Annotated in this window: 55 protein-coding genes (2 of these 55 only partly in view); 19 read left to right on the top strand and 36 right to left on the bottom strand. The window is 62.7% G+C overall.

From position 1 onward, the window contains the following. Positions 1-443, bottom strand: partial view of an amidohydrolase family protein gene (locus BLS75_RS20240; RefSeq protein WP_041116746.1) — the start only. Its footprint begins 592 nt before the window's first position; the window shows 443 of its 1,035 coding nt (coding positions 1-443); its start codon is at positions 441-443; its stop codon lies beyond the left edge, outside the window. A 131-nt stretch (positions 444-574) separates the two neighbouring features. On the opposite strand from BLS75_RS20240, the gene BLS75_RS20245 reads away from it, so the two are divergent. Beyond that, positions 575-991: an OsmC family protein gene (locus BLS75_RS20245; RefSeq protein ID WP_072451656.1), complete on the top strand. Its 417-nt coding sequence runs from the start codon at positions 575-577 to the stop codon at positions 989-991. A 62-nt stretch (positions 992-1,053) separates the two neighbouring features. Further along, positions 1,054-1,926, top strand: a complete 873-nt coding sequence (locus BLS75_RS20250; RefSeq protein WP_072451657.1) for a pirin family protein — start codon at positions 1,054-1,056, stop codon at positions 1,924-1,926. A gap of 103 nt (positions 1,927-2,029) precedes the next feature. Here BLS75_RS20250 and BLS75_RS20255 read toward each other — a convergent pair whose 3' ends face one another. From BLS75_RS20255 to BLS75_RS20270, 4 genes are all read right to left on the bottom strand, one after another. After that, positions 2,030-2,758 (bottom strand): dienelactone hydrolase family protein, encoded by a 729-nt coding sequence (locus BLS75_RS20255; RefSeq protein ID WP_072451658.1) that lies wholly within the window; start codon positions 2,756-2,758, stop codon positions 2,030-2,032. Positions 2,759-2,829: 71 nt separating this feature from the next. Further along, positions 2,830-4,734, bottom strand: coding sequence for a molecular chaperone HtpG (htpG, locus tag BLS75_RS20260; RefSeq protein WP_072451731.1), 1,905 nt, complete (start codon positions 4,732-4,734; stop codon positions 2,830-2,832). 90 nt (positions 4,735-4,824) lie between these two features. After that, positions 4,825-5,277 carry a PaaI family thioesterase gene (locus BLS75_RS20265; RefSeq protein WP_015634670.1) on the bottom strand — a complete coding sequence of 151 codons (453 nt, stop codon included), beginning with the start codon at positions 5,275-5,277 and terminating at the stop codon, positions 4,825-4,827. Continuing rightward, positions 5,274-5,750, bottom strand: a complete 477-nt coding sequence (locus BLS75_RS20270) for a PaaI family thioesterase (RefSeq protein ID WP_015634669.1) — start codon at positions 5,748-5,750, stop codon at positions 5,274-5,276. The genes BLS75_RS20265 and BLS75_RS20270 overlap by 4 nt, the downstream gene beginning before the upstream one ends. A 158-nt stretch (positions 5,751-5,908) precedes the next feature. Here BLS75_RS20270 and BLS75_RS20275 point away from each other — a divergent pair, with 158 nt between their 5' ends. Next, positions 5,909-6,160 (top strand): hypothetical protein, encoded by a 252-nt coding sequence (locus tag BLS75_RS20275; RefSeq protein ID WP_011060058.1) that lies wholly within the window; start codon positions 5,909-5,911, stop codon positions 6,158-6,160. 117 nt (positions 6,161-6,277) lie between these two features. Here the strand turns inward: BLS75_RS20275 and BLS75_RS20280 are convergent, their stop codons facing one another. From BLS75_RS20280 to sdhC, 12 genes are all read right to left on the bottom strand, one after another. Next, positions 6,278-6,751: a hypothetical protein gene (locus tag BLS75_RS20280; protein WP_072451659.1), complete on the bottom strand. Its 474-nt coding sequence runs from the start codon at positions 6,749-6,751 to the stop codon at positions 6,278-6,280. A gap of 43 nt (positions 6,752-6,794) precedes the next feature. Further along, on the bottom strand, positions 6,795-7,532 hold the full coding sequence (locus tag BLS75_RS20285; RefSeq protein ID WP_011060056.1) for a DUF599 domain-containing protein: 738 nt from the start codon (positions 7,530-7,532) through the stop codon (positions 6,795-6,797). Positions 7,533-7,708: 176 nt separating this feature from the next. Then, entirely contained in the window at positions 7,709-9,022 is a 1,314-nt protein-coding gene (gene brnQ / locus BLS75_RS20290; protein WP_072451660.1) for a branched-chain amino acid transport system II carrier protein, read from the bottom strand. Between the two features lie 328 nt (positions 9,023-9,350). Then, entirely contained in the window at positions 9,351-10,232 is an 882-nt protein-coding gene (gene sucD / locus BLS75_RS20295) for a succinate--CoA ligase subunit alpha (RefSeq protein WP_003223019.1), read from the bottom strand. Further along, complete coding sequence (sucC, locus tag BLS75_RS20300; RefSeq protein ID WP_009047768.1) at positions 10,232-11,398, bottom strand: ADP-forming succinate--CoA ligase subunit beta; 1,167 nt, start codon at positions 11,396-11,398, stop codon at positions 10,232-10,234. Before sucC ends, sucD begins: the two co-directional genes overlap by 1 nt. A 230-nt stretch (positions 11,399-11,628) precedes the next feature. After that, positions 11,629-13,065, bottom strand: coding sequence for a dihydrolipoyl dehydrogenase (lpdA, locus tag BLS75_RS20305; RefSeq protein WP_011060054.1), 1,437 nt, complete (start codon positions 13,063-13,065; stop codon positions 11,629-11,631). Positions 13,066-13,165: 100 nt separating this feature from the next. Then, positions 13,166-14,395 (bottom strand): 2-oxoglutarate dehydrogenase complex dihydrolipoyllysine-residue succinyltransferase, encoded by a 1,230-nt coding sequence (gene odhB, locus BLS75_RS20310; RefSeq protein ID WP_041116735.1) that lies wholly within the window; start codon positions 14,393-14,395, stop codon positions 13,166-13,168. Between the two features lie 42 nt (positions 14,396-14,437). Further along, positions 14,438-17,269, bottom strand: a complete 2,832-nt coding sequence (locus BLS75_RS20315; protein ID WP_011060052.1) for a 2-oxoglutarate dehydrogenase E1 component — start codon at positions 17,267-17,269, stop codon at positions 14,438-14,440. Positions 17,270-17,532: 263 nt separating this feature from the next. Continuing rightward, on the bottom strand, positions 17,533-18,237 hold the full coding sequence (locus tag BLS75_RS20320; RefSeq protein ID WP_011060051.1) for a succinate dehydrogenase iron-sulfur subunit: 705 nt from the start codon (positions 18,235-18,237) through the stop codon (positions 17,533-17,535). Positions 18,238-18,249: 12 nt separating this feature from the next. Then, complete coding sequence (gene sdhA, locus BLS75_RS20325; protein ID WP_011060050.1) at positions 18,250-20,022, bottom strand: succinate dehydrogenase flavoprotein subunit; 1,773 nt, start codon at positions 20,020-20,022, stop codon at positions 18,250-18,252. 3 nt (positions 20,023-20,025) lie between these two features. Further along, positions 20,026-20,394, bottom strand: a complete 369-nt coding sequence (gene sdhD, locus BLS75_RS20330; RefSeq protein ID WP_011060049.1) for a succinate dehydrogenase, hydrophobic membrane anchor protein — start codon at positions 20,392-20,394, stop codon at positions 20,026-20,028. After that, complete coding sequence (sdhC, locus tag BLS75_RS20335) at positions 20,388-20,774, bottom strand: succinate dehydrogenase, cytochrome b556 subunit (RefSeq protein ID WP_015634665.1); 387 nt, start codon at positions 20,772-20,774, stop codon at positions 20,388-20,390. Before sdhC ends, sdhD begins: the two co-directional genes overlap by 7 nt. A gap of 350 nt (positions 20,775-21,124) precedes the next feature. Between sdhC and gltA the strand changes: the two genes are divergently transcribed. Then, positions 21,125-22,414, top strand: coding sequence for a citrate synthase (gene gltA / locus BLS75_RS20340; protein ID WP_011060047.1), 1,290 nt, complete (start codon positions 21,125-21,127; stop codon positions 22,412-22,414). A 287-nt stretch (positions 22,415-22,701) separates the two neighbouring features. Here the strand turns inward: gltA and BLS75_RS20345 are convergent, their stop codons facing one another. The 3 genes from BLS75_RS20345 to BLS75_RS20355 form a co-directional block, all read right to left on the bottom strand. Beyond that, complete coding sequence (locus BLS75_RS20345) at positions 22,702-24,360, bottom strand: cation acetate symporter (RefSeq protein ID WP_011060046.1); 1,659 nt, start codon at positions 24,358-24,360, stop codon at positions 22,702-22,704. Further along, complete coding sequence (locus BLS75_RS20350; protein WP_011060045.1) at positions 24,357-24,668, bottom strand: DUF485 domain-containing protein; 312 nt, start codon at positions 24,666-24,668, stop codon at positions 24,357-24,359. Before BLS75_RS20350 ends, BLS75_RS20345 begins: the two co-directional genes overlap by 4 nt. A 190-nt stretch (positions 24,669-24,858) precedes the next feature. Then, positions 24,859-25,710: a glycine betaine ABC transporter substrate-binding protein gene (locus BLS75_RS20355; RefSeq protein WP_011060044.1), complete on the bottom strand. Its 852-nt coding sequence runs from the start codon at positions 25,708-25,710 to the stop codon at positions 24,859-24,861. A 330-nt stretch (positions 25,711-26,040) separates the two neighbouring features. Here BLS75_RS20355 and BLS75_RS20360 point away from each other — a divergent pair, with 330 nt between their 5' ends. Continuing rightward, positions 26,041-27,594 (top strand): glycoside hydrolase family 17 protein, encoded by a 1,554-nt coding sequence (locus BLS75_RS20360; protein ID WP_072451732.1) that lies wholly within the window; start codon positions 26,041-26,043, stop codon positions 27,592-27,594. A gap of 27 nt (positions 27,595-27,621) precedes the next feature. Here BLS75_RS20360 and BLS75_RS20365 read toward each other — a convergent pair whose 3' ends face one another. Further along, positions 27,622-27,987: a hypothetical protein gene (locus BLS75_RS20365; RefSeq protein ID WP_011060042.1), complete on the bottom strand. Its 366-nt coding sequence runs from the start codon at positions 27,985-27,987 to the stop codon at positions 27,622-27,624. A gap of 233 nt (positions 27,988-28,220) precedes the next feature. Here BLS75_RS20365 and BLS75_RS20370 point away from each other — a divergent pair, with 233 nt between their 5' ends. The 3 genes from BLS75_RS20370 (at position 28,221) to BLS75_RS20380 (ending at position 32,475) form a co-directional block, all read left to right on the top strand. Next, complete coding sequence (locus BLS75_RS20370) at positions 28,221-29,519, top strand: serine/threonine protein kinase (protein ID WP_026020029.1); 1,299 nt, start codon at positions 28,221-28,223, stop codon at positions 29,517-29,519. After that, on the top strand, positions 29,512-30,300 hold the full coding sequence (locus BLS75_RS20375; protein ID WP_011060040.1) for an MlaA family lipoprotein: 789 nt from the start codon (positions 29,512-29,514) through the stop codon (positions 30,298-30,300). The genes BLS75_RS20370 and BLS75_RS20375 overlap by 8 nt, the downstream gene beginning before the upstream one ends. A gap of 141 nt (positions 30,301-30,441) precedes the next feature. Beyond that, positions 30,442-32,475, top strand: coding sequence for an FUSC family protein (locus BLS75_RS20380; RefSeq protein ID WP_072451661.1), 2,034 nt, complete (start codon positions 30,442-30,444; stop codon positions 32,473-32,475). Between the two features lie 7 nt (positions 32,476-32,482). On the opposite strand, the gene BLS75_RS20385 is transcribed toward BLS75_RS20380, so the two are convergent. Further along, positions 32,483-33,406, bottom strand: coding sequence for a DUF808 domain-containing protein (locus BLS75_RS20385; protein ID WP_072451662.1), 924 nt, complete (start codon positions 33,404-33,406; stop codon positions 32,483-32,485). A gap of 169 nt (positions 33,407-33,575) precedes the next feature. Between BLS75_RS20385 and BLS75_RS20390 the strand changes: the two genes are divergently transcribed. Continuing rightward, the gene (locus BLS75_RS20390; RefSeq protein ID WP_011060037.1) at positions 33,576-34,184 is read left to right on the top strand and encodes a TetR/AcrR family transcriptional regulator; all 609 of its coding nucleotides are present in this window, start codon (positions 33,576-33,578) and stop codon (positions 34,182-34,184) included. Between the two features lie 131 nt (positions 34,185-34,315). Here BLS75_RS20390 and BLS75_RS20395 read toward each other — a convergent pair whose 3' ends face one another. After that, positions 34,316-34,756, bottom strand: a complete 441-nt coding sequence (locus BLS75_RS20395) for a GlcG/HbpS family heme-binding protein (protein ID WP_011060036.1) — start codon at positions 34,754-34,756, stop codon at positions 34,316-34,318. Positions 34,757-35,024: 268 nt separating this feature from the next. Between BLS75_RS20395 and gcl the strand changes: the two genes are divergently transcribed. The 8 genes from gcl (at position 35,025) to BLS75_RS20435 (ending at position 44,498) form a co-directional block, all read left to right on the top strand. Next, entirely contained in the window at positions 35,025-36,800 is a 1,776-nt protein-coding gene (gene gcl / locus BLS75_RS20400) for a glyoxylate carboligase (RefSeq protein ID WP_015634658.1), read from the top strand. 117 nt (positions 36,801-36,917) lie between these two features. Next, positions 36,918-37,700 carry a hydroxypyruvate isomerase gene (gene hyi, locus BLS75_RS20405; RefSeq protein WP_011060034.1) on the top strand — a complete coding sequence of 261 codons (783 nt, stop codon included), beginning with the start codon at positions 36,918-36,920 and terminating at the stop codon, positions 37,698-37,700. 105 nt (positions 37,701-37,805) lie between these two features. Beyond that, a complete protein-coding gene (locus BLS75_RS20410; protein ID WP_011060033.1) occupies positions 37,806-38,699 on the top strand; it encodes a 2-hydroxy-3-oxopropionate reductase in 894 nt (297 codons plus the stop codon). A gap of 152 nt (positions 38,700-38,851) precedes the next feature. After that, positions 38,852-40,132 carry a glycerate kinase type-2 family protein gene (locus BLS75_RS20415; protein ID WP_011060032.1) on the top strand — a complete coding sequence of 427 codons (1,281 nt, stop codon included), beginning with the start codon at positions 38,852-38,854 and terminating at the stop codon, positions 40,130-40,132. Further along, positions 40,122-41,537: a pyruvate kinase gene (gene pyk / locus BLS75_RS20420; protein ID WP_015634657.1), complete on the top strand. Its 1,416-nt coding sequence runs from the start codon at positions 40,122-40,124 to the stop codon at positions 41,535-41,537. The genes BLS75_RS20415 and pyk overlap by 11 nt, the downstream gene beginning before the upstream one ends. Before the next feature lie 102 nt (positions 41,538-41,639). Next, entirely contained in the window at positions 41,640-42,560 is a 921-nt protein-coding gene (locus BLS75_RS20425; protein WP_015634656.1) for an urea transporter, read from the top strand. A 21-nt stretch (positions 42,561-42,581) separates the two neighbouring features. Beyond that, positions 42,582-43,406, top strand: coding sequence for an ion transporter (locus tag BLS75_RS20430; RefSeq protein ID WP_011060029.1), 825 nt, complete (start codon positions 42,582-42,584; stop codon positions 43,404-43,406). A gap of 90 nt (positions 43,407-43,496) precedes the next feature. Further along, positions 43,497-44,498, top strand: a complete 1,002-nt coding sequence (locus BLS75_RS20435) for a sulfate ABC transporter substrate-binding protein (RefSeq protein WP_011060028.1) — start codon at positions 43,497-43,499, stop codon at positions 44,496-44,498. Between the two features lie 65 nt (positions 44,499-44,563). Here BLS75_RS20435 and BLS75_RS20440 read toward each other — a convergent pair whose 3' ends face one another. Continuing rightward, on the bottom strand, positions 44,564-45,013 hold the full coding sequence (locus BLS75_RS20440; protein WP_072451663.1) for a RidA family protein: 450 nt from the start codon (positions 45,011-45,013) through the stop codon (positions 44,564-44,566). 134 nt (positions 45,014-45,147) lie between these two features. Continuing rightward, positions 45,148-45,777 carry a hypothetical protein gene (locus BLS75_RS20445; RefSeq protein WP_072451664.1) on the bottom strand — a complete coding sequence of 210 codons (630 nt, stop codon included), beginning with the start codon at positions 45,775-45,777 and terminating at the stop codon, positions 45,148-45,150. A 245-nt stretch (positions 45,778-46,022) separates the two neighbouring features. Here BLS75_RS20445 and BLS75_RS20450 point away from each other — a divergent pair, with 245 nt between their 5' ends. After that, on the top strand, positions 46,023-47,231 hold the full coding sequence (locus BLS75_RS20450; protein ID WP_041116710.1) for an MFS transporter: 1,209 nt from the start codon (positions 46,023-46,025) through the stop codon (positions 47,229-47,231). 70 nt (positions 47,232-47,301) lie between these two features. Here the strand turns inward: BLS75_RS20450 and BLS75_RS20455 are convergent, their stop codons facing one another. From BLS75_RS20455 to ccmA, 11 genes are all read right to left on the bottom strand, one after another. After that, positions 47,302-48,444, bottom strand: coding sequence for an alpha/beta hydrolase family protein (locus BLS75_RS20455; protein ID WP_072451665.1), 1,143 nt, complete (start codon positions 48,442-48,444; stop codon positions 47,302-47,304). A 119-nt stretch (positions 48,445-48,563) separates the two neighbouring features. After that, on the bottom strand, positions 48,564-48,965 hold the full coding sequence (locus BLS75_RS20460) for a hypothetical protein (protein WP_011060023.1): 402 nt from the start codon (positions 48,963-48,965) through the stop codon (positions 48,564-48,566). A gap of 14 nt (positions 48,966-48,979) precedes the next feature. Next, positions 48,980-50,191: a c-type cytochrome biogenesis protein CcmI gene (ccmI, locus tag BLS75_RS20465; protein ID WP_015634649.1), complete on the bottom strand. Its 1,212-nt coding sequence runs from the start codon at positions 50,189-50,191 to the stop codon at positions 48,980-48,982. Beyond that, positions 50,188-50,658 (bottom strand): cytochrome c-type biogenesis protein, encoded by a 471-nt coding sequence (locus BLS75_RS20470; RefSeq protein WP_011060022.1) that lies wholly within the window; start codon positions 50,656-50,658, stop codon positions 50,188-50,190. Before BLS75_RS20470 ends, ccmI begins: the two co-directional genes overlap by 4 nt. Further along, positions 50,655-51,191, bottom strand: coding sequence for a DsbE family thiol:disulfide interchange protein (locus BLS75_RS20475; RefSeq protein WP_011060021.1), 537 nt, complete (start codon positions 51,189-51,191; stop codon positions 50,655-50,657). The genes BLS75_RS20470 and BLS75_RS20475 overlap by 4 nt, the downstream gene beginning before the upstream one ends. After that, entirely contained in the window at positions 51,188-53,176 is a 1,989-nt protein-coding gene (locus BLS75_RS20480; RefSeq protein ID WP_072451666.1) for a heme lyase CcmF/NrfE family subunit, read from the bottom strand. The genes BLS75_RS20475 and BLS75_RS20480 overlap by 4 nt, the downstream gene beginning before the upstream one ends. A 3-nt stretch (positions 53,177-53,179) precedes the next feature. Next, on the bottom strand, positions 53,180-53,635 hold the full coding sequence (gene ccmE / locus BLS75_RS20485; protein ID WP_011060019.1) for a cytochrome c maturation protein CcmE: 456 nt from the start codon (positions 53,633-53,635) through the stop codon (positions 53,180-53,182). Further along, positions 53,632-53,808, bottom strand: coding sequence for a heme exporter protein CcmD (gene ccmD, locus BLS75_RS20490; RefSeq protein WP_011060018.1), 177 nt, complete (start codon positions 53,806-53,808; stop codon positions 53,632-53,634). Before ccmD ends, ccmE begins: the two co-directional genes overlap by 4 nt. Further along, a complete protein-coding gene (locus BLS75_RS20495) occupies positions 53,805-54,560 on the bottom strand; it encodes a heme ABC transporter permease (protein WP_072451667.1) in 756 nt (251 codons plus the stop codon). Before BLS75_RS20495 ends, ccmD begins: the two co-directional genes overlap by 4 nt. A gap of 90 nt (positions 54,561-54,650) precedes the next feature. Further along, a complete protein-coding gene (gene ccmB / locus BLS75_RS20500) occupies positions 54,651-55,319 on the bottom strand; it encodes a heme exporter protein CcmB (RefSeq protein WP_011060016.1) in 669 nt (222 codons plus the stop codon). Then, complete coding sequence (gene ccmA, locus BLS75_RS20505; protein WP_011060015.1) at positions 55,316-55,951, bottom strand: cytochrome c biogenesis heme-transporting ATPase CcmA; 636 nt, start codon at positions 55,949-55,951, stop codon at positions 55,316-55,318. The genes ccmB and ccmA overlap by 4 nt, the downstream gene beginning before the upstream one ends. Positions 55,952-56,147: 196 nt before the next feature. On the opposite strand from ccmA, the gene BLS75_RS20510 reads away from it, so the two are divergent. Next, positions 56,148-56,378, top strand: partial view of a flagellar hook-length control protein FliK gene (locus BLS75_RS20510; RefSeq protein WP_072451668.1) — the start only. It continues 1,353 nt past the right edge of the window; only the first 231 of its 1,584 coding nucleotides appear in the window; the start codon lies at positions 56,148-56,150; its stop codon lies beyond the right edge, outside the window.

Genomic DNA, 56,378 nt, shown 5'->3' on the forward strand with positions numbered 1-56,378 from the left:
AGCCCCGGGTCGAGATCGAGCATGCGCTGGATATGCGCCGCGGAGTTCTTGTCGTTGGGGTTGAACCCCGAAAGGAACGGATGAAAGCGCCGGCGCTGCTCGGCCGGCAGCTTTTTCACCGCGGCGGCCACCAGCACGTCGGTGGCGCTGTACCAGTAGGCCGCGGCATCGTCCCCGGCGTAGTAGCGCGGGCGCTTGGGCTCATCCTCGTGCCATTTCTTGGCCACCGGAATCCCGGCAATCATCACCTGCTCGATGCGGTTGTCATCCATGGCCTTGAGCAAGGCTTCCATGCCCGCGGTTTCCTGGAAGAAGTCCACGTAATGCAGGTGCGCGTCGCTGTACACATAGTCACGCGCCTGGGCCACCGCCAGCGGCAGCATCAGCAGCGCCCACAAACAGCTTGCTTGAACAGGGTTCCAGTGCACCGGGCCGCCTCCCATGGATCGAAGCAGGATAGACCGCGACGCCGAGCCGCAGGTTCAGAAAAAGGGGAACGCCCGCGCTTCGATATGCTCTATAACTTCAGCACCCTTACAGCCTGATCCTTATTCATCACTGCCTGAGGTTTGCCATGACCATCACCGTCAATACCGAGTCCAGCGAAGGTTTCCGCCACAGCATCCAGGTCGACGACCACCAGTTGTTCACCGACTTGCCCAAGTCCGCCGGTGGCGAAGGCACCGCACCCGAGCCCCATGACTACTTCGATGCCGCCCTGGGCGCCTGCAAGGCCCTGACCCTCAAGCTCTACGCGCAGAAGAAGAACATCCCGCTGACCGGGGTCACCGTGGAGATCAAGCACGACAACAGCGAAGAGCAGAAAGGCAAGTACGCCCTGCATGTGAAGCTGACCCTCAAGGGCGTGCTCACCGACGCCCATCGTGATGAGCTGCACCGGGTGGCCGATCGCTGCCCGATCCACAAGCTGATGACCACCAGCGAAGTCAGCATCGAGACCCACCTCTCCGAAGGCGCCTTCAGCCAGTAGCGGCAAGGCTGGCACAAGCGGGTTATGCTCCCGGGCATAACCCGATCAGCCTGGAATCCGCCATGAACTCCCCCCTCGTGATCCGTCCCCGTGCCGAGGACGTTGAAGGCCAGCCCATCCTGCGCCCCCTGCCTTCGGCCCAGTGCCGCAGTGTCGGGCCTTTCGTGTTCTTCGACCACATGCTGGAAACCCGCTACCCGCCGGGCAAGGGCATGAATATCCGCCAGCATCCGCATATCGGCCTCTCCACCCTGACCTACCTGTTCGCCGGGCAGATCCAGCACAAGGACAGCCTGGGCTCCGACCAGATCGTGGGCGCCGGGGACGTCAGCTGGATGACCGCCGGCAGCGCCATCGCCCATGTCGAGCGCACGCCAGCGCCCTTGCAGGCCCAGGGGTTTGCCATGCACGGCCTGCAGGTCTGGCTGGCCTCGCCCAAAGAACAGGAGCAGGGCCCGGGGCACTACAGCCATCACCCGGCCAGCAGCCTGCCGGTGAGCGACAACCTGGGGGTGAGCATTCGGATGATTGCCGGCAGCGGTTTCTGCCTGGAGTCGCCGGTGCCGGTGCTCTCCCCCACCCTGTATGCCGAGCTGCGGCTGCAGACCGCCACCAGCCTGCTGATTCCCACCGAGCATCAACAGCGTGCGCTGTATGTACTGGAGGGCGAGGCACAACTGGACGGCGAGCCATTACCCGTGCACTCGCTGGTGGTATTGCCAGAGGGGGAGAACGCCACGCTGTTCGCCGAGAGCGATTGCCACGCGGTGCTGATCGGCGGCGCCGCCCTGGACGGCCCGCGGCGGATCAACTGGAACTTCGTCGCCAGCGATCCACTGTTGATCGATGAAGCTCGCAGACGCTGGGCCGCCGGGGACTGGCCGCAGGTGCCGGGAGAAAGCGAGCGCATCCAATTGCCACCCGCCCGCCACTGATCGGTAGGGGCCGATTTGCCGGCGAACAGGCCCGTGAGTCTGGCGTTGCTCTCACTGACGCCTTCGCTGGCAAGCCAGCTCCTACGGGATCAGGGTCGGTGGGTCAGCCGCTAAAGACTTCGTCCAGCAGGTAATGCATGGTGGAGAAGGCCCGGGCCGAGGTCTTGGCGTCGTACATCATCTTGCCCGGCAGGTTGGCGTGGGTGTCGGTGAAGGAATGCACCGCGCCACCGTAGCTGACCAGTTGCCAGTCCACTCCCGCGGCGTCCATTTCCGCTTCGAAGGCCGGCAGTTGCTCCTTGGCCACGAACGGGTCCGCCGCGCCGTGCAGTACCAGTACCGAGCCCTTGATGTTGTTGGCATCGGCAGGGTTGGGGGTGTCCAGGGTGCCGTGGAACGACACCGCCGCCTTCACCGGCGCGCCACTGCGGGCCAGTTCCAGGGCGCAGCAGCCGCCAAAGCAGAAGCCGAAGGTGGCCAGCCTGGAGGTGTCCACCGCGGCTTCGCCCTGGCTCTGCAAGGCCGCAAAGGCCGCCTGCATGCGCTTGCGCAACAACGCCCGATCATCCTTGAGCGGCATCATCGCGGCACCGGCCTGGCTCGCATCGCCGGGGCGCAGCGACTGGCCATACAGATCGGCGATCAGCACCACATAACCCTTGGCCGCCACCGCCTCGGCGATCTTCTCCGCGCCGGCGCTGACACCCATCCAGTTCGGCGCCATCAGCAACCCCGGACGCGCAGCTTTATGGGCGGCATCGAAGGCCAGGCGGCCTTCATAGGGCTGGCCATCGATCTGATAGACCACGGAACGCACTGTGATTTGACTCATGACTCATCTTCTCCAGTAGGGGGACACCAGAATGAAAAAACCCGCCGAAGCGGGTTTTTCTTGCAACGTGGTTAAACCGACAGCTCCACCAGCAGCTTGTTCAGCCGGCGCACATAGGCCGCCGGATCCTTCAAGCTGTCACCGGCCGCCAGGGCCGCCTGATCGAAGAGAATGTGCGACAGGTCGCCAAAGCGCTCTTCGCTCTGCTCGCCGTCGAGTTTCTCGATCAGCGGGTGAGTCGGGTTGAACTCGAAGATCGGCTTGGAATCCGGAACCTTCTGCCCGCTGGCTTCAAGGATCTGACGCATTTGCAGCCCCAGGTCCTGCTCGCCAATGGCCAGGATCGCCGGCGAGTCGGTCAGGCGGTGGGAAACCCGCACTTCGCTGACGCTCTCGCCCAGGGCGGTCTTGATCCGCTCAACCAGGCCTTCCTTGGTCTTGGCGACTTCCTCGGCAGCCTTCTTGTCCTCTTCGGAGTCGAGGTTGCCCAGGTCCAGGTCGCCGCGCGCCACGTCGACAAAACTCTTGCCGTCGAACTCGTTGAGGTAGCTCATCAGCCACTCGTCGATACGGTCGGTGAGCAGCAGCACTTCGATGCCTTTCTTGCGGAAGACTTCCAGGTGCGGGCTGTTCTTCACCTGGGCGTAGGATTCGCCGGTGAGGAAGTAGATCTTGTCCTGGCCTTCCTTGGCGCGTGCCAGGTAGTCGGCCAAGGAGACATTCTGCTCGCCGTCGTCGCCCTGGGTGGAGGCGAAGCGCAGCAGGCCGGCGATCTTCTCCTTGTTGGCGAAGTCCTCGGCCGGGCCTTCCTTCATCACCTGGCCGAAGTTCTTCCAGAAGCCCTTGTATTGCTCGGGTTCGTTCTTCGCCAGTTTCCCCAGCATGTCGAGGACACGCTTGGTCAGCGCCGACTTCATCGAGTCGATGATCGGGTCTTTCTGCAGGATTTCCCGCGAGACGTTCAGCGACAGGTCGTTGGAGTCCACCACGCCCTTGATGAAGCGCAGGTACAGCGGCAGGAACGACTCGGCCTGATCCATGACGAACACGCGCTGCACGTAGAGCTTGAGGCCCTTGGGCGCTTCACGCTGGTACAGGTCGAACGGCGCGCGAGCCGGTACGTAGAGCAGCGAGCTGTACTCCAGCTTGCCTTCGACCTTGTTGTGGCTCCAGCTCAGCGGGTTTTCGAAGTCATGGGCGATGTGCTTGTAGAACTCCTGGTATTCCTCGTCCTTGATCTCGGTACGCGGACGGGTCCACAGGGCACTGGCGCGGTTGACGGTTTCCCACTCCAGCGCAGGTTTCTCTTCGCCTTCAGCGGCAGCGGCTTCTTTGGGCAGCTCGATCGGCAGCGCGATGTGGTCGGAATACTTCTTGATGATGTTGCGCAGGCGCCAGCCATCGGCGAACTCGTCTTCACCGGATTTCAGGTGCAGGACGATGCGGGTGCCGCGCTCGGCCTTGTCGATGGTCGCAACTTCGAACTCGCCCTCACCCTTGGAAGACCAGTGCACGCCTTCGCTGGCAGGCAGGCCGGCACGGCGGCTGAACACTTCAACCTGGTCGGCCACGATAAAGGCGGAGTAGAAGCCGACACCGAACTGACCGATCAGGTGCGAGTCCTTCTTCTGGTCGCCGGTGAGGTTCTTCATGAAATCGGCAGTGCCGGATTTGGCGATAGTCCCCAGGTGGGTGATCACATCTTCTCGGCTCATGCCGATACCGTTGTCTTCGAGGGTGACGGTTTTCGCGTCCTTGTCGAAGCTCACACGGATTTTCAGTTCGGCGCCACCTTCCAGCAACTCGGGCTTGGACAGGGCTTCGAAGCGCAATTTGTCGACGGCGTCAGAGGCGTTCGAGATCAATTCGCGAAGGAAGATTTCCTTGTTGGAATACAGCGAATGGATCATGAGGTGCAGCAGTTGCTTCACCTCGGTCTGGAAGCCCAGGGTTTCCTTTTGAGTTTCCACACTCATGGTCATCAAACTCCAATCAGATGGCATTGGCCGCGTTCCGGGAGCGGAGGGCGGCGGGATGACATGAAAGTGGGGGTCGCTCGCTGGATTTCAAGGGCCGGTGCTCTCTTCGATCTTGAAATGTGCGCGAGCGGTGGCAATCGACTCCTCGGCAGTGCTCTGCCAGGCGGTGATGGCGACATTGGCCACCCTCCTGCCCTGCCGGCACACCTGGCAGCGGGCAAAGGTGTCGCGAAACTGCCCGGCGCGCAGGTAGTCGAGGGAAAAGTCGATGATTTTCGGCACCCCGGGCGAGCCGGTGAGAATCAGCAAATGCAAGGCGGCCGCCAGTTCCATGAAACCGGCGATCACTCCACCGTGCAGGGCTGGAAGCAGAGGGTTGCCGATATTGTCCTTGTTGGCCGGCAGGCGAAACAGCAGTTCATCTCCCAGTTGCGTGCACTCGATGCCAATCAGCTTCGCGTAGGGGATCTGCTCCAGCAACGCGGTGTAATCGCCCTGCTGGCGAGCCTGCTCCAGGAGTGCTCGAAGGTCCGTGCTCATGCCCGCTCCCCCTTGATCGAGCTGGCCAGCCCGCGGCTGCCCTTGAGCCCCCGGCCCATGCGCATGAAAGTGCCGACTACATGAGCCACGGGACGCTCGGGATCATCCTGATAGGCAAAGCCGCGGGTAAAGATCACATCGGTGGTGACCCGGTAACACTGGGCAAAGCCGTGCACGTCATGATGAGGGACCGCCGGATGCATATAGTCTATGCGCAGGTCCAGGGTCGGACACACCTCGAACTCCGGCAGCACGCAAAGCGTGGCCATGCCACAGGCGCTGTCCATCAGCGTGGTCAGGGCACCGCCGTGAATGATCCCGGTTTGCGGGTCGCCGACAATCTGCGGACTGTAGGGCAAGGTCAGGGTCAGGCCCTCTTCAGAGGCGCTATGTACCCGGATGCCCAGCACCTGGCAGTGGCGCAAGGCGGAAAGAAAGCGCGCCGCACGCTCAGAAATAGGGTTTTGCGCCATGAGATTTATCTCTTTTTATTGTCGGGAATGTGCGTTGAATGAAGCAGGCAAAAGTTCCATGAAATGAGGACTTAATATATCTGTGAGTCTCAAGGAACTTAAATCACAAGGCCATGATCGAAAGGCCAGTAGATATCTTCACTAAGGAGAAACACCCCATGCGTAAGACTTTAGCTATTGCCCTGATGCTGACCGCTTCCCTCGGTCTGGCTGCCTGCGACAAAAAATCCGAGGACAAAGCTCAAGATGCCAATCAACATGCTGAGCAAGCCCAACAGAAAATGAACGAAGCTCAGGATAAAGTGAACGACGCGGCAAAAGAAAACGCCGAAGCAGCCAAAGATCAGGCTGAATCCAACAAGGCTGCTGCTGAAGAAAGCGCCAAGGAAGCAGCTCCTAAAACCAACTAAGTCGGTTTTAGCGCAACAAAGAACAAAGCCCGCCAAGTGCGGGCTTTTTCTTGCTCGTAAAACAGTCGCTCAATACAACAGTGCTTAGTTGCCGGGCAAGCAACTAAGCGTTGAAGATCAGCCGCCTGCCCCCAGGAACAATTCGTCCTGGTGGGGCTCTGCCTGCAACGGCTGCATTGGCACCGACTCATTGCCCGGGGACTCCAGTGCATAGTGCAAGGGGCTGGAAATGGGCAGCAACCTGATGGGAAAGTCGTAGTGGGCGGTAACAGGCGCCAGCCATTGGCGGGTCTGGTAATCCGCTGCCGCGATACTCATGAAGCAAGGGTGCGGGATGTCCTGCGGCGAACGCCCGGCCAGCAACATGACCCATTCCCAGTCCGTTGCCGCCTCGACCTTGAAGCTCCCGTCATCGGCCGTCAGGAACTGTGCGCCACACAAGGCGCCCTTGGCCCCGGCGATCGGCACGCCGCTCAATGCATCTACCACCCTGCCCCGGGCTTCGCCATTCAGATACAGGGTTTGCGCCCTGCAGCCCGACAACAGGAAAAACCCCAGGCACAGGTACTTCAGGGCACGCGAACTGCTCATTGGCCAACTCCTTTTAACCGTTCAATCGATCAGCCATCAACGCTCAGGCTGCATCTTTGGGGCTATCGACCACAGGTTGTTCTGTCGGTGTATAGACCATGACCTCAAGTACATCGGAGTGGAACTCCCGCCGATACAGGACAAACACCACACCCGCGCTCATCAGCATGAATAACCAGGGGCTGACGAACCAGGCCAGCATGGTCATGCCGAAGTAATAGGAACGCAATCCGAAGTTGAACTGGTTGGCCGCCATGGAAATTACCCGAGCCGCTCGCGATGCAAAAGCCTTGCGCTCCTGCTCGGAAACATGACGCTCGCCGATCATTGGCGCCGACCCCACCAGCACTGCGGCGAAGTTGTACTGGCGCATGCACCAGCTGAAGGTAAAGAAGGCATAGACGAACACCAGCGCCAGGCACAGCAGCTTGATTTCCGACATGCCCTGGGACGCCTGCTGGACCATGGGAATGTCCGCCAACAGCGACACTGCACGCTCCGAGGCGCCCAGCACGGTGAGGATGCCCGCCAGGATGATCAGGGTGCTGGAGGCGAAGAACGAGGCATTGCGCTCCAGGTTGCCGATCACGCTGGCATCGGCGATACGGTTATCCCGCAGCAGCATGCGGCGCATCCAGTCCTCGCGATACAGGTGCAGGACGCTGGCCAGGCACGCGGTGTCCCTTCCCTTCCAACTGGCGTAGCGGGTATAGCCACCCCAGCAGACGACGAACCACAGGGCGGCCAGTAGGTGGATCAGGTTGGCTTGAACGAACGACATGCAAATTCCTGTAAGGCGTTGGCAGAAGACAAAAGCAAAGGGCACTGCTTCGACGCCCCGCAGGGGAAAAAGACACCGCTCTACGCCCATAAAAAATGCCCCGCATCCATCGATGCGGGGCATTTTTTAAGGGGCTCGGGGGCCGCTTGTGGCGACCCCGGGCCATCAACTTCAGGTCAGGCCAGGGCTTCGCTGCGCTTGCCCAGCAGGCGATCGCAGATCACCGCCACCACCAGCACGATCACCGACGGCACCAGCCACGCCAGGCCCTGCTCGCTCAGCGGCAAGTGCGACAGCTGGTTTGGCATCCAGCCGGCCAGGCCCGCGCCCTTGAGGGCATCGATCAGGCCGAACACGAAGGACACCAGCATCACCGGGCCGACGATACGGCGCTGGTCCTGCCAGAAGTCCTTGCAGAAGCTCAGGGCCACCAGGGCGATGCACGGCGGGTAAATCGCGGTCAGCACCGGGATCGAGAACGCGATCAGCTTGGTCAGGCCCAGGTTCGATACCAGCAGCGAGAACGCCGCGAGGATCACCACCAGCGTCTTGTAGGACAGCGGCAGGACACGGCTGAAGTACTCGGCGCAGGCGCAGGTCAGGCCCACGGCGGTCACCAGGCAGGCCAGGGAGATCAGCACCGCGAGGAAACCGCTGCCCAGGGAACCGAAGGTGTGCTGCACATAGGCGTGCAATACCGCGGCGCCGTTGCTGGCACCGGCGGCCACTTCATGGCTGCCCGAGCCCAGGCGGAACAGACTGACGTAGACCAGCGCCAGGCCGACCCCGGCGATCAGGCCGGCGATCACGGCATAACGGGTAATGAGCCGAGGCGACTCGACCCCGCGGGAACGGATGGCATTGACGATGACGATGCCGAACACCAGCGCGCCCAGGGTATCCATGGTCAGGTAACCATTGATGAAGCCCTGGGAGAACGGTGCTGCAACGTACTCGGGAGTGGCGGTGCCGATGTCGCCGGCGGGCAAGGCAAAGGCCGCAATGCCCAGCACAGCCAGGGCGATGATCTTCAGCGGCGCCAGGAAGCGTCCGACGGTGTCCAGCAGCCGGCCCGGGTACAGGGAGATGAAGAACACCAGCAGGAAGTACACCGAACTGTAGAGGAACAGGGCCAGCGGGCTTTCGCCGGTCAACGGCGCCAGGCCCACTTCAAAGGACACGGTAGCGGTACGTGGCGTGGCGAACAGCGGGCCTACCGCCAGGTAGCAGACCGCTGCCAGCAGGCCACCGGCCAGCTTGCCGATAGGCGTGCTCAGCGCGTCCATGGCACCGCCAACCTTGGCCAGGGCAACCACGGTGATCACCGGCAGACCGACCGCAGTGATCAGGAAGCCCAGCGCCGCCATCCAGACATGGGGTCCGGACTGCAGGCCGACGATAGGCGGGAAAATGATGTTGCCGGCCCCGACGAACAGGGCAAAAGTCATAAAGCCGAGTGCCAGGATGTCCTGGCCTTTCAACACTTTCATTAAGGAAATACCACACTACTGAATCGGAATTTAGAGAGGGATTTCCCTTATGGGTGAGGGAAATGCTGTCAGTCCGTATAAGACTGACCCGTTTAGCGCGCAGCGACCTTGTGGGCAGCAGACGCAAAAAGAGGCGGCTAGATTACAGAATCGGTAAGACAAGCGCACTGTTCCAGGGCGAACTATCCGATATGCGACAGAATGATGTCGCATTTTTGAAATTATATTTCCCCCCGGCTCTGTGCAGGATGCAGGTCTCCTACGACAGAAAGCACAAAGGCCACCCGAAGGTGGCCTTTGTGGTTGAAGCGTCAGCTAAGCGCGAGGCTTACTTGACAGCCCAACCGGTCAGCTCGGCCAGGGCCTTGCCGATGTCTGCCAGCGAACGCACGGTTTTCACGCCTGCGTCTTGCAGAGCAGCGAATTTCTCGTCTGCAGTGCCTTTGCCGCCAGAGATGATTGCGCCAGCATGGCCCATGCGCTTGCCCGGAGGAGCAGTCACACCAGCGATGTAGGAAACAACCGGCTTGGTCACGTGAGCCTTGATGTAGGCAGCCGCTTCTTCTTCAGCCGAACCGCCGATCTCACCGATCATCACGATCGCTTCGGTCTTCGGGTCTTCCTGGAACAGCTTCAGGATGTCGATGAAGTTCGAACCCGGGATCGGGTCACCACCGATGCCGACACAGGTGGACTGACCGAAACCGGCGTCAGTAGTCTGCTTAACAGCTTCGTAGGTCAGGGTGCCGGAACGGGAAACGATACCGACCTTGCCTGGCAAGTGAATGTGACCTGGCATGATGCCGATCTTGCATTCGCCTGGGGTGATCACGCCTGGGCAGTTAGGGCCGATCAGGGTAACACCCAGCTCGTCGCACTTAACCTTGGCGTCCAGCATGTCCAGGGTAGGAATGCCTTCGGTGATGCAGACGATCAGCTTGATGCCGCCGAAGGCCGCTTCCAGGATCGAGTCCTTGCAGAAAGGAGCTGGAACGTAGATCACGCTGGCGGTGGCGCCAGTGGCAGCTACAGCGTCTTTCACGGTGTTGAACACTGGCAGGCCCAGGTGCTCGGTGCCGCCTTTGCCAGGAGTTACGCCGCCAACCATCTTGGTGCCGTACTCGATGGCTTGCTGGGTGTGGAAACTACCTTGCGAACCGGTAATGCCCTGGCAGATAACTTTGGTGTCTTTATTGATCAGGACGCTCATTATTTGCCCTCCGCAGCTTTGACAACTTGTTGAGCAGCGTCGGTCAGGCTGGTAGCAGCGATGATGTTCAAGCCGCTTTCTGCCAGTACTTTAGCGCCCAGTTCAGCGTTGTTGCCTTCAAGGCGAACAACAACCGGGATTTTCACGCCGACTTCTTTCACCGCGCCGATGATGCCTTCGGCAATCATGTCGCAACGAACGATGCCGCCGAAGATGTTGACCAGTACTGCAGCGACGTTGGTGTCGGACAGGATGATCTTGAAGGCTTCGGTCACGCGCTCTTTGGTAGCACCACCACCTACGTCGAGGAAGTTGGCTGGCTTGCCGCCGTGCAGGTTGACGATGTCCATGGTACCCATGGCCAGGCCGGCACCGTTGACCATGCAGCCGATATTGCCTTCCAGGGCTACGTAGTTCAGTTCGAACTTGGCAGCGTGGGCTTCGCGCGGATCGTCCTGGGACGGATCGTGGAAGGTTTTCAGCTTAGGCTGACGGTACATGGCGTTGGCGTCGATGTTGATCTTCGCGTCCAGGCAGTGCAGATCGCCGTCGGCCTTGATCACCAGTGGGTTCACTTCCAGCAGGGCCAGATCGTGATCCTGGAACAGTTTGGCCAGACCTACGAAGATCTTGGCGAACTGGGCAACTTGCTTGCCTTCCAGACCCAGTTGGAAAGCCAGCTCGCGACCCTGGAATGGCTGAGCGCCAACCAGTGGATCGATAGTGGCCTTGAGAATTTTTTCCGGAGTGTCGTGAGCGATTTTCTCGATGTCCACGCCACCTTCGGTGGAAGCCATGAACACGATGCGACGGCTCGAACGGTCAACGACAGCGCCCAGGTACAGCTCTTTAGCGATATCAGTGCACGATTCAACCAGGATCTTGGTGACAGGCTGGCCATTGGCGTCAGTCTGATAGGTCACCAGACGCTTGCCCAACCACTGCTGAGCGAATGCCTTAGCGTCTTCTTTGCTGCGAACCAGCTTAACGCCGCCCGCTTTACCGCGACCACCGGCGTGAACCTGGGCTTTGACAACCCACTCGGAGCCGCCGATTTTGTCGCAAGCTTCTGCTGCTTCTTCCGGGGTGTCTACCGCGTAGCCTTTGGATACTGGCAGGCCGTATTCAGCGAACAGCTGCTTACCCTGATACTCGTGAAGATTCATGCTTTTTACCGTCTTCGTTAGGTACTGCGCATTCGGCGCTGCGCTCAAGATTGAGTGCCGCACCACCTGTGACCGCTCCTCTCAAAACCAGCGCCACACCTGAACCCGGAGCCTGGGCCCCGGTCCAGTGTGTGGCGCTACCTCGAGAGGTCGAGTCCAGCGGATATTCCGCGGTGAGTCTTGCGCACAAGGCTCACGACGGGCCAACCGCCGTGGTTTCTTATTATTGCTTAGCGTTTCTTGCGGTTGGCAATGTGGATGGCAGTGCCATTCACAGCCAGAGCTGCTTCGTGCAGGGCTTCGGACAGGGTCGGATGGGAGAAAACCATCATGCCCAGGTCTTCGGCGCTGGTGCCGAATTCCATGCCGATCGCACCTTGCTGAACCAGTTCCGCAGCGCTTGGGCCAATCACGTGGACGCCCAATACGCGGTCAGTCTTGGCATCGGCGATGACTTTGACGAAACCACCGGTGTCGTTGGCTGCCATGGCACGGCCGCTGGCGGCAAACGGAAAGGTGCCGACGTTAACTTCAACGCCTTCAGCTTTCAAGGCCTGCTCGGTTTTACCGACCCATGCAATTTCCGGGTGAGTATAGATAACCGAAGGGATCAGGTCATAGTTCATCTGGGCTTTGTGGCCCTTGATGCGCTCGGCAACCATGATGCCCTCTTCCGAGGCCTTGTGAGCCAGCATCATGCCGCGCACCACGTCACCGATGGCGTAGACGCCCGGTACGGTGGTAGCGCAATGATCGTCAACGTGCACGAAACCGCGCTCGTCGAGGGTCACGCCGCAATCGGCGGCCAGCAGGTCGGTGGTCACCGGGCGGCGACCAACGGCAACGATCAGCTTGTCGAAAGTGATGGTCTGCTCGCCATTGGCGTCGGTGTAGGTGACCACGACTTCTTCGCCGTTGACCTTGGAGCCGGTCACGCGAGCGCCCAGCTTGATGTCCAGGCCTTGCTTGGTCAGGGTTTTCAGCGCTTCCTTGGAAACAGCGGTGTCGGCTGCCATCAGGAAGGTGTCCAGGGCTTCCAGGACAGTCACTTGCGCACCCAGGCGCGACCATACCGAACCCAGTTCCAGGCCGATGACGCCAGCGCCGATCACGCCCAGGCGTTTTGGTACGGATTGGAATTCCAGAGCGCCGGTGGAATCGACGATCACATTCTGGTCGACCGGAGCCGGTGGAATGTCGATCGGACGCGAGCCTGGAGCCAGGATCACGTTTTCGGCTTCGATCACTTCAACCGAACCGTCAGGCTTGGTGACTTCGACTTTCTTGCCGGCCAGCAGTTTGCCGTGGCCCTGGATCGAAGTGACGCCATTGGCTTTGAACAGGGTGGCAACACCGCTGGTCAGGCCTTTGACGATGTTGGCCTTGCGACCCACCATGGCTGGTACGTCCATGGTCACGCCAGCGTGGTTGATACCGTGGATGGCAAAACCGTCCTGGGCTTCGTGGAATTTCCAGGAGCTGTCCAGCAGCGCCTTGGAAGGAATGCAACCGACGTTCAGGCAAGTACCACCGAGGGCCAGCTTGCCCTCTTTATCGGTGTACTTCTCGATGCAAGCGGTGGTGAAACCGAGTTGTGCGGCCTTGATTGCGGCGACATAACCGCCTGGGCCCGCGCCAATCACTACCACGTCGAATTTCTGAGTCATAAAAGGTTCCTTTTAACGGCAAGCTAGAAGCTGCAGCCGCAAGCTTGAAGCCTCTTGCCCTGGGGCGCGAAGCTTCCCGCTTGCAGCATGCAGCTGCTTTTTAGATGTCCAGGAGCAGACGAGCCGGGTCTTCCAGCAGGTTCTTGATGGTCACCAGGAACGTCACGGCTTCTTTACCGTCGATCAGGCGGTGATCGTAGGACAGCGCCAGGTACATCATCGGACGGATGACCACTTGACCGTTGATCGCCATAGGACGCTGCAGAATGTTGTGCATGCCCAGGATCGCGGCTTGTGGCGGGTTGACGATCGGGGTCGACATCATCGAACCGAAAGTACCACCGTTGGTGATGGTGAAAGTACCACCGGTCATCTCTTCCATCGACAGCTTGCCGTCACGGGCCTTCTTGCCGAAGGTGGCGATGCCGCCTTCGATTTCGGCCAGGCTCATCAGTTCGGCGTTACGCAGAACCGGAACCACCAGGCCACGGTCGCTGGAGACCGCAACACCGATGTCGGCATAGCCGTGGTAGACGATGTCGGAACCGTCGATCGAGGCGTTGACAGCCGGGAAGCGCTTCAGGGCTTCGGTGGCGGCCTTGACGAAGAACGACATGAAGCCCAGGCGTACGCCATTGTGGGACTTCTCGAACAGGTCCTTGTACTTCGAACGCAGGGCCATGACTTCAGTCATGTCGACTTCGTTGAAGGTGGTCAGCATCGCCATGTTCGACTGGGCTTCAACCAGACGCTCGGCAACCTTGGCACGCAGGCGGGTCATAGGCACGCGCTTCTCGACGCGATCACCGGCAGCGAAGACCGGAGCAGCAGCGGCAGGAGCCGGAGCCTTGGCAGGCGCGGCAGCCGGAGCGGCTTTCTTCGCGGCAACAGCAGCGACCACGTCTTCCTTGGTCACACGGCCGCCTTTGCCGGTACCGGCAACGGAAGCGATGTTGATACCGTTTTCTTCAGCCAGCTTGCGCGCGGCAGGAGCAGCGATTGGATCGTCTTCGCCATCGGCAGCAGCCGGGGCAGCAGCGGCAGCGGCCGGAGCGGCGGCGGCAGCAGGAGCAGGAGCAGCGGCAGCAGCGCCGCCTTCAACGATGGAGCCCAGGACTTCGTCGGACAGAACGGTGTCGCCTTCGTTCTTGACGATAGCGCCCAGCACGCCGTCAGCGGTGGCCAGAACTTCCAGCACGACCTTGTCGGTCTCGATGTCAACGATCAACTCGTCACGCTTGACGGCGTCGCCCGGTTGCTTGTGCCAGGTGGCAACGGTGCCATCGGCAACCGATTCCGGGAAAGTGGGGGCTTTGATCTCGATAGCCATTATCTGTGGTTCCTTAAATTCGGTTTCAGGTGCGCGAAGGCGTTAAACAGTAAAGGCATCTTGCAGCAGTTTTTCCTGCTGCTCAGCGTGCATCGATGCATAACCACAAGCTGGAGCAGCAGAAGCGTCACGGCCCGCGTACTCGAGTACGAGCGACTTGTTGTGACCGCTGATGATGCGACGCATGTGATGCTGGCTGCAGTACCAGGCACCCTGGTTCATCGGCTCTTCCTGACACCAAACGATGTGTTTGACGTTTTTGTACGGAGCCAGGACTTCGATCAGGTCGTCCTCAGGGAATGGGTACAGCTGCTCGATACGCACGATGGCGATGTCGTCACGACCTTCGGCACGGCGTTTTTCCAACAGGTCGTAGTAGACCTTGCCGCTACACAGAATGATGCGACCCACGTCTTTTGGATCCTGGGCATCGATTTCCGGGATAACGGTCTGGAACGAACCTTCCGCCAGATCTTCCAGGGTCGAGATGGCCAGTTTATGACGCAGCAGGGATTTCGGTGTCAGCACGACCAGCGGCTTGCGCAGCGGACGAATCACCTGGCGACGCAGCAAGTGGTAGATCTGAGCCGGCGTGGTCGGTACGCATACCTGGATGTTGTGCTCGGCGCACAGCTGCAGGTAACGCTCCAGACGAGCCGAGGAGTGCTCGGGACCCTGACCTTCATAACCGTGTGGCAGCAGCATGGTCAGACCGCAGAGACGGCCCCACTTGTGCTCGCCGCTGGTGATGAACTGGTCGATCACTACTTGTGCACCGTTGGCGAAGTCGCCGAACTGGGCTTCCCAGATCACCAGCGCGTTAGGCGTGGTGGTGGAGTAGCCGTATTCGAACGCCAGTACGGCTTCTTCGGACAGGAACGAATCGTACAGGTCGAAACGTGGCTGGCCTTCGTACAGGTGCTGCAACGGGATGTAGGTGCCGGCGTCCTTCTGGTTGTGCAACACCGCATGGCGGTGCGAGAAGGTGCCGCGGCCGATGTCCTGGCCGGTCATGCGAATCGGGTGACCTTCGAACGCCAGGGTCGCGTACGCCATGGTTTCAGCGTAACCCCAGTTGATCGGCAGGCCGCCGGCTTGCATCTTCTGACGGTCTTCGTAGATCTTCGCGACCTGACGCTGAACCACGAAGCCTTCCGGCAGCTCCAGCAGCTTGGCGGACAGTTCCTGAAGAGTCTTGAGGTCGAAGGTGGTGTCGTGACGCGCGGTCCAGGTATGGCCCAGGTACGGACGCCAGTCCACGAACAACTCTTTGTTCGGCTCCTTGACCAGGCTCTTGACCACGTGCAGACCGTTGTCCAGCGCGTTGCGGTATTCGTCGACTTTCGCCTGAACACGCTCTGCGTCGAGCACACCGCCCTGGGTCAGGCGATCGGCATACAGTTCACGGGTGGTGCGCTGCTTGGCGATCTGCTGATACATCAGTGGCTGGGTGCCGCTTGGCTCGTCGGCCTCGTTGTGGCCGCGACGACGGTAGCAGACCAGGTCGATCACCACGTCGCGCTTGTACTGCATGCGGTAGTCGATGGCCAGCTGGGTCACGAACAACACGGCTTCCGGATCATCACCATTCACATGGAGGATCGGTGCCTGGATCATCTTCGCAACGTCGGTGGCGTACTCGGTGGAGCGCGAGTCCAGCGGGTTGCTGATGGTGAAACCGACCTGGTTGTTGATCACGATGTGCACAGTGCCGCCGGTACGGAAACCGCGGGTCTGGGACATCTGGAAGGTTTCCATCACCACGCCCTGGCCGGCGAACGCCGCGTCACCGTGGATCGAGATCGGCAGAACCTTGTCGCCGGTCTGGTCGTTGCGACGGTCCTGACGAGCGCGCACCGAACCCTCGACCACTGGAGAAACGATTTCCAGGTGGGACGGGTTGAACGCCATCGCCAGGTGAACTTCGCCACCGGTGGTCATGACGTTGGACGAGAAGCCCTGGTGGTATTTAACGTCACCGGAACCCAGCTCGACCTTCTTCTTGCCTTCGAACTCGTCGAACAGCTCGCGCGGGTTCTTGCCGAAGGTGTTGACCAGCACGTTCAGACGGCCACGGTGGGCCATGCCGATTACCACTTCCTTGGTGCCGTAGGAACCGGAACGCTGGATCAGCTCGTCGAGCATCGGAATCAGGCTCTCGCCGCCTTCCAGACCGAAACGCTTGGTGCCCGGGTATTTGGTACCCAGGTATTTTTCCAGGCCTTCAGCCGCAGTGACGCGCTCGAGCAGGTGGCTCTTGATGTCGGCGGAATAGGTCGGACGGCCGCGTACGCTTTCCAGACGCTGCTGGAACCACTGACGCTGCTCGGAATCGGTGATGTGCGTGAATTCAGCGCCAATGGTGCGGCAATATGTCTGCTGCAACGCTTCGTGAATTTCGCGTAGGCTCGCTTCCTCTTTGCCGATGAACAGGTCGCCGGCACGGAAGGTCGTATCAAGATCGGCATTGGTCAAGCCGTAATGATTGATCGACAGGTCTGCAGGTGCAGGACGCTGCCACAGCCCCAGCGGGTCCAGCTGGGCTGCCTGGTGGCCACGCATCCGATAGGCCTGGATCAATCGCAGCACTTCAACTTGCTTCTTCTCGTGCTCACTGCTCACGCTACCGGCGGATACCGGTTGGGCGCGGCGCTGGTTCTTTGCCAGCAAGACGAAATGATCGCGGATTGTCGAGTGCGAAACATCGATGGCAGTGCTGCCGTCGGTAGGCAACTTCTGAAAGTAAGTGCGCCACTCTTCTGGCACAGCGTTAGGGTCGTGCAGGTAGAGCTCGTAGAGCTCTTCCACATAGGCAGCGTTACTACCGGATAGGTAGGCGCTGTTCCACATGCGCTGCATCACGCTTTCTTGCATGCTTGGTCACCCTCGGTTAGGGGAACACCACCGGCGACGACACCGAGCAAGCTTGCAGAAGTCCGAATGCAGCGACCAAAACAAGCCACTTAGGATCACGCTGATAGTCCGGGTACCAGCCCGGATGCCCCTGCTTGTCTCATTTCTTCAAAATATAGAGCAGCCACTTTGTGAGCTGCTGCTCAGGTTAGAGCCATGACGCGGGTTGAAGCCCGCGCCGTGGCTTTTACGGGTACAGCGGTCCTACGGGTACAGCAGCTGAATCACACGCCACTCTGCAGCAGCATGTTACGAATGTGACCGATGGCCTTAGTCGGGTTCAGGCCCTTCGGACAAACGTTGACGCAGTTCATGATGCCCCGGCAGCGGAATACGCTGAACGGGTCGTCCAGGGAAGCCAGACGCTCGGACGTCTTGGTGTCACGGCTGTCTGCCAGGAAGCGGTAGGCTTGCAGCAGGGCAGCTGGACCCAGGAACTTGTCCGGGTTCCACCAGAAGGACGGGCAAGAGGTCGAGCAGCAAGCGCACAGGATGCACTCGTACAGACCGTCGAGCTTCTCGCGCTCTTCCGGGGACTGCAGACGTTCGATGGCCGGAGCCGGCGTATCGTTCTGCAGGAATGGCTTCACCTTCTCGTATTGCTTGTAGAAGATGCTCATATCGACGACCAGGTCACGGATAACCGGCAGACCTGGCAGCGGGCGAACAACCAGCTTGTTCTTCTTGACCACGGCAGACAGCGGCGTGATGCACGCCAGACCGTTCTTGCCGTTGATGTTCATGCCATCGGAACCGCAAACGCCTTCACGGCAGGAACGACGGTAGGAAAAACCTTCGTCCTGCTCTTTGATCAGGGCCAGCACGTCCAGCACCATCAAGTCCTTGCCACCGGTGTCTACCTGGAAAACCTGGGTTTTCGGAGCCGAGTCGGTGTCAGGGTTGTAACGATAAACTTCAACTTGCAACATATCGATCACCCTTTAGTAAGTCCGGACTTTTGGTTCGAAAGTCGGAACAGTCTTCGGCGAGAAGTTGACCGCACGCTTGGCAACGCGCTTCTCACCCGGGAAGTACAGGGTGTGGCACAGCCAGTTTTCGTCGTCACGGTCTTCGAAGTCTTCACGGGCGTGAGCGCCGCGGGACTCTTTGCGCACTTCGGCAGCGATGGCAGTGGCTTCGGCCACTTCCAGCAGGTTCTGCAGCTCAAGTGCTTCGATACGCGCAGTGTTGAAAGCTTGAGACTTGTCGTTGATCTTGACGTTGGCGATACGCTCGCGCAGGTCAGCCAGCTGGGCGATACCCTTCTGCATGTATTCGCCGGTACGGAATACACCGAAGTAGTTCTGCATGCAGTTCTGCAGCTCGCGACGCAGGGTTGCAACGTCTTCACCGGTGGTGCGCTCGTTGAGCTTGGCCAGGCGGTTCAGGGCAACATCAACGTCGGTGTCGCTGGCGTCGCGGTATTCGATACCGTCGGTCAGCGCTTTTTCCAGGTGCAGACCGGCTGCACGGCCGAACACCACCAGGTCCAGCAGCGAGTTGCCGCCCAGACGGTTGGCGCCGTGTACCGATACGCAAGCCACTTCACCCACTGCGAACAGGCCAGGGATGATGGTGTCTTCGCCAGCGGCGTTCTGCGTGATGGCCTGGCCATGAATGTTGGTGGCAACGCCGCCCATCATGTAGTGGCAGGTTGGAACGACCGGAACCGGAGCAACCACCGGGTCAACGTGCGCAAACGTCTTGGACAGCTCGCAGATACCTGGCAGGCGGCTGTGCAGCACTTCCTCGCCCAGGTGGTCGAGCTTGAGCATCACGTGGTCGCCGTTCGGGCCACAGCCGTTGCCGGCGATGATTTCCTTGACCATGGAGCGCGCAACAACGTCGCGGCCAGCCAGGTCTTTGGCGTTAGGAGCATAACGCTCCATGAAACGCTCGCCATGCTTGTTGATCAGGTAACCACCCTCACCACGGCAACCTTCGGTTACCAGTACACCGGCGCCTGCAATGCCGGTCGGGTGGAACTGCCACATTTCGATGTCTTGCACCGGAACGCCAGCACGCAGCGCCATACCAACGCCGTCACCGGTGTTGATCAGGGCGTTGGTGGTGGAGGCGTAGATACGACCTGCACCGCCGGTGGCCAGAACGGTGGCCTTGGAGCGGATGTAGGTGGTTTCACCGGTTTCGATGCAGATAGCGATCACGCCGACAAAGGCGCCGTCCTGGTTCTTCACCAGATCGACTGCGTACCACTCGTTGAGGAAGGTGGTGCCGGCTTTCAGGTTGCCCTGATAAAGGGTGTGCAGCAGTGCGTGACCGGTACGGTCGGACGCTGCGCAGGTACGAGCAGCCTGGCCGCCCTTGCCGTAGTCCTTGGACTGACCGCCGAAAGGACGCTGGTAGATACGACCGGTTTCGGTACGGGAGAACGGCAGACCCATGTGGTCCAGTTCGAAGACCGCAGCCGGGCCTTCCTGACACATGTATTCGATAGCGTCCTGGTCACCGATGTAGTCGGAACCCTTGACGGTATCGTACATGTGCCAGCGCCAGTCATCGTTCGGGTCCGCCGAGGCGATCGCGCAAGTGATGCCGCCCTGGGCAGACACAGTGTGCGAACGGGTCGGGAACACCTTGGTGATCACCGCAGTCTTGTGGCCGCCCTGGGCCAGCTGCAGTGCGGCACGCATGCCGGCGCCGCCGCCGCCAATGATGATGGCGTCGAATGAAATGGTTGGAATGTTAGCCATGAATCAGATACCCCAGAGAATCTGCACACCCCAGACGAAGTAAGCGAACATCGCGACGCCGCATACTGCCTGGAAAAGGAAACGTACTGCTGTGGCCGACTTGCCCAGCGCCATCGGCGTCAGGTAGTCAGTCGAGATGGTCCACATGCCGACCCAGGCGTGAGCGCCCAGGGCCACCATGGCCAGCAGACTGAAGATACGCATCCAGTTGTTTGCGAACAGGCCATGCCACTGGGTGTAGTCAATGCCCGGATTCGCTACGAGGTATCCGATCAGGAAAATGAAATAAGCCGCGAGAACGACCGCAGACACACGCTGTGCCATCCAGTCGTAAAGGCCCGAACGCGACAGGTTCGTAACGCTGGTTACCATATCCAAACTCCCGCCAGAACGATTACCACCACGGATACGGCGATAACGATTTTCGAGCCCAGCTTGCCGCCTTCCAGCGTCTCACCGATGCCCATGTCCATAATCAGATGGCGTACACCGGCCACCAAGTGATACAGCAAGGCGGACAGGAGGCCCCATGCAACGAATTTGGCCAGCGGACTGGTCAAGCACGCCTTCACCTCGGCATAGCCTTCCTCGGAGCCCAGGGATTTGCTCAATGCATAAAGCATGATGCCGATGCCCAGGAAGAGGATGATGCCGGAAACACGGTGGAGAAACGACGTAACGCCGGTGATGGGGAGTTTGATGGTCCTTAGGTCTAGGTTTACAGGTCGTTGGCTATTCACGGCTTTTTTCACACTGAAGAGCCCCTAACAATCAGGGCAAAGTTGTTGGGGAGTGCACTGGTCAGGCAACCACTACCCAGGGAGTGCGACCCCCAGCAAAGCGGGCCCAGAAGCCTACGGAGGTCGGTGGCCGAGTATAGACAGTTAGGCTACTAATGACAACGCAAAGACCTTCCCCTAATAGCTGATTGCGTTAGCGTTATAAAAGGCGTAAATGGCGCTGAATTTCGCGAAAAAATCCCTCCCAAAGCCTTCTGGGACAAGACTTTAGGCAAATTGACATTCGGATTTATCTCACTATAGTGGTGCGGGCCCTGCGTGGGGGGTCTGTCTGATGATTTCAAGCATAAATAGGAGGCCACATGGCTGACAAAAAAGCGCAGTTGATCATCGAGGGCGCAGCCCCCGTCGAGCTGCCCATTTTAACCGGCACCGTTGGTCCCGATGTAATCGATGTTCGGGGTCTGACGGCCACGGGCCGCTTCACTTTTGACCCGGGTTTCATGTCGACCGCCTCCTGCGAGTCGAAAATCACCTACATCGACGGCGACAACGGCATTCTGCTGCATCGCGGCTACCCGATCGAACAGTTGGCCGAGAAATCGGACTACCTGGAAACCTGCTACCTGCTGCTCAACGGTGAATTGCCCACCGCCGAACAGAAGGCCCAGTTCGTCAGCACCGTGAAGAACCACACCATGGTTCACGAACAGCTCAAGAGCTTCTTCAACGGTTTCCGTCGCGACGCCCACCCGATGGCAGTGATGTGCGGCGTAGTCGGTGCGCTGTCGGCGTTCTACCACGACTCCCTGGACATCAATAACCCGCAGCACCGCGAAATCTCCGCCGTGCGCCTGGTGGCCAAGATGCCAACCCTGGCAGCGATGGTCTACAAGTACTCCATGGGCCAGCCGATGATGTACCCGCGCAACGACCTGTCGTACGCGGAAAACTTCCTGCACATGATGTTCAACACCCCGTGCGAGATCAAACCGATCAGCCCGGTACTGGCCAAGGCAATGGACCGGATCTTCATCCTCCATGCCGACCACGAACAGAACGCCTCGACGTCCACGGTGCGCCTGGCGGGCTCCTCGGGTGCCAACCCGTTCGCCTGTATCGCTGCCGGTATCGCTGCACTCTGGGGCCCGGCCCACGGCGGTGCCAACGAAGCGGTACTGACCATGCTCGACGAAATTGGCGATGTCTCGAACATCGACAAGTTCATCGCCAAGGCCAAGGACAAGAACGATCCGTTCAAGCTCATGGGCTTCGGTCACCGCGTGTACAAGAACCGCGACCCGCGCGCCACCGTGATGAAACAGACCTGCGACGAAGTACTCAAGGAACTGGGCATCAACAACGATCCGCAACTCGAACTGGCCATGCGCCTGGAAGAGATCGCCCTGACCGACCCATACTTCATCGAGCGCTCGCTGTACCCGAACGTCGACTTCTACTCGGGGATCATCCTCAAGGCGATCGGCATTCCAACCAGCATGTTCACCGTGATCTTCGCCCTGGCGCGGACCGTCGGCTGGATCTCGCACTGGAAGGAAATGCTCTCCAGCCCGTACAAGATCGGCCGTCCACGCCAGCTGTACACCGGCTACGAGTCGCGTGACATCACCAAACTGGAAGACCGCAAATAAGACCTGCCTTGCGCAAACGTCTTAGCTGCACCGGATACGGCCTCTAACAGAGGTCGTATTTGTTTCTGCCCTCCCCTCGCCCCCCCCCCAACCCGCAGGATCCGGCCTGCCGGCGAAGAGCCCTGCTCCTCACATACGCTTGCGCTGGCAAGCCAGCTCCTATGCTCCTGCACCTGCAGTCGGGGGGCTCCGGGTAGGGCGAGCGGACAGAAAAATGCCCCGGTCTCTCGATCGGGGCATTTCGCCATTACGCAGCTTCTATATAGAAGCCGATACATTCATCCCGCTTAGTGCGACACCGCCCCACTGGCACCCAGGCCGGTCTGCGAACGCACGAACTGCGGGAAGAACAGCGCCCGCTCGTTGACCGCCGCGGTCGACTTGTCGGTGATGGAGAAGAACCAGATACCGATGAAGGCGATGATCATCGAGAACAGCGCCGGGTACTCGTACGGGAAGATCGCCTTCTCGTGATGCAGGATCTGCACCCAGATGGTCGGGCCGAGGATCATCAGCGCCACGGCACTCACCAGGCCCATCCAGCCGCCAATCATGGCGCCACGGGTGGTGAGCTTCTTCCAGTACATGGAAAGCAGCAGTACCGGGAAGTTGCAGCTGGCGGCAATGGAGAACGCCAGGCCGACCATGAACGCGATGTTCTGGCTTTCAAAGAGAATGCCCAGGCCGATGGCCAGTACGCCCAATGCCACGGTGGTGATCTTGGAAACGCGGATCTCGTCCTTCTCGTTGGCCTTGCCCTTCTTGATCACGCTGGCATACAGGTCATGGGACACCGCCGAGGCGCCAGCTAGGGTCAGGCCTGCAACGACCGCCAGGATGGTGGCGAAGGCCACGGCCGAAATGAAGCCGAGGAACACGCTGCCGCCCACTGCGTTGGCCAGGTGCACCGCCGCCATGTTGTTGCCGCCCAGCAAGGCGCCTGCGGCATCCTTGAAGTCCGGGTTGGTGCTTACCAGCAGGATCGCGCCGAAGCCGATGATGAAGGTCAGGATGTAGAAGTAGCCGATGAAGCCAGTGGCATAGAGCACGCTCTTGCGAGCTTCCTTGGCATCGCTGACGGTAAAGAAGCGCATCAGGATGTGGGGCAGGCCAGCGGTACCGAACATCAACGCGAGGCCTAAGGAGAACGCCGAGATCGGATCTTTCACCAGGCCGCCGGGACTCATGATCGCTTCACCCTTGGGGTGAACCTTGATCGCTTCGGAGAACAGGGTGTTGAAGTCGAAGTTGACGTGCTTCATCACCATCAGTGCCATGAAGGACGCGCCGGAGAGCAACAGCACCGCCTTGATGATCTGCACCCAGGTCGTGGCCAGCATGCCGCCGAACAGCACGTACAGGCACATCAGGATGCCCACCAGGATCACCGCCACATGGTAGTCGAGGCCGAACAGCAACTGGATGAGCTTGCCGGCACCCACCATCTGCGCGATCAGGTAGAACGCCACCACCACCAGCGAGCCACAGGCCGACAGGGTGCGGATCTGGGTCTGCCCGAGGCGGTAGGACGCCACGTCGGCAAAGGTGTACTTGCCCAGGTTGCGCAGGCGCTCGGCGATCAGGAACAGAATGATCGGCCAGCCCACCAGGAAGCCGATGGAGTAGATCAGGCCGTCATAGCCGGAAGTGAACACCAGGGCGGAAATCCCCAGGAAGGACGCCGCGGACATGTAGTCGCCAGCGATCGCCAGGCCGTTCTGGAAGCCGGTGATCTTGCCGCCCGCCGCGTAATAGTCGGCAGCCGACTTGTTGCGCTTGGAGGCCCAGTAGGTGATGCACAGGGTGGCACCGACGAAGACCACGAACATCACGATCGCCGATACGTTGAGTGGTTGCTTGTGGACTTCGCCCGTCAAGGCGTCTGCAGCCCAGAGGGCGGGAGCGAAGGCGGCAAGACCGAGTGCTGCGAATAGACGTCGGATCATTGCTGAGCCTCCTTCAGGATCGCATTGTTCAACTCGTCGAATTCGCCGTTGGCGCGTCGCACATAGATGGCCGTCAGGATGAAGGCCGAGAGAATCAAGCCGACACCGATGGGAATGCCCCAGGTGATGGATGAGGTAGGACTGAGTTTGGCGCCCAGGATCTGGGGACCATAGGCGATCAACAGGATGAAAGCCGAGTAAAGCCCAAGCATGATCGCCGAGAGAATCCAGGCGAACCGCTCTCGTTTGCTGACCAGCTCCTTGAAACGCGGGCTGTTTTGAATCGAGAGGTAAATGCTGTCGTTCATTGTTTTTATCCTCGCAGCACAGATTTTAGGTGGAACCTAATCCACTCTATGCGGCTATGGAGCAGGTTCCAGACGACCTTAGTATTAGAACGACATTAGCGTTGGCGCCGGTTTTTTCTTCAATAAATGACAAGGCCGCCCACTGTTTCCAGTGCGCGGCCTCAAGACCCCTGATCTAGACGCGTTGTGCTTATTTAGCAGTCCACTCGGCAACCCTTTCCGGGTGCTTGCTCACCCAATCCTTGGCCGCCACATCGGGTTTTGCACCCTCTTGAATGGCCAGCATGACCTCACCGATTTCATCTTTCGAGGCCCACTGGAATTTCTTCAGGAAGGCCGCCACTTCCGGCGCCTTCTTCTCCAGGCCCTTGCTGCCGATGCTGTTGACGGTTTCAGCAGCGCCGTACACGCCCTTCGGGTCTTCGAGGAAGCGCAGTTTCCACTTGGCGAACATCCAGTGCGGCACCCAGCCGGTCACGGCGATGGAATCCTGTTTTTCTTCGGCGCGGGTCAGCTCGGCGATCATTGCCGCCCCGGAACTGGCCTGCAGCTTGTAGTCCAGGCCGTAGTCCTTGATGGCCTGGTCGGTCTTGAGCATCACCCCCGAGCCGGCGTCGATGCCGACGATCTTGTTCTTGAACGTGGTATCGGTCTTGAGGTCCTCGATGGACTTGGCCTTGACGTACTCCGGCACGATCAGGCCGATCTTGGCGTCCTTGAAGTTGGGGCCGTAATCCACCACCTTGTCCTTGTTCTTGGCCCAGTACTCGCCATGGGTCACCGGCAGCCAGGCCGAAAGCATGGCGTCGAGCTTGCCGGTGGCTACGCCCTGCCACATGATCCCGGTCGCCACCGCCTGCAGCTTGACGTCATAACCGAGCTTCTGCTTGATCACTTCCGCCGCCACATGGGTCGTCGCCACGCTGTCGGACCAGCCGTCGACATAGCCGATGCTCAGGGTCTTGCTGTCGGCACTGGCCAGAGTGGAGCTGATGGCAAGTACCAGTGCGGCACCTGCGCCTAAGAGTCGTCGCATCTTCATCGTTACTTCCCCGAAAAGTGCAGTGCCGGGCGGCTGCCAGGCACGTCAACGTATGGTTATGGTGCTCAGCGCCCCCATCACGCCTCACCGCGAACGCGTTCGATCATCAGCGGAGTACTGATGCCTGGATCATCAACCCGCCCTGTTCCGCGACCTGCTCTGTCTACGACCTCAAGGCAGCCAGCAGCGACATCAGATAGCCAGTAACCAACGGCCGGTCTCACCCGGGCCGTGGGTCCGCCCGAACTTTGCATGTCAAAATCATGCAGCCCACCAAGCTGCGGACAAATGCGGGTAAGATGCCCGGCTTTGTTCCACGACGGCCCGATCATGCCCGCCACCCCTCGTTTCCCCGCCCTGCCCTATCTGTTCGCCTGCCTGCTCGGGCTGCTGGCCCTCTGCGGTTATTGGTACGGCCTTGGCCGGCCGGTGCACCTGCCGGATGTCGCCAGCGCCAACCACAAGCTGCAGTGCGCTTCCTACACTCCGTTCGACAAGGACCAGTCGCCCTTCGACCAGCCGTTCAAGCTGCGCCCGCAGCGCATGGACGCCGACCTGGCCCTGCTGGCGACCCGTTTCGAATGCATTCGTACCTATTCCATGACCGGCCTGGAAGCCCTGCCTGACCTGGCGCGCAAGCACGGCCTGAAGCTGATGATCGGCGCCTGGGTCAACAGCAACCCGGTGGACACCGAGAAGGAGGTCGACCTGCTGATCGCCTCGGCCAACGCCAACCCGGACGTGGTCAGTGCGGTGATCGTCGGTAACGAAGCACTGCTGCGCAAGGAGGTCACCGGCGCGCAATTGGCGCGGCTGATCCTCAAGGTCAAGGCCGGGGTCAAGCAGCCGGTGACCTACGCCGATGTCTGGGAGTTCTGGCTCAAGCACCCGGAAATCGCCCCGACGGTGGATTTCCTCACCATCCACCTGCTGCCGTACTGGGAAGACGATCCGTCGAACATCGACGCCGCCTTGAACCACGTGGCCGAGGTGCGCCAGGTGTTCGGCAACCGCTTCGCCCCCAAGGACGTGCTGATTGGCGAGACCGGCTGGCCCAGTGAAGGCCGGCAGCGAGAAACCGCGCTGCCCAGCCGGGTCAACGAGGCCAAGTTCATCCGCGGCTTCGTCGCCCTGGCGGAACACAATGGCTGGCACTACAACCTGATCGAAGCCTTCGACCAGCCCTGGAAGCGCGCCAGCGAAGGTGCCGTCGGTGGCTACTGGGGGCTGTTCGATGCTGATCGCCAGGACAAGGGCATCCTCGCCGGCCCGGTGTCCAACCTGCCGTACTGGCCGCTGTGGCTGGGCGTCGGCGGCCTGATACTGCTCGGCACCCTGGTGCTCGGCGGCCGGCCCCGCGACCACCGCGCCGCCCTGCTGCTGCCCCTGTTGGGCGCAGTGGCCGCTTGCAGCATCGGAACCTGGGGAGAACTGGCGCGGGCAACCAGCCGTTTCGCCGGTGAATGGTGCTGGGCCGCGTTGCTGCTGGGGCTCAACCTGCTGGTGCTGGCCCACGCCGCCCTGGCCCTGAGCCCTCGCCAGGGCTGGCGCCTGGAGGCCTTCAATGCACTGGAGAAACGGGCCGGCTGGCTGCTGACGGCCGCAGGCTTCGCCGCGGCGGTGATGATGCTGGAGCTGGTGTTCGACCCGCGCTACCGCAGCTTCCCCAGCGCGGCCCTGCTACTGCCGGCACTGGTCTACCTGTGCCGCCCGGTGCGAGTGCCGCGCCGGGAGATTGCCCTGCTGACCTTTATCGTCGGTGCCGGCATTGCCCCGCAGTTGTATCAGGAAGGTCTGGCCAACCAGCAGGCCTGGGGCTGGGCCCTGGTCAGCCTGCTGATGGTAGCGGCGCTTTGGCGTAACCTGCGGGCCCGCAGGGCCTGAGGCCATAGGCCATGGCCGCTGCTGCGGCTATGGCTTGCTGGCGCGCACCAGGCGCAAGCCGGCAATCACCACGGCAAATACCGCCAGGGTGGTGTTGTAAAGGGCCAGGGCCGGGATGCCGATCAGCAACGCCAGTACGCCCAGCCCCCAACCGGCACGCCCGGGCATGACAAAACCCAGGAGCGCCACGGCCACCGCGCTCCAACCCAGCACCTTGAAGTGAATCATCCAACCCAGGCTGGAGCGCAGCCCGCACTCCCAGCGGCTGGCGGCCTCGACACAGGCACCCACCCAGCGCGCATCCTCCATGAAGCCGTAGCGCAGGCCATAACTGGCGGCCAGCCACAGCGGCAGGACCACGAGCAGCAGAATCAGGGGAAGGCGGCGGGACATGAAACACTCCGAACAGTCAAAACGGCGCCCAGCATAATCCCCCGCGAACGCTTGGCAAGCGCCAGGCGCAGATATCTGTCATGCAAATGGCGGCAAAGTGTATCGTCCGGCTACTATCACTCCCCAATAAGCCTGTCGCAGGCGTTATTTGTGCCCAACCATGGCACTTCGGCAGCAGCGCGGTGGTCATAGCCTGCGAACCTCATTCGGTACCTTCTTCTAGGGATACAGTCATGCTTCGTTCCTTGCGCTTCGCTGCCCTGTTTGGCGGCCTTATCCTGAGTGCGTCCGCGCTGGCGGTCGACGTCGACCCGGCCACCTATGGCTACCCGTTGACCAACCCCTTCGAAGCCACCATCGCCACCACGCCTCCGGAGTTGCGCCCGGAACTGCCCTCCAACGATGACATCCGCCAGTCTGACCACAGCCTGACGTTGCGTCCGGAACGGGAATTCATCCTCCCGGACAACTTCTGGGCGGTGAAGAAACTCACCTACCGCATTGCCACCCAGGACCACGCCGCGCCACTGATCTTCCTGATCGCCGGCACCGGGGCGCGCTATGACAGCAGCCTCAACGAGTACCTGAAGAAGCTCTACTACAAAGCCGGCTACCACGTGGTGCAGCTGTCCTCGCCCACCAGCTTCGACTTCATCAGCGCCGCTTCGCGCTTTGCCACCCCGGGCGTGACCCAGGAAGACGCCGAGGACATGTACCGGGTGATGCAGGCCGTACGGGCGCAGAATCCCAAGCTGCCGATCACCGAGTTCTACCTCACCGGCTACAGCCTTGGCGCGCTGGATGCGGCCTTCGTCAGCAAGCTGGATGAAACCCGGCGCAGCTTCAATTTCAAGAAGGTCCTGCTGCTCAACCCGCCGGTCAATCTCTATACCTCGATCACCAACCTCGACAAGCTGGTGCAGACAGAGGTCAAGGGCATCAACAACAGCACTACCTTCTACGAACTGGTGCTGGGCAAGCTGACCCGCTACTTCCAGCAGAAGGGCTATATCGACCTCAACGACGCCCTGCTCTACGACTTCCAGCAATCCAAGCAGCACCTGACCAACGAGCAGATGGCGATGCTGATCGGCACCTCGTTCCGTTTCTCGGCGGCGGATATCGCCTTCACCTCGGACCTGATCAACCGCCGTGGCCTGATCACCCCGCCCAAGTACCCGATCCGCGAAGGCACCAGCCTCACGCCGTTTCTCAAGCGTGCCCTGCAATGCGACTTCGACTGCTACCTGACCGAGCAGGTGATCCCCATGTGGCGCGCCCGCACCGATGGCGGCAGCCTGCTGCAACTGATCGACCAGGTCAGCCTCTACGCCCTGCAGGACTACCTCAAGGCCAGCCCGAAGATCGCCGTGATGCACAACGCCGACGACGTGATCCTCGGCCCCGGCGACCTGGGTTTCCTGCGTAAAACCTTTGGTGACCGCCTGACCGTCTACCCCCATGGCGGCCACTGCGGCAACCTCAACTACCGCGTCAACAGCGACGCCATGCTGGAGTTCTTCCGTGGCTAAACATCTCCTGCTTATCGCTGCGTTGCTCTGCGCAGGCTATGCCCAAGCCGACAACAGCAAGGCCAACATTCCCGTCACCCCCGACCCCGATGGCTTCACCGAGCCGTTGAAGAAGCTCAAGTTCAATCCGGGGCTGGACCAGCGCGAGTTCGAGCGCTCGACCTTGAACGCCCTGAATATCTACGACCCGCTGGAATCGTGGAATCGCCGGGTCTACCACTTCAACTACCGCTTCGACCAATGGGTGTTCCTGCCGGTGGTGGACGGGTACCGATACGTGACGCCGAGCTTCCTGCGCACCGGGGTCAGCAACTTCTTCAACAACCTGGGCGATGTGCCCAACCTGTTCAACAGCCTGCTGCAGTTCAAGGGCCAGCGCTCCATGGAAACCACCGCGCGCCTGCTGCTCAACACCACCATCGGCGTGGCCGGCCTGTGGGACCCGGCCACCAAGATGGGCCTGCCGCGCCAGAGCGAAGACTTCGGCCAGACCCTGGGCTTCTACGGCGTACCCGGCGGCGCGTACCTGGTGCTGCCGATCCTCGGCCCGTCGAACCTGCGTGATACCGCCGGGCTGGCGGTGGACTACACCGCCGAATCGGCGATCAACTTCCTCAATGTTTCGGAAGCCAGCAGCAACCACCCGGAAATCTGGGTCCTGCGCGGGGTCGACAAGCGCTACCAGACCAGCTTTCGCTATGGCCAGCTGAACTCGCCGTTCGAATACGAGAAAGTGCGCTACGTCTACACCGAGTCGCGCAAGCTGCAGATCGCCGAGTAACCCGGCCTCGCCCCGCCATCCGGCGGGGCGTCCGCTCACCGTCAAAGCCCCTTCCTCCCCGCTCGTTGAAAAGCCGATTGGCACACCCTGGCAAAATCGATACGATACTAATCATTAGCTAGCTATCGATGTATCTGAAAGATGAAACTGCCGACCTTTTTCCGCGCCGATATCTGGCAAGCCCTCTTCGCCCCTGCCCCTGCCGACCTGCTGTTCGCCGCGCGCAACCTGATTGCCGGCGGCCTGGCCCTGTACCTGGCGTTCCGCCTGGATTTCGAACAACCGCAATGGGCCCTGACCACGGTATTCATCGTCAGCCAGTCCAGCAGCGGCATGGTCCTGGCCAAGGGCGCCTACCGCCTGTTGGGCACCCTGGTGGGGGCCGTGGTGTCGATATTGCTGATCGCTACCCTGGGCCAGGCGCCCCTGCTGTTCCTGCTGGCCATGGCCCTGTGGCTGGCCTTCTGTACCACCGGCGCCTCGCTGCTGCGCAACCACGCAGCCTACGGTTTCGTACTGGCGGGCTACACCACTGCCATCATCGCCCTGCCCGCCACCGCAGCGCCCTTGCAGGTGTTCGACCAGGCAGTGGCGCGCTGTTCGGAAATCGGCCTGGGGATCATCTGCGCCGCCGTGGCCAGCCAACTGCTCTGGCCGCGCCGAGTGGAACAGGCGCTGGCGGTCCAGGGCCGCGCCGCCTGGCTGGCCGGGCGCCAGGCCGCAGCCTCGGAGCTGCTGGGGGAAGACCAGCGCAAGGGGCTGCTGGAAGCCCTGGGGCGTATCGTCACCGTGGATGCCCAACGCGATCACGCCTGGTTCGAAGGCCCGCAGGGGCGCCGTCGCTCCCAGGCGCTGCGGGTGCTGAGCCGCGACCTGCTGGGCTTGCTCCGGTCCGCCCGCGGCGTGGTGCGGCAACGGCAGATGCTCGACGCCGCCACCGCGCAGCAACTCCAACCCTTGCTCGGCGAGACCATCCAGGCCCTGCAGGCCGAACATGACGCCGCCCTGCCGCCCTTGCTCCAGCGCCTGCAACAGGCACTGCAGGACCCTTCGCTGTCCGCCGAAGGCCATCTGTGCCTGGTGCAACTGGCCCAGGTACTGGAGCGGGTGGAACAGAGTGCCCTGAGTGTCAGCGCCGTGGAACAGGGCCGGGTCCCGCCCGGCGCTCCCGGCGCCCTGTCCTGGCACCGGGATATCCAGCAAGGGGTGCTGGGAGGCTTGCGCAGCGCCCTGGCCTTTCTCGCCGTCGCCGGCTTCTGGCTGCTGTCCGCCTGGCCCTCGGGGCTGGGGGCTGTCTCCATCTGTGGCGTGGTGCTGAGCCTGTTCGCCGGGCGTGAGAACCCTGCCGCGTCCTGCCTGAATTTCTTCAAGGGCATTGCCCTGTCCATTCCCGTGGCGGCCTTCGTCGGCCTTGGCCTGCTGCCGGGCTGGGACGGTTTTCCCCTGCTGTGCCTGGGGCTGGCAGTGCCGCTGTTCTGCGCTTCGCTGTGCATGAGCCGACCGAAGCTCGCGCCCGTCGCCTCGGCGTTCTGCATCTTTTTCGTCAACAACGTCGGCCCCAGCAACCTGATGAGCTACGACCTCGGGGCGTTCCTGAACAAGGCCATGGCCACCCTGATCGGTGTCGGCATCGCCGTGGTGGTGCTGCGCCTGGTCAGCCTCAACCCGGGCGAGCAGCACTACCGGCGGATGTTCAAGGCTTCGCTGTTCGATCTGGCGCAGCTCACCTCACGCCCGCCGGAGCAGGCCGAAAGCTGGTTCGGCGGGCGCATGGCCGATCGGCTGATCCGGGTGTCGCGGTATTGGCAGATGCAGCCCGAGAACCGCCGCAGTCACTGGGACAACGGCCTGCTGGGGCTGGACCTGGGAGATGAGCTGCTGCAATTGCGCAGTTGCCTGGACCCGGCCCGGGGCACCCTGGCCACGGAACGCGAGCATTATCTCGCGCACCTGGCGACGCTGCTCAGGCACGGCGGCCCCAGCGCCAACCACAGCGAACAGCTGGATGCGGTCTCGGCGGCCCTGCTCAAGGCCCTGGATGGCGACCGCGACCTGCCCCTGCAAGCCCGGGAGATGGCCCGGGCGGCGATCCTGCAACTGCAGTTCACCTGGCGCCGCTGGTGCCGGCAGCAACAAGCGGTCGCGCTGCCGACCCCGGCGCCGGCAGCGGGCTGAGCGCCCGTCAGCCGCGCAGTGCGCGCCAGGCCTTGCCCGCCAGGGTGACCGCCAGCAGCACCACGGCACCGGCAATGATCCCGGCCACGGCATTGAGCAGGGTCGGCATCAACGCCGATACCGGGCCTATGACCCCGGCGCTGCGCTCGGCCAGCCCTTCGATCAGGTGGTGCACGACGGGCACACCGTGGGTCAGGATGCCGCCGCCGACCATGAACATCGCCGCCGTACCGATCACCGACAGGCTCTTCATCATCAGCGGCGCTGCCCGCAGGATCGCCCCACCGATGCGTTTGGCCAGGGCGGCGGGCTTGTGCACCAGCCACAGCCCCAGGTCATCGAGCTTGACGATGCCGGCCACCAGGCCGTAGACGCCGACGGTCATGACAATGGCGATACCCGAGAGCACCACCACCTGCTGGGTCAGGGAGGCCCCGGCCACGGTGCCCAGGGTGATGGCGATGATTTCCGCGGAAAGGATGAAATCGGTGCGCACCGCCCCCTTGATCTTGTCCCTCTCGAAAGCCACCAGATCCACCTGGGGGTCGGCCAGGGCTTGCAGGGTCTGGGTATGTTCGGCCGCCACTTCGGCGTGGTGCAGGTATTTGTGCGCCAGCTTCTCGAAGCCCTCGAAACACAGGTAGGCGCCACCCAGCATCAGCAGCGGGGTCACCAGCCACGGCGCCAGGGCGCTGATGGCCAGCGCCGCCGGCACCAGGATCAGCTTGTTGCGAAACGACCCCTTGGCCACCGCCCAGACCACCGGGATTTCCCGCTCGGCGCGGACCCCGGAGACCTGCTGGGCATTGAGCGCGAGGTCGTCGCCCAGCACACCGGCGGTCTTCTTCGCCGCCATCTTGGTCATCAAGGCCACGTCATCGAGTACCGCGGCGATGTCATCGATCAATACCAGCAAACTGCTTCCGGCCATGAACCTGGCTTCCCTGCATGGAAATAAGGCGCGCAGCATAGCGTGCCGCTGGCAGCACAAGCGAGATGCCAGAAGCAGGAAAATGGCGGCCGCCGGGCATTCTTGAGCCTCGCGCGACGCCGGTGCTACCATGCGCAACCGCCCGAACAGGCAAGGAATCCCCTGGTTTATGAGCACCATCCGCGAGCGCAATAAAGAACTGATCCTGCGGGCCGCCAGTGAAGAGTTTGCCGACAAGGGCTTTGCGGCGACCAAGACCAGCGACATCGCCGCCAAGGCCGGGTTGCCCAAACCCAACGTCTACTACTACTTCAAGTCCAAGGAAAACCTCTATCGCGAGGTGCTGGAAAGCATCATCGAACCCATCCTCCAGGCCTCCACCCCGTTCAATGCCGATGGCGTGCCCAGCGAAGTGCTCAGCGGCTACATCCGCTCGAAGATCCGCATCTCCCGCGACCTGCCGTTCGCTTCCAAGGTCTTTGCCAGCGAGATCATGCATGGCGCGCCGCACCTGAGCCCGGAGCAGGTGGAACAGCTCAACGCCCAGGCCAAGCACAACATCGAGTGCATCCAGACCTGGATCGATCGCGGCCTGATCGCCCCGCTCGACCCCAACCACCTGATGTTCAGCATCTGGGCCGCGACCCAGACCTACGCCGACTTCGACTGGCAGATCTCGGTGGTCACCGGCAAGACCAAGCTCGACGAAGACGACTACGAAGCTGCGGCGCAGACTATCATCCGTCTGGTGCTCAAGGGCTGTGAACTGGATCGCTGATAGCGTTTCGATACTTTCCGGTTTGTTTCCCGGCCCGCAAGGGCGCAATAGTTTCAATCAAGATCCTGCGCGGCTTTTCGCAGCCTCGCGGGCTCGGCAGTGGCTACAGGCCGGGCCCGCGAGGTCGAGGGCTATGCGCTGACGCCAGCGTCCGCCGCCAGGCCCTGGGCTTCGATCGCGCTGATGGCGCACTGCTCATCGATGTCCGAGGTATCGCCACTGATGCCGATCGCCCCAATCACTGCCCCCGCCTGATCCCGAATCAACACCCCGCCCGGCGCAGGCACCACGCTGCCCTGCCCCAGACCGTTCAATGCGCCGATGAAGGCCGGACGCTGCTGCGCGTCCAGGGCCAGCAGGCGCGAGCCCTTGCCCAGGGCCACCGCCCCCCAGGCCTTGCCGATGGCGATCTGCGGGCGCAGCAGGCTGGCGCCGTCCTCCCGTTGCAGGGTCACCAGGTGCCCGCCGGCATCCAGCACCGCAATGGTCAGCGGCGCCGCATTGATCTTGCGCCCCGCGTTGATGGCCTGGTTGGCCAGGTTGACTGCGACTTTCAAGGTTAAAGCGCTCATGGGTGCCGTCCTTATCTTGTTATTGAGAAAGCCTGGGGAAGCTTCTTGTAGGAGAAGTCCGATACAACAAATAGAACACAATGAATTTATTTTTTGTATACAATAATTCGCGAAAGGCAGCCCCTGCGACAAAAGGACGCCGGTTTATCGGGGCTTTGATGAAAGCCGCTGCCGCTCAAGAAAATGGATTGACCTGCGCCATCCGCCGTGAATACACTTTGCGCAAAACCACTTGTATACAATTACAAAACGCAAGAGGCACAAAACCATGAGCAAAATGAGAGCAATCGAAGCCGCCGTTCTGGTGATGCGCCGTGAAGGGGTCGATACCGCTTTTGGCATCCCGGGTGCCGCCATCAACCCGCTGTATTCCGCGCTGCAGAAGGTCGGTGGCATCGATCACGTGCTCGCTCGCCACGTCGAAGGCGCCTCGCACATGGCCGAGGGCTACACCCGCACCAAGGCCGGTAACATCGGCGTGTGCATCGGTACTTCGGGACCCGCCGGCACCGACATGGTCACCGGCCTGTACAGCGCCTCGGCCGACTCCATCCCGATCCTCTGCATCACCGGTCAGGCCCCCCGCGCCCGCCTGCACAAGGAAGACTTCCAGGCCGTGGACATCACCAGCATCGTCAAGCCGGTGACCAAATGGGCCACCACCGTGCTGGAACCGGGCCAGGTGCCCTACGCCTTCCAGAAAGCCTTTTATGAAATGCGCTCCGGCCGTCCCGGCCCGGTGCTGATCGACCTGCCGTTCGACGTGCAGATGGCGGAAATCGAATTCGACATCGACGCCTACCAGCCCCTGCCCCTGGCCAAGCCGGCGGCGACCCGCCTGCAGGCGGAAAAGGTTCTGGCCCTGCTGGACCAGGCCGAACGTCCATTGCTGGTGGCCGGTGGCGGCGTGATCAACGCCGACGCCAGCGAGTTGCTGGTGGAGTTCGCCGAACTGACCGGCATTCCGGTGATCCCGACCCTGATGGGCTGGGGCACCATCCCTGACGATCACCCACAGATGGTGGGCATGGTCGGCCTGCAGACCTCCCATCGCTACGGCAATGCCACCCTGCTCAAGTCCGACACCGTGCTGGGCATCGGCAACCGCTGGGCCAACCGCCACACCGGTTCGGTGGACGTCTACACCGAAGGCCGCAAGTTCATCCACGTGGACATCGAACCGACCCAGATCGGCCGCGTCTTCACCCCGGACCTGGGCATCGTTTCCGATGCTGGCAGCGCCCTGACCGTATTGCTGGAAGTGGCCCGCGAATGGCAGACCGCCGGCAAGCTCAAGGATCGCAGCGCCTGGCTGCATGACTGCCAGCAGCGCAAGGCCAGCCTGCACCGCAAGACCCACTTCGACAACGTGCCGGTCAAGCCGCAGCGCGTGTACGAAGAAATGAACCAGGTATTCGGCAAGGACACCTGCTACGTCAGCACCATCGGCCTGTCGCAGATTGCCGGCGCGCAGTTCCTCCACGTCTACAAGCCACGCCACTGGATCAACTGCGGCCAGGCCGGCCCGCTGGGCTGGACCATCCCCGCTGCCCTGGGCGTGGTCAAGGCCGACCCGAACCGCCAGGTGGTGGCGCTGTCCGGCGACTACGACTTCCAGTTCATGATCGAAGAACTGGCGGTGGGCGCGCAGTTCAACCTGCCGTACATCCACGTGGTGGTGAACAACTCCTACCTGGGGCTGATCCGCCAGGCCCAGCGCGGTTTCGACATGGACTACTGCGTACAGCTGTCCTTCGACAACCTCAACGCGCCGGAACTCAACGGCTATGGCGTAGACCACGTGGCCGTTGCCGAAGGCCTGGGTTGCAAGGCCCTGCGGGTGTTCGAACCCAAGGACATCCAGCCGGCCCTGCGCCAGGCCCAGGAAATGCTCCAGACCTTCAAGGTACCGGTGGTGGTGGAAATCATCCTGGAGCGCGTGACCAACATTTCCATGGGCACCGAAATCAACGCGGTCAACGAGTTCGAAGACCTGGCGCTGGTGGGCAACGACGCCCCTACCGCGATTTCCCTGCTCGACTGATACCCCTGGCCGCTGGCACCGGCCGGGCCCCGCGCGCCACCTCCCGCCAGAGGTGGCGCCAGGACCGCCCGCCCCCTGGCGCCAGCCCCAGGCTTGACCGAACCACAGGAGACCACCATGCCGCGCTTTGCTGCCAACCTGTCCATGCTGTTCACCGAACAGGACTTCCTCGCCCGCTTCAAGGCGGCCGCCGATGCCGGCTTCAGCGGCGTCGAATATCTGTTCCCGTACGAATTCAGCTCTGCCGAAATCAAGGCGCAGCTTGACGCCCACGGCCTGAGCCAGGTGCTGTTCAACCTGCCGGCCGGCGACTGGGCCAAGGGTGAACGCGGTATCGCCTGCCTGCCCGACCGGGTCGAGGAGTTCCGCGCCGGGGTCGACCTGGCCATTGCCTACGCCCAGGTCCTGGGCAATACCCAGATCAACTGCCTGGCAGGCATCCGCCCACAGGGCGCCGATGAAGCCCTGGTGGAAAAGACCTTGGTCGCCAACCTCAAGTACGCCGCCGACAAGCTCCAGGCCGTGGGCATCAAGCTGGTGATGGAAGCCATCAACACCCGCGACATTCCCGGCTTCTACCTCAACAATACCGCCCAGGCGCTGTCGATTCGCGAGCAGGTGGGCAGCGACAACCTGTACCTGCAGTACGACATCTACCACATGCAGATCATGGAGGGAGACCTGGCGCGGACCATGGCCAACCACCTGGGCCAAATCAACCACATCCAGCTGGCGGACAACCCCGGGCGCAACGAGCCGGGCACCGGCGAGATCAACTACCGCTTCCTCTTCGAGCACCTGGACCGCATCGGCTACCAGGGCTGGGTCGGTTGCGAGTACAAGCCGCTGACCACCACTGAAGCCGGCCTTGGCTGGCTGAAAACCCACAACGCAATCTGAACCTGTACCTGCGTAGGAGCCGGCTTGCCGGCGAAGAGGCCCGCAAGACCGCCTTCGCTGGCCAGCCAGCGCCCACAAGGTCCCGTTGAATAGAGGATTTTTATCATGGCTAAAATCGGATTTATCGGCACCGGCATCATGGGCCACCCAATGGCCGCCAACCTGCAGAAGGCCGGTCACAGCCTGCTGCTCTCGGAACACCACGGCAAGGCTCCGGCCGACCTGATCGCCGCCGGCGCCATCGCCCTGGCCTCGCCCCGGGACGTCGCCCAGGAAGCCGAGTTCGTCATCATCATGGTCCCCGATACCCCCCAGGTCGAAGACGTGCTGCTGCGCGCCGACGGCGTGGCCGCCGGAATCGGCAAGGGCAAGATCGTCATCGACATGAGCTCGATCTCGCCCACCGCTACCAAGGCCTTCGCCGCCAAGATCAACGAAACCGGCGCCCAGTACCTGGACGCCCCGGTGTCCGGCGGTGAAGTCGGGGCCAAGGCCGCCACCCTGAGCATCATGGTCGGTGGCGACAGCCAGGCCTTCGAACGTGCCCTGCCGCTGTTCCAGAGCATGGGCAAGAACATCACCCTGGTGGGTGGCAACGGTGACGGCCAGACTGCCAAGGTGGCCAACCAGATCATCGTCGCCCTGAACATCCAGGCCGTGGCCGAAGCCCTGCTGTTCGCCTCGAAGAACGGCGCCGACCCGGCCAAGGTGCGTGAAGCACTGATGGGTGGCTTCGCTTCCTCGAAGATCCTCGAAGTGCACGGCGAGCGGATGATCAAGGGCACCTTCGACCCGGGCTTCCGCATCAACCTGCACCAGAAGGACCTGAACCTGGCCCTGAGCGGTGCCCGCGAGCTGGGCATCAACCTGCCCAACACCGCCAACACCCAGCAAGTGTTCAGCACCTGCACCGCCATCGGTGGCGCCAACTGGGACCACTCGGCCCTGATCAAGGGCCTGGAACACATGGCCAACTTCTCGATCCGCGAGAAGAAATAAGCAGCATCCGTAGCCGCCCCGCAGGCTGCGCCAAGGTTCGCAGGAAACGCCTCACGGCGGGCCAGGGACAGGCCCTGCTGACCTTGCCGCCACCTGAGGTGGCGGCTACACCCGTTTCAAGCCCCCCATAACAAGAAATCCGGGAGCCCGCCATGTCGGTCGATCCGCAAAAATTCCTCCGTGAGCTGTTCGCCACAGCCATCGACGCCGCCCACCCGCAACAGGTTCTGCAAGCCCATCTCCCCAGCGACCGCAGCGGCCGCGTCATCGTCATCGGCGCCGGCAAGGCCGCCGCGGCCATGGCCCAGGTGGTCGAGCGCAGCTGGCAGGGCGAAGTCTCCGGGCTGGTGGTCACCCGCTACGGCCACGGCGCCCCCTGCACCAAGATCGAAGTGGTCGAAGCCGCCCACCCGGTGCCCGACGCCGCCGGCCTGGCCGTGGCCAAGCGCGTGCTGGAACTGGTCAGCAACCTGTCGGAACAGGATCGGGTGATCTTCCTGCTGTCCGGTGGCGGTTCGGCGCTGCTGGCCCTGCCAGCCGCCGGCATCACCCTGGCGGACAAGCAGGCCATCAACAAGGCCCTGCTCAAATCCGGCGCCACCATCGGCGAGATGAACTGCGTGCGCAAGCACCTCTCGGCGATCAAGGGTGGACGCCTGGCCAAGGCCTGCTGGCCGGCCACGGTCTACACCTATGCGATTTCCGATGTACCCGGCGACCTGGCCACGGTCATCGCCTCCGGCCCCACCGTGGCCGACCCCAGCACCTCGGCCGAGGCCCTGGCGATTCTCAAGCGCTATGGCATCGACGTACCGGCCGCGGTCCGCAGCTGGCTGCAGAGCCCAGAGTCGGAAACCGTCAAGCCCGGTGACCCGTGCCTGGCGCGCAGCCACTTCCAACTGATCGCCCGGCCCCAACAGTCCCTTGAGGCGGCGGCCGTGAAGGCTCGCCAGGCCGGCTTCAGCCCACTGATCCTCGGCGACCTGGAGGGAGAATCCCGGGAGGTGGCCAAGGTCCACGCCGGCATCGCCCGCCAGGTCGCCCTGCACGGCCAGCCCCTGGCGGCGCCCTGCGTGATCCTCTCCGGCGGTGAAACCACCGTCACCGTGCGCGGCAATGGCCGTGGCGGGCGCAACGCGGAGTTCCTCCTGAGCCTCACCGACAGCCTCAAGGGCTACCCGGGCATCTATGCCCTGGCCGGCGACACTGACGGCATCGACGGTTCCGAGGACAATGCCGGGGCCATCATGACCCCGGACAGCTACGCCCGCGCCGCGGCCCTGGGCCTGAGCGCCAGCGACGAGCTGGACAACAACAACGGCTATGGCTACTTCGCGGCGCTGGGGGACCTGATCGTCACCGAGCCGACCCGCACCAACGTCAACGACTTCCGCGCCATCCTGATTCTCGAGAACCCCAAACATGACGCCTGACAAGAAGGTCAAAATCCTCGCCACCCTGGGCCCGGCCATCGACGGCATCGAGGACATCCGTGAGCTGGTGCAAGCCGGGGTGAACATCTTCCGGCTCAATTTCAGCCACGGCGCCCATGCCGACCACGCCCAGCGCTACGAGTGGATCCGCCAGGTAGAGCGCGAACTGAACTACCCCCTCGGCATCCTCATGGACCTGCAAGGGCCGAAGCTGCGGGTCGGCACCTTCGCCGAGGGCAAGGTGCAACTGGTGCGCGGCCAGGCCCTGCGCCTGGACCTCGACGCGACCCCGGGCAACGCCCAGCGGGTCAGCCTGCCGCACCCGGAGATCATCGCCGCCCTGGAGCCGGGCATGGACCTGCTGCTGGACGACGGCAAGCTGCGCCTGCGGGTGATCGCCAAGCACGCCGATGCCATCGAGACCACCGTGCTCAATGGCGGTGAGCTGTCGGACCGCAAGGGCGTCAACGTGCCCCAGGCGGTACTCGACCTCAGCCCGCTGACGGCCAAGGACCGTCGCGACCTGAGCTTCGGCCTGGAACTGGGGGTGGACTGGGTGGCCCTGTCCTTCGTGCAGCGCCCGGAAGACATCCGTGAAGCCCGTGCGCTGATCGGCGACAAGGCTTACCTGATGGCCAAGATCGAGAAGCCTTCGGCCGTCACCCAACTGCGGGAAATCGCCGAGCTGAGCGATGCGATCATGGTGGCCAGGGGCGACCTGGGGGTGGAAGTACCGGCAGAAAGCGTGCCGCAGATCCAGAAAAACATCATCAGCACCTGCCGCCAGTTGGGCAAGCCGGTGGTGGTGGCCACCCAAATGCTCGAATCCATGCGTTTCTCCCCTGCGCCGACCCGGGCCGAGGTCACCGACGTCGCCAACGCTGTGGCCGAGGGTGCGGACGCCGTGATGCTGTCGGCGGAAACCGCTTCCGGCGAATACCCGCTGGAGGCCGTGCAGATGATGAGCAAGATCATCCGCCAGGTGGAAACCGGCCCGGACTACCAGACCCAACTGGACGTCAGCCGGCCCCAGGCCGAGGCCACGGTCTCGGACGCCATCAGCTGCGCGATCCGCCGGGTGTGCAGCATCCTGCCGGTGGCGGTGCTGGTGAACTACAGCGAATCCGGCAGTTCGACCCTGCGCGCCGCCCGCGAGCGGCCTTCGGTGCCGATCCTCAACCTGACGCCGAACCTTGCCACTGCTCGCCGCCTGACAGTGGCCTGGGGCGTGCACTCGGTGGTCAACGACCGGCTGCGCCAGGTCGACGAGGTGTGTGCCACGGCCCTGGAAATCGCCCAGGCCCAGGGCCTGGCCAAGCGCGGCGACACCGTGGTGATCACCACCGGTGTGCCGTTCGGCCAGCCGGGCACCACCAATTCGTTGCGTGTCGAAACCCTTCTCTGACCCGCAGCCCATGGCGCCGCTGACCGGCCAGAGCCTCCCGCAGAGGAGGCCTGGGCGGGCAAGCGCAACCCTCGCCCAGGGGCCGCCCCACTGATTTGCATCATGCCTTCACAGTCTTTCAATGCCTTCTGCCCCGACTGGGCCACTGCCCTGCTTAACGGCTTCAGTCAGATCTTTCTCCAGCGCCATCCGCTGTGCGGCCTGCTGTGCCTGCTGGCGATCCTGGTCAGTGCCCCGGCACTGCTCGGCGCTGCCCTGCTGGGAGCCCTGGCCGGGCTGCTGACCGCGCAACGCCGGGGGTACGCCAAGGCCGACCGCCAGGCCGGACTGTTCAGCTACAACGGCGTACTGCTGGGCCTGCTGCTGGGCCTGTACCTGCCCTGGTCGGTATTGCTGCCGCCGCTGATCATCGCCGCCGGTGGCCTCAGCGCGATCATTACCCAGCAATGGCTCAAACGTGCCCGCAATCCCGCCAGCCTGCCGGCCTACACCGCGCCCTTCGTCGGCCTCGGCTGGCTGCTGCTGAGCCTGATCGAGCCGCTGCCCGCGGCCACCCAGGGCGTGCCCGGGCTGTCCTTGGCGAACCTGCTGGGTGGGCTGTTCCAGGGCCTGGGGCAGATCATGTTCCTCGGCCAGCCCCTGGCCGGCCTGCTGATTCTGCTCGGCCTGCTGCTGGCCAGCCGCCGCGCGGCAGCCTGGGCCCTGTTCGGCTCCGCCTGCGGCCTGCTCTTTGCCCTGCTGCAGCAAGAGCATGCCCAGGCCCTGCAGGGCCTGGGCGGCTACAACTGCGCCCTGGTCGCCCTGGCCCTGGGCCAGCAGGCCCGGCACCCCTGGCGGCCGCTACTGGGGATGCTGCTGGCACTGCTGATCAGCCCGGGGCTGGTCGCCCTGGGTCTTGCGCCCCTGACCGCACCCTTTGTCCTGGCCTGCTGGCTGGTGCACACCGTCGACCGGGTGCTGGGCCGCAACGTGCGGGGCGACGCGCCTTGCGCTCCCCCGGCAAATCCCCCTAGGCTTCGCTGACTTTCGATTCAGGCGATTTCCATGGGCAACAGCGACAACTGGCGGCAGCGCCTCTACGTAATGATCTTCCAGACCGATACGGTGGCGGGGAGGCGCTTTGACAGCACCCTGCTGCTGATCATCCTCGCCAGCCTGGTGATCGTGATTCTCGACAGCATCGATGAGGTGCACAGCAACTACGCCGACGTCCTGGCCTACATCGAATGGGGCTTCACCCTGATCTTCGCCATCGAGTACGGACTGCGCCTGTATTGCTCCCCCAAACCCCTGCGCTACGCCTTCAGTTTCTATGGCCTGGTGGACCTGCTGGCGATCGTCCCCGGCATCCTCGCCCTGTACTACAGCGACGCCCAGTACCTGTTGATCATTCGTATCATCCGCATGCTGCGGATCTTCCGCGTGCTCAAGCTGTCGCCCTACCTGAAACAGGCTCACTACCTGCTCGATGCCCTGCGCGGCAGCAAGCAGAAGATCCTGGTGTTCCTGCTCAGCGTCTGCACCCTGGTCACGGTGTTCGGCACCCTGATGTACGTGGTGGAAGGCCCGGAGCATGGCTTTACCAGTATCCCCAAGGGCATCTACTGGGCCATCGTTACCCTGACCACCGTGGGCTATGGCGATATCGTGCCCAAGACCGTGATCGGCCAGATGATTTCGTCCATGGTGATGATCACCGGTTACTCGATCATTGCCGTGCCCACCGGGATCTTCACCGCGGAACTGGCCAGCGCCATGCGCGGCGAGCAGCTCAAGCACGACTGCCCGGTGTGCCGCAAGAACACCCACGAACCCGCCGCGGCCTTCTGTTCCCGCTGCGGCAATGCGCTATTCAGGAAACTGGAATAAGCAAAGTACTTTTTAATCTTTAAAGAGATATAGCGCCCCGGCTATAGTCGGCGGCAAATTGCCTTCACTCTCGAACAAAAGGAATGTGCAGTGAAAAAACTCTTCAGCGCCTCGCTACTGGCCGCCGGCCTGGCCCTGGGCAGCGTAGCCCAGGCCGCACCGACCCTGCTCAACGTTTCCTACGACGTGATGCGCGACTTCTACAAGGACTACAACGCCGCCTTCCAGAAACACTGGAAAGCCGAGCACAACGAGAACATCACCCTGCAGATGTCCTTCGGCGGCTCCAGCAAACAGGCGCGCTCGGTAATCGACGGCCTGCCGGCGGATGTCATCACCATGAACATGGCCACCGACATCAACGCCCTGGCGGACAACGGCAAGCTGGTGCCGGACAACTGGGTGACCCGCCTGCCGAACAACAGCGCGCCGTTCACCTCGGCCACCGTGTTCATCGTGCGCAAGGGCAACCCCAAGGCCCTGAAGGACTGGCCGGACCTGCTCAAGGACGGCGTGCAGGTGATAGTGCCCAACCCCAAGACCTCGGGTAACGGCCGCTACACCTACCTCTCGGCCTGGGGCTATGTGCTCAAGAACGGCGGCGATGAGAACAAGGCCAAGGACTTCGTCGGCAAGCTGTTCAAGCAGGCGCCGGTGCTCGACACCGGTGGCCGCGCCGCCACCACCACCTTCATGACCAACCAGATCGGCGACGTGCTGGTGACCTTCGAGAACGAAGCGGAGATGATCGCTCGCGAATTCGGTCGCGACCAGTTCGAGGTGATCTACCCGAGCGTGTCCGCCGAAGCCGAGCCGCCGGTATCGGTGGTGGACAAGGTGGTAGAGAAGAAAGGCACCCGCGCCGCCGCCGAGGAGTACCTCAAGTACCTGTGGTCGCCGGAAGGCCAGGAAATCGCCGCCAACAACTACCTGCGCCCACGGGATCCGAAAGTGCTGGCCAAGTACACCGATCGCTTCCCGAAAGTCGACTTCCTCTCGGTGGAGAAGACCTTCGGCGACTGGCGCAGCGTGCAGAAGACCCACTTCAACGACGGCGGGATCTTCGACCAGATCTACACCAACGCCAAGTGACCCCTCGCGGGTGAATGAAAAAAGCGACCTCCGGGGTCGCTTTTTTTATGCCCCTGGCATGGCGCTCAGAGGGCTCGCGCCGGAGTGAACAGCGCCGCTTCGGCGGCCTGATGGCACTCCTCCAGCACCGCCTCCGCCTCGACTTCGATCAGCCACTCTGGCAGCGACAGCCCGCTGACGATGATCCACGAAGACGCCGGCGGCTGGCTGGCAAAGCGTTCGAGCAAGACTGCGCTGATGTGCTCCTGCTGGTTGCGGGCCGCTTCGGCGATGTAGATCCGCAGCATCACCACATCCGCCAGCCGGCCACCCGCCTCGGCCAGGACCCGGGCGATATTGTCGAAGGCCTGCTCGGTCTGCTCGCGCAGGCCCGGGCCCACGGTGCGCTCCTGCTCATCCACACCCACCTGGCCGGAAAGCAGCAGGCGCCGCCCACCGCGCACCTCCACCGCCTGGCTGAAACCGTATTGCAGGGAATTGAACACACTGGCTGGGTTGAACGTCGACTTTTCCATAAGGCACTCCCGGCGCATTGAACGACCGGAGACCGTAAACCAAGCCTTTGCCGACTTCCACTGCAACCCGCGCGCAGCAACATTTGGCAATGCAAGCCCCCACCCGCCTAGTGGCAACCCCGTGCAGCAGCGGCCTACATCGGCGGCGCGACCCCATCCTTGCCGGCGGAGATCGACTGCGCGGTGAGTTTGCCGTCATCGCTCTGGGTAACGAACATCACCACCTTGACCCCGACCTTGAGCAGGCTGCGGTCGCCGGGAGTCAGGTTGACGATGGGCACATCGTCCGGCACCAGGATCTTCTGCTGGCCGCCCTTGTAGTTGACGGTCAGGGTGCGGCCGTTGCTCACCACCAGGTCGCCGACGCTGCCGTTGGTCATGCTGCTGCCCTTGGCCAGGTCGAAAGGCCGGTGGCCATCACCCGTACCGGCCAACTGCGGTGCAAACACATGCACTTCCAGCGCCTTGAGGGTGCCGTCGGCCATGGGCATGGCCGCCGAGCCGATGTAGCTGCCGGGCTTGATGTCCTCGATATTGGCCAGGGTCACGGCACGCACCTGGGTCTGGGGCGTCAGCTCGACGCTGACATTCTCCCCACTGCTGACGTGCACCCGCACCACGTCGCCGCCGACCCCGGTGATCTCCCCACGTACGCCAATGCGCATGCCCGGCGCATCCTGGGCCAGGGCCGCGGTGCTGCCCAGCAGGAACGCCAGGGCCAGGCATTGAAGGTTGCACAACAAACCAGGCAAAGACCGATTCATGGAACGGATTCCTCAAGGCAATGGGTGCACAGAGCCCGCCAGTCGACTGCAAGGCCCCGGGGAAGCATGAGCATGCTATCGAACAGGATGTAAGTAAATGTATCATCGCCCCTCGACAGCGACACGCCCCGGTACTCAACGGGCCTTCATCATTCGATCGCTGACCTTTGCCACCCGGCCCGCTCCATCGCTTTGCCACGGGGTCTTGCCGACCTCGCTCCTTGCGCTTGCCCCAGAGATCGCCAATGAATTCCACGACCCAGGCTCTGCCCACCGGCAGCGCGACAATGACCCGAGGCATGGTGCTGCTGTTCGCCTTCTGCTGCGGGGCCATAGTCGCCAACATCTACTACGCACAACCGATCATCGAGCTGATTGCCCCGGATCTCGGCCTGTCCAGCGCCCTGGCCAGCCTGATCGTGTCGCTGACCCAGATCGGCTACGCCCTGGGCCTGTTCTTCCTGGTGCCCCTGGGCGATTTGCTGGAAAACCGCCGGCTGATGATCTGCACCACCCTGGTGGCGATTGCCAGCCTGCTGGGCGCGGCCTTTATCCAGCAGCCCAATGCCTTTCTCCTGGTGTCGCTGTTGATCGGCTTCAGTTCGGTGTCGGTGCAGATCCTGATTCCCCTGGCCGCGCACCTGGCCCCCGAGGAAACCCGGGGCCGGGTGGTGGGTGGGATCATGGGCGGCCTGCTGCTGGGGATTCTCCTGGCCCGGCCGGTGTCCAGCGTGGTGGCCGACCACTTCGGCTGGCGGGCGATGTTCATCGCCGCGGCGCTGCTGATGGCGGCCATCAGCCTGGTTCTGATGCTCACCATTCCCAAGCGCCAGCCGGCCCACAGCGCCACCTATGGCCAACTGCTGCATTCCCTGGGCAACTTGCTGCGCCAGCAACCGGTACTGCGCCAGCGCGCCTTCTACCAGGGTTGCCTGTTCGCCACCTTCAGCCTGTTCTGGACCGCCGCACCGCTGGAGCTGGCGCGCCAGCACGGCCTGAGCCAAAGCCAGATCGCGATCTTTGCCCTGGTGGGCGCCATCGGCGCCATCGCCGCGCCCATCAGCGGGCGCCTGGCAGATGCCGGCCATACCCGCATCGCCTCACTGCTGGCCATGCTGCTGGCGGCCCTGAGCTTCATCCCCAGCCTGGTGCATCCGGCCTACAGCGTGATCGGCATGGCCGTGACCGGGGTGGTCCTGGATTTCTGCGTGCAGATGAACATGGTGCTCGGCCAGCGCGCCGTGTACGCCCTCGACGCCCACAGCCGCAGCCGCCTGAATGCGCTGTACATGACCAGCATCTTCATCGGCGGTGCCTTTGGCTCCTCGATTGCCAGTGCGGTGTACGAGCATGGCGGCTGGCTGGGCATCGTGCTGGTGGGCAGCGCCTTCCCGCTGCTGGCCTTGATGCGTTTCCTGCTGGTGCGGGACAACCGCCGCCCGGCCCGGGCCTGAGGAAAAGGCGCGGCGCCCTTGCCCCTGCCCGGAGTTGCCCGGGCAGGCAAGCTGCACCGGGGCGGGCGCCTCAGATGCGTTCGCGCACCAGGACTTCGATATTGGCCGCCGCCCCCCAGAGCCGCAGGCGCCCGATCAGGCCGGCATCGGTTTCCCCCACCAGGTACAGAGTGTCGATGGTCTGGGTCGCGGCCCATTCGACGAACTCGCTGCTGTCGAAGTCGGCCAGGCTGGCCAGCTGGAATTCACTTTCATAGAAGCCCGGGGTGACCGGGACCGGGGTGTCCTGGGGGCCGGGCGCGCCGATGAAGTCGCAGCCCAGGTGCACCACACCCCAACGGGCTACCCGCCAATTGCCCAGGGCTTCATCCAGCCGAGCCCGGGCGCCACGGGCAAAACCCAGGCCATCGATGACCACGCGGCGGTTGATGATCAGCCACAGCTTGCGCCGCCGTGGTGCCTTGAGCAGCACTTCGCCGGTGACCTTGGAGGCGCGCAATGCCAGGGCGATCACCAGCAGCAAGGGCACGAAGTAGCTGTAGAGCCTCTCGGTAGCGCTGACCGTTACCAACCCGTACAGGCGCCGCACCTCGGCCCGCTGCTGCTCCAGTTCCTTGATGCTTTCACTCAAGCCCTGCAGCCATTGGCGGATGGGAGCCGCCGTGTATTCGCCGCGGATATCCTCCAGCGCCTGCTGCACCTTGACCTCTGCCAAGACCGAAAGGCGCCCGTCCGCGGTGCGCTCCAGCGCTGCAAAACGCTCGCACAGGCTGCTGACCTGGGCCGCATCCTGGGGCTCGTAGCGAGCGATGGCCGCCTTGCAGTGCTCCACGCCCAGCATGTCCTCGATCTCCGTGGCCACGCGCCGCTGCAGCCCGGCCTGGGCCTGCTGCGCCAATTGGTAGTCGGTCTGGAACCAGTCCACGCGCACCGCCTGGGTGGCGCTGATCAGGGCCAGGGACGCCAGCAGCAGCCAGGCGTAGTCCACGCGCTTCCAGCCGATCTCGCCCAAGCGAAAGACCGAGATCAGGCTCCAGCAGAAGAAGTAGTACATGAAGACGAATGCCAGCAGCAGGCACACCGGCTCCAGCGACAGGTAGATCAGCTCCGGCACCTCGGTCGGGCCAAAGCCATACACCAGCAACAGCACACAGATCAGCGCAAGCCAGAACACCATCGGCGTGAAATAGGGTTTGTTCAGGTCATTCTTCATCGGGCGCTCAACGGCTGATACTCGGGAACACCCCGCTGTATCGGCCAGGCATCCCGAGGCTTAAATAATCCAGCCCGGGCGCAGGCTCTGGCCTGCGCCTCTGCGCTTATCGGACAGGGTTACTGGAACTGGCGACCAAGCCCGGCAGGCACACCATGGATATCGGTGTCTTCCCAGGGCCCGTCAGGGCTGATGGAGCGGCTCCAGCCATTGTTCCAGCGGTAATAGGTGCGCTGGCGGTAGAAGGTGTTGCTCTGGTCATCCAGCACATAGACCCCCAACCGCGCATCCCAATGGCTGTGCCCGCCCGGTGGCGGCGCGAAGCTGGCGGAGGTGCGTGGCAGGGGCTTGGCGGCGGGGATCGGCGCGCTGGGCGTACCCGGCGCCGTGGACGGGGCCGGGCGTGTGCTCGGCCCTGCCGGCGGGATCGGCTCGGAGCTGGTAGGCACCGGCCGATGGACCGTACATGCGCTCAACCCCAGGACCAGTGATAACAGGGTGATACGAGCGATGGCGGTCATGGCGGCTTCTCTGATTATTGATCCGGGCTGTCGATGGTCAGCTGCTGGGCAGCGGTGGTGCTGCTGGCCAGAGGCTGGCTGCGCCCGACCCACTCGCCGGCCGTCGGCTGGCCGGCGCGGGACACGCGCGCAACCAGTTGGACTTCAGGGAAGTTCGACAGTTTCAACTGCGGCATCATCGCGTCGGCATCCGCCAGCTCGACCGTGGCCGGCAAGTCGGCCACGGTCAGGCGCTTGGCCGCCAGCGGCGCGGGTGGGCCCTGGGTGGCGCGAGCGAAGATGAACACGCTGTCGCCCGGCTGGACCTTGGCCTTGAGCTCGGCCGCCAGGTCGACCCTGACCTTGAGCACCGCGCCCTTGGCCTGAGCCTTGGCCGCAGGTTCGCTGGCAACCTTGCCGCCACTGGCCACCAGCTTCTCGCTGGCGCGGTCGATACCGCCCTGCAACGCGGCGCGGGAGTTGTCGTCCGGCGGCAGTTGCGCCTGCAGGCGCTTCCAGTAGTCGATGGCTTCCTGGAAACGCCCGCCTTCGAAGGCGGCGATCCCCAGCAGCCCGAGGCTGGTGACTTCATTGGGGTCGGCTTTCAGGGCTTCGTCGGTCAGGCCCTGGACCTTGTCCGACCATTGCTTGTTGTCGGCAAAGTACTGCGCCTGGGCCCATTGCCCCAGCAGCTCGGGCTGGCGCCCGGCCAGGGCCACGGTGCGTTCGAAGATCTTCGCCGCGTCCGCCGGCCGGTCCTGGGCCATGTAGGTTCGGCCGAGGAAGTACAGGCCTTCGGCGGAATCCGGCTGGGCCGCTACCGCACGCTCCAGGCGCCGGGTCATTTCCTCCATGGACTGTGGCGCCTGGGCGAACTCCCGGGTCAGCTCGACCTTGTCGCTGGCACCAAAATGCAGGTACAGGCCCAGGCCCAGTACCGGCACCAGCAGCGCGGCCAGCAACGGCAGCGGCTTGCCCAGGCGCGAAGTGCGCACGTTAGCGCTGCCTTCGGTATCGGCCAGCAGTTCGCGCGCGGCTTCGGCACGGCCGCTGTCCATCTGTTCGGCACTGAGCACGCCTTCTTGCTGCTGGCTGTGCAGTTCGGCCACGCGCTCTTCATAAAGCGCCACGTTCAGCGCGGTACGATCCTCTTCACGCTGAGCGCGACGCTCACGCAATACCGGGATCAACAGGAAACTCAGGGCAATCAGGAGCAGCAGGCCTGCCGCAAGCCAGAAATCAATCATGGGTGGTTTTTATCCAGCAGTTGGTCGAGGCGCTGACGCTCTTCGACGGAAAGCGTGTTCGGGCTATCGCTGCGCTGCACGCGCCGACGCCGGACAATCACGACAATGATCACCAGCCCGCCCAGCAGCAACCCGGCGGGGCCGAACCAGAGCAAGGCAGTCTTGCCGGTCAGGGCCGGCCGGTAGCGCACGAAGTCACCGTAGCGATCGACCATGAAGTCGATGATCTGCTGGTTGTCCTTGCCCTCGCCGAGCATGCGGAAAATCTCTTTGCGCAGGTCGGCGGCAATCGGCGCGTTGGAATCGGCGATGTCCTGGTTCTGGCACTTGGGGCAGCGCAGTTCCTTGGTCAGCTCGTGGAACCGTTCGCGATCGGTGTCGTTGGCGAACTGGTAGGTGTCGATGGCGGCATGGGCCATGCCGGCGATGCCCAGGCCCAGGATGGCGGCGGCTAACCAGCGCTTCATGGCTTGGCCTCGTCGACCAGGGCCTGGTACTTGGCGGCCAGTTGCTCGCGCCACACCACTTCGTCGATCACCCCGACGTACTTGTCGCGGATGATGCCCTTGGCGTCGATGAAAAAGGTTTCCGGAGCGCCGTAGACGCCCAGGTTCAGCCCCAGGGAGCCCTCCTCGTCACGCACGTCCAGCAGGTAGGGATTGTGGAATTCGGCCAGCCACTTCAGGGCATCGGCGTTGACGTCCTTGTAGTTGATGCCGTAGATCACCACGCCCTTCTCGGCCAGCTTGTTCAGTACCGGGTGCTCGACCCGGCAGGAAATGCACCAGGTGCCCCAGACGTTGACCAGCGCCGGCTTGCCCAGCAGGTCGGCGCGGGTCAGGGTCTTGTCGCCCTGCACCGACGGCAGGGAGAACTCCGGGAACGGCTTGCCGATCATCGCCGACGGCAGTTCGGCCGGGTCCAGGTACAACCCCCGATAGAGGAACACCGCCACCACCAGGAACACCGCCAGGGGCAGCATCATCATCCAGCGTCTCATGCCGTAGCTCCTGTCATGCCCAGCGCTTCGCGCACGCGGCTTTTAACCTTGACCCGGTAGCGCCGGTCCAGGGCCGCCAGCAAGCCACCGAAACCGGTGAGCAGGCCGCCGAACCAGATCCAGCGCACGAACGGCTTGACGTGTACCCGCACCGCCCAGGCGCCATCGCCCAGGGGCTCGCCAAGGGCCACATACAGGTCGCGGGTGAAGCCGGCATCGATCCCGGCCTCGGTCATCATCGAACTCTGCACGGTATACAGGCGCTTCTCCGGATGCAGCACCGCCACTTCCTTGCCGTTGCGCACCACGCGGACGGTGCCCTTGTCGGAAGTGAAGTTCGGCCCTTCGAAGTGCTTGGCGCCCTCGAAGATGAAGTGATAGCCGGCCAGTTCCATGGATTCGCCCGGCGCCAGGCGCAGATCGCGCTCGGCGCTGTTCTGGCTCGACAGCACCACGCCCAGGGCGCAGACCGCGATGCCCAGGTGCGCCAGCTGCATGCCCCAGTAGCTGCGGGTCAGGCTCGGCAGGCCCTTGATCAGGCCCTTGTGCCGGGTCTTGTCGAGGATGTCGCGAGCCCCGGCCAGCAGCACCCAGGCCGCCAGCAGGAAGGTCGCCAGCACGGCCCAGTTGAAGTCGCCATAGGCGATGCCCGCAACCACGGCCAGGGCCACGCTGCCCAGCAGTACCGGGCCGAGCATGCCCACCAGCCATTTCACCGGGGTGTCTTTCCAGCGCACCAGCACGCCCACCGCCATCACCACCATCAGCAGGGCCATCAGCGGAATGAACAGCGCGTTGAAGTACGGCGGGCCCACCGACAGCTTGGCGCCGGTCAGGGCGTCCAGCACCAGCGGGTACAGGGTGCCGAGGAGAATCATCGAGGCCGCCACCACCAGCACCAGGTTGTTGCCCAGCAGCAGGGTTTCCCGCGACCAGAGGTTGAAGCCCACCTGGCTCTTGACCACCGGCGCGCGCAGGGCGAACAGGGTCAGCGAACCACCCACCACGAACAGCAGGAAAATCAGGATGAACACGCCGCGCTCAGGGTCAGAGGCAAAGGCATGCACCGAAGTCAGGACGCCGGAACGCACCAGGAAAGTCCCCAGCAGGCTCAGGGAGAAGGCGGCAATCGCCAGCAGCACGGTCCAGCTCTTGAACACCCCGCGCTTTTCGGTGACCGCCAGGGAGTGGATCAGCGCCGTGCCCACCAGCCAGGGCATGAACGAGGCGTTTTCCACCGGGTCCCAGAACCACCAGCCACCCCAGCCCAGTTCGTAGTAGGCCCACCAGGAGCCCAGTGTGATGCCGATGCCGAGGAAGGCCCAGGCCACGATGGTCCAGGGCCGCGACCAGCGAGCCCAGGCGGCGTCCAGGCGACCGCCGAGCAAGGCGGCGATGGCGAAGGCGAAGGCCACCGAAAAACCCACATAGCCCATGTAGAGCATCGGCGGGTGAACGATCAGGCCAATGTCCTGCAACAGCGGGTTGAGGTCGCGACCATCGGCCGGCACCTGGGGCAGGATCCGCGAAAACGGGTTGGAGGTCATGATCAGGAACAGCAGGAAGCCGGTGCTGATCATGCCCATCACCGCCAGCACCCGGGCCAGCATCACCTGGGGCAACTGGCGCGAGAACACCGACACGGCGAAGGTCCAGCCACCGAGGATCAGTGCCCAGAGCAGCAGCGAGCCTTCGTGAGCCCCCCACACGGCGCTGAACTTGTAGTACCAGGGCAAGGCGCTGTTGGAGTTGCTGGCGACATAGGCCACCGAGAAATCGTCGCTCATGAAAGCGTAGGTCAGGCAGCCGAAGGCGAACGCCAGGAAGGCGAACTGGCCCCAGGCAGCCGGCTGGGCCAGGCTCATCCACAGGCGATCACCGCGCCAGGCCCCCAGCAGCGGCACCACGGCCTGGACCAGGGCGAAGCACAGGGCGAGGATCATCGCCAGGTGACCGAGTTCGGGAACGAACAGTGCGGAACTCATGGCTTAACCCTCTTTCGCTGGTGTCGGTGCCGACTGGCCGCTGTCTTTCAGGGCCTTGGTGACTTCCGGCGGCATGTACTTCTCGTCGTGCTTGGCCAGCACTTCATCGGCCACCACCACGCCATCGGCGTTGAGCTTGCCCAGGGCAACGATGCCCTGCCCTTCGCGGAACAGGTCCGGAAGGATGCCGCGGTAGGTGATGGTCACCGACTTGTTGAAGTCGGTGACCACGAATTTCACGTCCAGGGAGTCGGCGGAACGCTGCAGGGAACCGGCCTGGACCATGCCGCCGGCGCGGATCCGCGTGTCCAGCGGTGCTTCGCCATTGGCGATCTGGGTCGGGGTGTAGAACAGGTTGATGTTTTCCTTCAGCGCGCTGAGGGCCAGGCCAACGGCAATGCCGACACCGACCAGAATCGCCAGGATGATCAAAAGACGCTTTTTACGCAGCGGATTCACTTACCGTTCTCCCGGCGCAGACGACGCGCCTCTTGTTGCAGATAGCGCTTGCGCGCCAGGATCGGCGCCACCAGCTCACGAGCCAGGACCACCAGGCAAATGCCATAGGCCGACCAGACGTAGAGGCCGTGATGGCCCATGGCGAGAAAATCGCTGAAGGATGCAAAACTCATCGGGCGGCCTCCAGGCTGCGTTGGACTTCGGCCTTGACCCAACTGGTCCGGGCTTCACGCTTGAGCACCTCAAGGCGCATGCGCAGCAACAGCAGCACACCAAACAAACAGTAGAAACCCAACGAGGTCAGCAGCAGCGGCAGCCACATTTCCACCGGCATGGCAGGCTTTTCGGTCAGGGTGAAGGTCGCGCCCTGGTGGAGGGTGTTCCACCATTCCACCGAGTATTTGATGATCGGGATATTCACCACGCCGACAATCGCCAGCACCGCACAGGCCTTGGCGGCGCTGTCACGATTGCTGATGGCGGCATTGAGCGCAATCAGACCTGCGTACAGAAACAGCAGGATCAGCATCGACGTTAGTCGGGCATCCCAGACCCACCAGGAACCCCAGGTCGGCTTGCCCCAGATAGCCCCGGTCACCAGGGCCAGGAAAGTGATCGAGTGCCCGATGGGCGCCGCGCATTGCAGGGCGACATCGGCCAGTTTCATTTTCCACACCAGCCCGACCACACCGCACACGGCCAGCATGACGTAGCAGGACTGGGCTAGCATCGCCATCGGCACATGGATGTAGATGATGCGGAAACTGTTGCCTTGCTGGTAATCCGGTGGCGCAAAGGCCAGGCCCCAGACCACGCCGATGCCGATCAGCAACACGGCGGCAACACTCAGCCAGGGCAGCAGCTTGCCACTGATGCCGTAAAACCATTTAGGCGAGCCGAGCTTATGAAACCAAGTCCAGTTCATTCACTATTTCCATCACGGGTGCTTTTCGTGGTCGAAAAGCCTGGGTCTTTTCTCAGAAAGAAGTGATCAAAAAATGATCAGACCTCATTATTATTCGCCGACGCTGATCTTCAGGCCAGCCGCTATTGCAAAGGGTGTCAAGGTTACTGCCAGGGCGGTCAGGCTCCCAAGCCACAGCAGGTAACCGGTTGCCGGCATGCCCTGCAATGCCGCCTGCAGGGCGCCACTGCCGAGAATCAGTACCGGGATGTACAACGGCAGGATCAGCAGCGCCAGCAGCAGGCCGCCACGCTTGAGCCCTACCGTCAATGCCGCGCCTACCGCGCCCAGCAGGCTGAGCACCGGGGTCCCAAGCAGCAGGGACATCAGTAGCACCGGCAGACAGGCGGCAGGCAGCCCCAGCATCACCGCCAGCAAGGGCGCGAGCAAGACCAGTGCCAACCCGGAAAACACCCAGTGTGCCAGTACCTTGGCCAGAACCAGAAGAGCCAGGGGGTGCGGCGAAAGGACCCACTGCTCCAGGGATCCATCCTCGAAATCACTGCGAAAAAGCCCGTCCAGCGAGAGCAGGACGGACAATAGGGCCGCTACCCAGACCAGCCCCGGAGACAAGGTTTGCAACAATTGTGTCTCAGGTCCCACGGCCAGGGGGAACAGTGCAACAACGATTGCGAAAAATACCAAGGGGTTGGCCAGTTCCGCCGGGCGCCGGCACAACAGGCGCGCTTCACGGGCCACCAACAGGGCAAACACACTCATGCAGCCCACCGTCCCAGGTCAATGTCACGGTAGCCGGAAGGCATGCGGGCCAGGCTGTGGTGGGTGGTCAGGACCACCATGCCGCCACGCTCGCAATGGCCCGCCAGGTGCTCTTCGAGCTGGGCCACGCCCTGCTTGTCGAGGGCGGTGAAAGGTTCGTCGAGTATCCACAACGGCGGGCTGTCCAGGTACAGGCGCGCCAAGGCCACGCGGCGCTGCTGGCCGGCGGAAAGGGTATGGCAAGGCACATCCTCGAAACCGCGCAGGCCGACCGCCGCCAGGGCCTGCCAGATCGCCTCGCGCCGGGCAGGCTGGTGCAGGGCACAGAGCCAGCTGAGGTTCTCCTCGGGGCTCAACAGCTCCTTGATGCCGGCGGCATGGCCGATCCACAACAGGTTGCGGGCCAGTTCCGCGCGCTGGGCGTGCAATGGCTGGCCATTGAGCAGCACCTGGCCGCTGGTGGGCTGCATCAACCCGGCCAGCAGGCGCAGCAGGCTGGTCTTGCCGCTGCCATTGGGGCCGCTGATCTGCACCATGTCGCCGCCCGTCAGACGCAACTCGAGGTGTTCAAATAGCATCCGCCAATCGCGCTCACAGGCGAGTGCTACGGCTTCGAGAAGAGGGCTGGTCAAGGGATAGCGGGCCTTTACAGGTTCAAGTCGGCAACGGAGCGGCCGTTAAAGAGATGCAGGATAAATGCATTGGCGGCCTGTTCTAGAGAGCTGCGTCAAACAATTGCAATGTTTTCACCACTCCCCCAAAGACGGGCGGCATTATACATGCGAAGCCCTACGCTTATGAGGGCTAATTTCCACAGGTTGTGTCCGAATGACAGGCGAAATGAACATCCTGCCTGCGCCCCAGGTGCCCGCGCCCGGCGCCTCGCGCCCCCAGGCGATCAGCGGGGAACTGCTGAAGCTGGTGCCGCCCCTGGAAGGCCTGATTGCCGCCGGCCAGAGCGCCAAGGCCGAAGTACTGTCGCTCAAGCAGACCGACCAGACGTTCCAGTTGCTGCTCAAAGTGACCCTGGACAACGGCCGGCAAACCACTTTGCAGGCC

Source organism: Pseudomonas sp. NFPP12, assembly GCF_900103205.1.
In the GTDB taxonomy this organism is placed as follows: domain Bacteria; phylum Pseudomonadota; class Gammaproteobacteria; order Pseudomonadales; family Pseudomonadaceae; genus Aquipseudomonas; species Aquipseudomonas protegens.

Excerpts from the sequence above, each read along its gene's own strand:
- BLS75_RS20245 (WP_072451656.1), top strand. The coding sequence starts at position 575 with ATGACCATCACCGTCAATACCGAGTCCAGCGAAGGTTTCCGCCACAGC.
- BLS75_RS20250 (WP_072451657.1), top strand. The coding sequence starts at position 1,054 with ATGAACTCCCCCCTCGTGATCCGTCCCCGTGCCGAGGACGTTGAAGGC.
- BLS75_RS20255 (WP_072451658.1), bottom strand. The coding sequence starts at position 2,758 with ATGAGTCAAATCACAGTGCGTTCCGTGGTCTATCAGATCGATGGCCAG.
- htpG (WP_072451731.1), bottom strand. The coding sequence starts at position 4,734 with ATGAGTGTGGAAACTCAAAAGGAAACCCTGGGCTTCCAGACCGAGGTG.
- BLS75_RS20265 (WP_015634670.1), bottom strand. The coding sequence starts at position 5,277 with ATGAGCACGGACCTTCGAGCACTCCTGGAGCAGGCTCGCCAGCAGGGC.
- BLS75_RS20270 (WP_015634669.1), bottom strand. The coding sequence starts at position 5,750 with ATGGCGCAAAACCCTATTTCTGAGCGTGCGGCGCGCTTTCTTTCCGCC.
- BLS75_RS20275 (WP_011060058.1), top strand. The coding sequence starts at position 5,909 with ATGCGTAAGACTTTAGCTATTGCCCTGATGCTGACCGCTTCCCTCGGT.
- BLS75_RS20280 (WP_072451659.1), bottom strand. The coding sequence starts at position 6,751 with ATGAGCAGTTCGCGTGCCCTGAAGTACCTGTGCCTGGGGTTTTTCCTG.
- BLS75_RS20285 (WP_011060056.1), bottom strand. The coding sequence starts at position 7,532 with ATGTCGTTCGTTCAAGCCAACCTGATCCACCTACTGGCCGCCCTGTGG.
- brnQ (WP_072451660.1), bottom strand. The coding sequence starts at position 9,022 with ATGAAAGTGTTGAAAGGCCAGGACATCCTGGCACTCGGCTTTATGACT.
- sucD (WP_003223019.1), bottom strand. The coding sequence starts at position 10,232 with ATGAGCGTCCTGATCAATAAAGACACCAAAGTTATCTGCCAGGGCATT.
- sucC (WP_009047768.1), bottom strand. The coding sequence starts at position 11,398 with ATGAATCTTCACGAGTATCAGGGTAAGCAGCTGTTCGCTGAATACGGC.
- lpdA (WP_011060054.1), bottom strand. The coding sequence starts at position 13,065 with ATGACTCAGAAATTCGACGTGGTAGTGATTGGCGCGGGCCCAGGCGGT.
- odhB (WP_041116735.1), bottom strand. The coding sequence starts at position 14,395 with ATGGCTATCGAGATCAAAGCCCCCACTTTCCCGGAATCGGTTGCCGAT.
- BLS75_RS20315 (WP_011060052.1), bottom strand. The coding sequence starts at position 17,269 with ATGCAAGAAAGCGTGATGCAGCGCATGTGGAACAGCGCCTACCTATCC.
- BLS75_RS20320 (WP_011060051.1), bottom strand. The coding sequence starts at position 18,237 with ATGTTGCAAGTTGAAGTTTATCGTTACAACCCTGACACCGACTCGGCT.
- sdhA (WP_011060050.1), bottom strand. The coding sequence starts at position 20,022 with ATGGCTAACATTCCAACCATTTCATTCGACGCCATCATCATTGGCGGC.
- sdhD (WP_011060049.1), bottom strand. The coding sequence starts at position 20,394 with ATGGTAACCAGCGTTACGAACCTGTCGCGTTCGGGCCTTTACGACTGG.
- gltA (WP_011060047.1), top strand. The coding sequence starts at position 21,125 with ATGGCTGACAAAAAAGCGCAGTTGATCATCGAGGGCGCAGCCCCCGTC.
- BLS75_RS20345 (WP_011060046.1), bottom strand. The coding sequence starts at position 24,360 with ATGATCCGACGTCTATTCGCAGCACTCGGTCTTGCCGCCTTCGCTCCC.
- BLS75_RS20350 (WP_011060045.1), bottom strand. The coding sequence starts at position 24,668 with ATGAACGACAGCATTTACCTCTCGATTCAAAACAGCCCGCGTTTCAAG.
- BLS75_RS20355 (WP_011060044.1), bottom strand. The coding sequence starts at position 25,710 with ATGAAGATGCGACGACTCTTAGGCGCAGGTGCCGCACTGGTACTTGCC.
- BLS75_RS20360 (WP_072451732.1), top strand. The coding sequence starts at position 26,041 with ATGCCCGCCACCCCTCGTTTCCCCGCCCTGCCCTATCTGTTCGCCTGC.
- BLS75_RS20365 (WP_011060042.1), bottom strand. The coding sequence starts at position 27,987 with ATGTCCCGCCGCCTTCCCCTGATTCTGCTGCTCGTGGTCCTGCCGCTG.
- BLS75_RS20370 (WP_026020029.1), top strand. The coding sequence starts at position 28,221 with ATGCTTCGTTCCTTGCGCTTCGCTGCCCTGTTTGGCGGCCTTATCCTG.
- BLS75_RS20380 (WP_072451661.1), top strand. The coding sequence starts at position 30,442 with ATGAAACTGCCGACCTTTTTCCGCGCCGATATCTGGCAAGCCCTCTTC.
- BLS75_RS20385 (WP_072451662.1), bottom strand. The coding sequence starts at position 33,406 with ATGGCCGGAAGCAGTTTGCTGGTATTGATCGATGACATCGCCGCGGTA.
- BLS75_RS20390 (WP_011060037.1), top strand. The coding sequence starts at position 33,576 with ATGAGCACCATCCGCGAGCGCAATAAAGAACTGATCCTGCGGGCCGCC.
- BLS75_RS20395 (WP_011060036.1), bottom strand. The coding sequence starts at position 34,756 with ATGAGCGCTTTAACCTTGAAAGTCGCAGTCAACCTGGCCAACCAGGCC.
- gcl (WP_015634658.1), top strand. The coding sequence starts at position 35,025 with ATGAGCAAAATGAGAGCAATCGAAGCCGCCGTTCTGGTGATGCGCCGT.
- hyi (WP_011060034.1), top strand. The coding sequence starts at position 36,918 with ATGCCGCGCTTTGCTGCCAACCTGTCCATGCTGTTCACCGAACAGGAC.
- BLS75_RS20410 (WP_011060033.1), top strand. The coding sequence starts at position 37,806 with ATGGCTAAAATCGGATTTATCGGCACCGGCATCATGGGCCACCCAATG.
- BLS75_RS20415 (WP_011060032.1), top strand. The coding sequence starts at position 38,852 with ATGTCGGTCGATCCGCAAAAATTCCTCCGTGAGCTGTTCGCCACAGCC.
- pyk (WP_015634657.1), top strand. The coding sequence starts at position 40,122 with ATGACGCCTGACAAGAAGGTCAAAATCCTCGCCACCCTGGGCCCGGCC.
- BLS75_RS20425 (WP_015634656.1), top strand. The coding sequence starts at position 41,640 with ATGCCTTCACAGTCTTTCAATGCCTTCTGCCCCGACTGGGCCACTGCC.
- BLS75_RS20430 (WP_011060029.1), top strand. The coding sequence starts at position 42,582 with ATGGGCAACAGCGACAACTGGCGGCAGCGCCTCTACGTAATGATCTTC.
- BLS75_RS20440 (WP_072451663.1), bottom strand. The coding sequence starts at position 45,013 with ATGGAAAAGTCGACGTTCAACCCAGCCAGTGTGTTCAATTCCCTGCAA.
- BLS75_RS20445 (WP_072451664.1), bottom strand. The coding sequence starts at position 45,777 with ATGAATCGGTCTTTGCCTGGTTTGTTGTGCAACCTTCAATGCCTGGCC.
- BLS75_RS20450 (WP_041116710.1), top strand. The coding sequence starts at position 46,023 with ATGAATTCCACGACCCAGGCTCTGCCCACCGGCAGCGCGACAATGACC.
- BLS75_RS20455 (WP_072451665.1), bottom strand. The coding sequence starts at position 48,444 with ATGAAGAATGACCTGAACAAACCCTATTTCACGCCGATGGTGTTCTGG.
- BLS75_RS20460 (WP_011060023.1), bottom strand. The coding sequence starts at position 48,965 with ATGACCGCCATCGCTCGTATCACCCTGTTATCACTGGTCCTGGGGTTG.
- ccmI (WP_015634649.1), bottom strand. The coding sequence starts at position 50,191 with ATGATTGATTTCTGGCTTGCGGCAGGCCTGCTGCTCCTGATTGCCCTG.
- BLS75_RS20470 (WP_011060022.1), bottom strand. The coding sequence starts at position 50,658 with ATGAAGCGCTGGTTAGCCGCCGCCATCCTGGGCCTGGGCATCGCCGGC.
- BLS75_RS20475 (WP_011060021.1), bottom strand. The coding sequence starts at position 51,191 with ATGAGACGCTGGATGATGATGCTGCCCCTGGCGGTGTTCCTGGTGGTG.
- BLS75_RS20480 (WP_072451666.1), bottom strand. The coding sequence starts at position 53,176 with ATGAGTTCCGCACTGTTCGTTCCCGAACTCGGTCACCTGGCGATGATC.
- ccmD (WP_011060018.1), bottom strand. The coding sequence starts at position 53,808 with ATGAGTTTTGCATCCTTCAGCGATTTTCTCGCCATGGGCCATCACGGC.
- BLS75_RS20495 (WP_072451667.1), bottom strand. The coding sequence starts at position 54,560 with ATGAACTGGACTTGGTTTCATAAGCTCGGCTCGCCTAAATGGTTTTAC.
- ccmB (WP_011060016.1), bottom strand. The coding sequence starts at position 55,319 with ATGAGTGTGTTTGCCCTGTTGGTGGCCCGTGAAGCGCGCCTGTTGTGC.